Consider the following 40611-nt stretch of genomic DNA (forward strand, 5'->3'; position numbering starts at 1 on the left):
AGGAATGGCTGGTCGACCAGGGCAAAAAGGTCGTGGTGGTCTGCGAGGGCCGCGACGCGGCCGGAAAGGGCGGCACCATCTCGCGCATCACCGCGCGGCTCAATCCCCGCGTCTGCCGCGTGGCCGCCCTGGCCAAGCCGACGGACCGGGAGCAGTCGCAGTGGTATTTCCAGCGGTACGTCGCGCACCTGCCTTCGGCCGGTGAGATCGTCCTCTTCGACCGGAGCTGGTACAACCGCGCGGGCGTCGACCGGGTAATGGGGTTCTGCACGGAGGAGGAGTACCGGGAGTTCCTCCGGACCTGCCCCGAGTTCGAGCGCATGCTCCTCCGCTCCGACATCCGGCTGATCAAGTACTGGTTCTCGGTGAGCGCGAAGGAACAGGAACGGCGGTTCAAGAACCGGATCAAGGACCCTCTGAAAAGCTGGAAGTTCAGCGATATGGACCGGCAGTCCTACATGAAGTGGGACGAGTATTCACACGCCAAGGACGAGATGATGAACTATACCGACATCAAGCAGGCGCCGTGGTACGTCGTGCCGTCCGACAGCAAGCGGCGCGCGCGCCTGAACTGCATCACCCACCTGCTGAGCCTCTTTCCCTACGACCGCGATCCCACCACCGCGGAAATCGAACTGCCGGACCGCGAAACCGACTCCGGCTACGTGCGCCCCCCCATGGACGACCAGCGGTTCATCCCCGAAGTGTACTGATCCGGATCGGTCTACCGCCGGGGTTTTCGGTCCGCGGTTCCGGCGGACGGAAGGTCTGGCGTCCCTCCGTCCCCACCGCACCGCCGCAACGGTTGGTTTGCGTCGATCGACGTTTCTACCTGAATATCTCGTCCAGTATGCGTCCGTCGCGGTTCGACGCTACCGGATGATCTCGTCCAGAATGCGTCCATCGCGGTTCGACGGCAGGGTGATCCGCAGCAGGTTGCAGATCGTCGGCGTGATATCCGCCGCGTCGACGGAGTGCCGGTAGTGGCCGGGTGCGATCCACGGCCCGTGGAACATGATCGGAATGTGCGTATCGTAGTCGTGGGGCCATCCGTGGGAAGTGCCCACCGTGGCCGACCCGTACTCGCCCAGCAGCAGGTAGAAGGGCGTGGCGATAAGCATAATGTCGCCGCTGTTGACGGAATGGAAGCTGTGATAGACCGTCTTCGTGAGGTTTGATTCCGGCAACAGCCGCCGTTCGATGCGGTGGCGCGTAAAGGCCCTCATTACGGCCGGATGGGTCGCGACGGCCGCGGCCGCCGTCTCTTCCACCTCGGCCCGGCTCAGGCCGCGGCTGTCGATGGCCTCCCAGTTCAGGTACACGCCCGATTCCGCCACGTGCAGGACCCAGTCGTCGTCGCCGTGCAGCCCGTCCAGGGCCTCCTCCACCAGCGCCGTCAGCGGTTCCGGTCCGGCCCGTCCGGCCTCCAGGCCCCGGAGCGCCAACTGCTCCGGCAGTTCCATGGCGCCGTGGTCGGCCGTCAGGACCAGGAGGGTGCGGTCGCGCCCGACCCGTTCGTCGAGGAAGGCGAAGAAGTCCGCCAGTTGCCGGTCCGTGCGCAGCGTGGCGTCCATGGATTCCTGGCTGAAGGGGCCGAAATCGTGGCCGATGTAGTCATTGGCGGAGAGACAGATGACCAGGACGTCCGGGATGTCGTCCTGCCCCAGTTCTTCCTCGATGATCGCCTGCCGGGCGAATTCCAGCTGGTAGTCGGTCGACCAGGGCGTGTGCTTGAAGGCATTCCAGTACCGAGGGCCCGGAGCCTCCAGGCCGCCTTTCGTCACGTGGGGGAAGACGATCCCGCTGTCCCGGTTGTCCTCCTCGCCCTCCCGGACGTCTTTCCCCGCCCGTTCAAGGTACAGTTCCTCCGGCAGCAGGCGTTCCCATTTGCGGCCGAAGGACTGGTCCGGGATTTTCCGGTCGTTGAAGCGCTTGACCCAGTCGGGCAGATCGTCCATGAAGTAGCTGCTCGACGTGATCCGGCCCAGGGACGCTTCAAACCAGTACGGCGCGCCCATCTTCCCGGCGGAGATCATGGCGCTGTAGTCCTTGAGTGATATCGTGATGGCCTTGCCCCGGTAGCGCGTGGCCATGCGCAGTTCGTCCGCCAGGGAAGAGCCGACCAGTTCCCGCGTGGAGGCGCGTCCGGTCGCGGTGGGCCACAATCCGAGGATGTGACTTTCCGGATCCACCAGCGACGGCCGAAACACCCCCGTGGACCGGCTGTACCACGCGTTGTTGACCATCCCCGTCTTGTGGGCGTAGGTTCCGGAGGTGACCACGCTGTGGCCCGGTGAAGTGGAGGCGTGCACATGCGTGAAACGGGCGTCCTGCATCCACGCGCCGCGGTCCATGAACCGGCGGAATCCGTCCTCCACGAAGAGGTCTTCGAACCGCTGCAGGTAGTCGTGGCGGAACTGGTCCACGATGATCAATACCGCGAGCCGGGGCGGGTCGGACGGTCCTGCGGGCGTCGATGCGCCCTGAGACTGCGGGCTGACGCTTTCCTGGTGTATGGGTTGGCTGGCGGTGCCATGGGAATCGGACGGAATGAACAACAGCAGCGACAGAATCAAACCCGTCCTGATGAAACCAGCGATGGACATGACAGGTCCTTTCTTGGGTCGAATGAGTATAAATAAGTTTTTTGAATACGAGATTATACAGGAACTGCCGACTATTTTAGTAACACGGATGGCCAGGCGTCATGGCCGAATGCGGGTCCCAGTCGATTGCATGACCATGCGCCGGACGATCGGGACAGTACTTCCGCAGGCTGAGTTCAAGATAGCATTCTATTGAGAGTTGTCAACGACGGCACGGTGATATTCACACGACGTCGCGGTGACATCGAAACGATGATCTGACGGCACGGACGCGTTGATGAATTCGCAGAAACAGGGTGGGTTGTGATACGGAAAGGGGCTGTATCAACGAATGGCGGAATACATGGCCGTGACCCAGGCGTTTTGCGCGGCGGGGATCCTGGTACTCGGTATACTGACCTGGACGGGACGGATCACAAAAACCCTGCGCGAAGAGATCGATACGAAATTCAACTCCGTACGTGATGAGATGCGCGCTGATCGGGAGGTCCTTCGTGATGAGATGCGCGCTGGATTCAGCTCCACTCGCGAAGAGATGCGTGCAGACCGGGAAGTCATCTTCGGTGAGATCAAATCGCTTCGTGATGAGATGCGCGCTGGATTCAGCTCCACTCGCGAAGAGATGCGCTCGGACCGGGCAGCCATCTTCGGTGAAATCAAGTCGCTACGTGAGGAGATGCACGACATGAACGGCCGGCTGGGCCGGGTAGAAGGTCACATGGGTATCTCCGCAGCGAACAGATTACAGGAGTCGCAATGATCGAGTTAGTGGTAGTTACGTCGACCATACGGGCGATTTCTATATGGATGCTGGTCATTCTATGGTACACCGGTTGGGACCTCGAGAAAACACGGACGATGATTCGCAAGAAAAAGCCTGAGATACGTGCGTTGCTGCATATGTTGCGATCATATACTCGCGTTGGGCAATTACGGTCACGCAAACACGCGAAAGCGGGTCAACGAAAACCGGCGAATTGACCAATCTGGATCCCTGGGTCAGGCGGATTCCATTTCCCGTTGCCTGATACGGTGAAGCAGGGCAATGAGGTGATCACGAAACACGGTGCCCGCATCGGGTTCAAAGGGCAGATGGCGGCAGATCCGCGGCGCGAACACCGCGGCGTACCAGCCGAATCCTTCCTGGTTGAAATCCTGAGGCCGCGCCAGGTAGCCGACGGTCTCGTTGGCGTACCCGATGACCATGGTGTGCGGGTAAGGGGAGGCCGACTGGATCTGCTTTCCGAAGGTCAGGAACAACTCCAGCGGATGGGCGAGTAGCACGGAATCGTTGATGCGCATCCACGAAACGCGGAACTCCAGCCGCTGCGGATGGGGTCCGTCGAGCAGGTAGAGACGGTGCGCGCGCCAGTCTACTTCGAAGCGCAGTTTGCGCAGGTCTGCGGGATCCGGATCACTGCCCGAAGCCTCGAGACGATCGCGGCATTCGGCCAGTTCCGCTTCAAGCCCGGGTCGGTCCGGTACTTCCGTGGGCAGGGCGATTTCGTAGGTGTCGCCGTCCAACTTCACGTCTGCGGTCGTCTCGATATGATCCAGGGCCGGCAGGACGCGTTCGCGCAGCAGTGAACCGTTCGCCTTCATCATATCCATGCCATCGCCGAATCCCCGGCAGTTGAGGTCGCCGCAACTGCCTTGGAAGAACAGTACCCGCAGTCCATTCCGTTCTTTTTCCATCTTCCCGATCCCATCGGCCGGATAGTCGCCGCAGATTACGGTGTCGGCGCCGAGTGTAACGGGGTGGGCGCCGAAATTGATCGCGGCGGCGCGCATCCGGCCGCGGGTATCGTCGATGCGCATCAGCAGCGCTTCCGCGTCGGCTTCCCCTCCCTCGTCGACCCGGTTGACCGAAAGGTCCGGTACGGCCGTTCTCCCGAACCCTATGCGCCCGGGTTCCAGGTTGGACATCGCCTGCCCGATGGCGTCGGCGAACAACTCCGGCAACCCCGCTGTGTAATCCTCGTCCCATTTCCCCCAGGCCACGGTCTTCATGGTGGCCGGACCGGAATGGGTATGGGTGTTGGCGATGATTACGCGGGCCGGGTCGAGTCCGTACCGGTCGCGGACGAGGCGGTGGGTCTCGTCGACCAGGGAGCGGTCCGTCCACACCAGGTCGTTCGACACCAAGACATAGATCCCGTCGCCGTCCGACAGCGCAAGCGCCGTGGAGTGGAGGTCCTGGTGGACCGCCGTCGCCCGTCGCTCGATGTAGGGACCGTATCCGCAAAGCTCGACCCCTGTGGGTGGCGTGATGACGGTTCGGCCGGTGCCGAAGTGTAACTGGGGCATGGTCGTATAAGGTCAGTCTCGTACCGGAAGGCACGGGGAAGATCGTCGCGTCTGTCGTCGGATGACGTATCTCTCCGCTCGGACTGAATCAGTTCAGTCCGTGAACCGCACGGTCTCGCCCGACTTCACCGATTCGGCTTCGCCGTGACAGATTCGCAGGGCGTCGCGGGCCGCCGAAGCCGAAACCAGGGCGGGGTCCGTACCTTTCTCCAGGGTGTTGACGGCATATCCCAGCTGGGCTTCGAAGGCCTCGGGGAAATCGATTTCGGGCTCGGTTCTGCCGCCGTCGGGGGTGTAGAGCGTGACCGGCCGGTCGGAGAGCACGTTGTACCAGAGCGTGCCTTCCTCGAAATAGGCGTCGTAGCCGTGTTCGAAGGCGGCCGAGCTGATCGCCCCGCACTGGGACGAGACGGTGAAGTCCCGGTTTTCATACCCGTATTGCGTGTTCAGGTAGAGCACGTAGCCGTTCGGACTCGTCATGCCGTCGGCGTGTACGCTGTCCGGCATGCCGAAGAGATAGCGCAGGTAGTCGGTGTCGTGTATGTGCAGGTCGATGCCCGCCGCGCCGGTCCGCTCGTAGTCATCGAACCAGTTGCCTTCGCCCCAGAGGGGCTTGGAGATGACCCGCTTGAGGTGCAGTCCCAGGAGGCGCCCGTAGCGTCCGTCGTCGATGGCCTGCGCCAGGAAGGCGAATTCCGGGAAGAACTTCAGCACGTGGGCGACCATCAACGTCCTGCCAACCTCCCCGGCCTTGCGGATCATGCGGTCCGCCTCGTCCAGACCAAGGGCGATGGGTTTCTCGACGATCACGTGCTTGCCGGCGTCCAGCGCGCGCAGAACGACGTCGTGGTGCAGGGCCGTGGGCAGACACACGTCGACCAGGTCGATGTCCGGGTCGCTGAGCACCTCTTCGATATCGGTACAGGTGCGGATCCCGGTCAGGTCCTGCACGCCGCCGCCGCCACCGAAGTTGCCCTGGATGTGCCGCCAGTCGCCGCTCAGCTTACGCTCGTCCCGGGTGCAGATGGCCCCCACTTCCGCATTGGCCAGGTTCCTGACGGCCATGAAATGGGTCGTTCCCATGAACCCGATGCCCAGGATGCCGATTCGTATCAAGTCATTCCTCCTTCATTAGGTGCCGCGGCACAGGTCTCCTCCGCGGATTCATCGTCCGCCGTCAACGCCTCGTCCCGCTGCCGGCGGCTCAATCCCCGGCAGACGGCGTGAACAACTGCTGTCCGTATTTCCGGTAACCGCCGATGAGGGCCTGGCCCTCCGGCGAGGTCACGTAATCGATGAGCGCGCGTGCGTGCCCGTACTTCACGTGCGGCCAGCGCGTCGGGTTGACCGCGATGATGCTGTAGGGATTGTGCAGCGGGGGATCGTATTCCACCAGGACCCGCAGGTTCACCGTTGCCCTTAAGGCAAGGTAGGTGCCCCGGTCGATCAGCACGTACCCCCGTTTCTCATCCGCCATGCGCAGAGTGGCCGCCATGCCCTGGCCCACTTCGACGTACCACGCCCCGCCGGGATCGATCCCGGCGATGGCCCAGATCGCCTGCTCCTTCTGGTGGGTTCCGGAAAGATCTCCTCGTGAGAAAAACAACGCTTTCTTGCGTGCGATCGTGGCGAAGGCGTCGGCGACTCTGTCCGTTCCGCCGATCCCGGCCTGGTCGGCGGACGGTCCGACGACGACGAAATCGTTGTACATGACGCCCCGGCGATCCACCCCGAATCCGGCGGCCACGAAATCTTCTTCCAGTTCCGGTGCATGAACGAGGACCGCGTCCACGTCGCCGTTTTCAGCCAGCTTCAGGGCCTTGCCCGTACCCACGGCGATGACGTCCACCCGGATCCCGCCATTCTGTTTCTGTTCAAAGGGCGGCAGGAGGATATCCAGCAGTCCCGAGTCGTACGTGCTGGTGGTCGTCGCGAGCTTAAGCCGGGGCTGGCCTTCCGCGCCGGCCGTGCTGGCCGTTAAAACCAGGACGAGCAGCGGTAGTAGAATGTGGCGGAGACGCATGCCGTGGACCGATCCCGGATCAGGCCGTCAATTCAACCGGAGCATGAACATGACGCGAAGGCGTGTTCGCCACGCGTTGTTGGTCGCGGGGGAGACGAGTGTTTCGGGGGAATCGTACTTGCGGGTGTACAGGTGGATATCGACCGTCAGCTTCTCGATCAGATGATGGCCGAAAATGAGGCCGGCGCCTTTCGTATTGGTCTGGGTGTAGTCGATGTTACTGAAGGATGCAAGCGTGGCGTCTTGCTGCATGAGGAAAGCCTGGAACCCGGCCCGGGTATCGCCGACCTTTCCTGTACTGCCGTACATCAGCGAACCTGTGATACCGTGCCGCATGTCGTCGGCGCCCATATTGAAGACGTAGTCTGCGTTGAGCGCCAGCGGTCGCCCGTTCACGGTCTGGGTGTACTGGCCGCTGAAGTTGATCATTCTGAATTCGGACAGGTATCCGGTTCGGTCCGCGTTGGCCCGGTTGGAATTCGCCGCAACGATCAGCGCGGGGGACCTCAGGTTCTGCGCGGCGAAGAGGGAATCCGCGCCCGCCACCGTATAGTAGGCCACAGCGAGAGTCTGGGACTTGCCGGACTGGGTAAAACGGACCAGGGCCTGCCCCCCCAGGAAATAGGTCCGGTCAAGGTCCTTTACCGGCGAGGCCAGTTGGTTGATCATGAACTGGCCCAGGTTCAGGCCGAAGGTGGCGGAGCCGTCATCGTTTTTCGCGGTGATCTGCTGAGCCAGTCCCTCCGGAGAGAGATCGCTGTCCAGCACCACCTGGGTCGGACGGAAGAAGGGCAGGGGGAACTTGCCCGCGGTCAGGGTGAGCGAGGGATTGGGCCTGATGCGCGCGTACATCCAGGAAATATGGGGGTTCTCGCGTACAAACAGGTCACCGTAACTCATCCAGTCAGCAACGACGATGGCTTTGGGATTGCCCGTCATGACCTTGCCGGTCACGTCGATTTGGTCCGATACACGTAACGTAGCGTTCAGGAAGGCTCCGTACATGAAGCGGTTCACCGCCCGGCTGCCATCCTGATAGTCGCCCTGGAGCCTGGTCCTGATCATGCCGTTCCAGGAGAATCGGTCGTCCTCCTGGGCTACGGCGGGAGCGACGTTCGCAAGCACGGCGAGGGTACAGGCGCACATCAGGATGTGTCTGATCCGCATGGGCTCCTTTCCTCCCGGTGTACTGGTCCCATCCGGCTTCCTGGAGTCCGGGACCGATTCGCCTGAGTGTACTGATAACCTATGTTGATCCTTGAACAAAGCATTTTAGGGAACGGCGCATACCGTGTCAAGGGATATGATGCAGAACGGTTGGCCGCTTTCATATCGCATGTACCGTGGCTTCGCGCTGCTTCAGGCCGGATTGGCCGGTCCGGACGTATGGTACGTTTGCGAGTCCGGGGCAATATGTTAGAAGAAAGTCGCCGGTCCGGATGTATTCATAAATAGTACAGGCTGATCTGCCTATGCCGCGTCTCCGGCCGCGGCAACATTAAGGGTTGTTCCGATCACGCGGCAGGCATATATTCGACATCGAAACATGCCGCCCGCAGCGTACGGCGGGGTGTATTCGAGCCCGGCGGCCGATCTTCACAGCCGCTTTCATCTCTTTCAGGGAGACGATTCATGTTGAACGGTATCAACGAAACGGCCAGGACCGGCGTATCCCGCCGCCGGTTTCTCACGGGCGCACTGGCGACCGGCGCCGCGCTGACGCTGGCCGATCGCCTCGCCCTGGCCCAGACCATGGCATCAGGCGGCCTTACCGCCAAGGACATACACGGGATCGGCGTCGAACCGGGTCTCGTCCGCATGGCGCTGAATGAAAACCCCATCGGACCGTCCCCGCGGGCCTTGCAGGCCATCGCCGAGAACATGTTCAAGATCAACCGGTATTCCTTCGGCGGCGGCGACATCTTCGGCGCGCTGGCCGAATTCGACGGCATCGAACTGCCGCCTCCTCGCGAACTGCCGCCCGGCATGCGTGGCATGGGCGGGGGAGGAGGATTCCGCTTCAGGAGGCAAACACCCTTCTTCATCACGGCGGGATCCGGCGCGCTGCTTACCCAGATCGCGCTGGCCTACCTGAGCAAGGGCGGTACCGAGGTGATCGAGGCGGACATGGGGTACGGCGACGTTTCGCGTGACGCCGAGGACTACCAGGAAGCGGGCCTCGACGTAAACATCATCCGCACGCCCGTGAAGGACCACAAGCACGACCTGGACGCCATGCTCGCGGCGATCACGCCGAAGACCTCCGTGGTGGTCATCACCAATCCGAACAATCCGACCGGTACGCTGCTGTCTTTCGAAGAGACGGAGAAATTCGTTGCCGCCGTGCCCTCGAATGTACTCGTGGTCATCGACGAGGCTTACATTCATTTCGTCAAGGATCCCCAATACAGGACCGCGGCGTCCCTCGCTACGAAGCATGACAACGTGATTGTCACCCGGACCTTCTCCAAGGTCTTCGGCATGCCGGGCATGCGGCTCGGATACGGAATCTGCAGCCAGGCCATCCAGGAGAAACTCCGGTTCTACAGCACGGGCCGCGCCAACGCCCTGGCCTACGCCGCGGGCGAGGCGTCGCTGAAGGACAGGAACCACTACAACCGTTCCCGGGCCGTGGTTCAGCACTTCCGGGACCGGCTGGAAGACGAGTTTACGAAGATGGGACTGGAATACATCCCGTCCGAAAGCAATTTCATGATGGTCGACCTGGGCAAGCCATCGATGAACATCATGCGGGAGATGTTCCGCAAGGGCGTCATGGTTACGAACCGGCGCAGGCAGCAGATGCCCACGTGGATCCGCGTATCCTCCGGCGACGAGCGGGAGACGGAAGTCTTCCTCAACGTGCTGAAAGAAGCGCTGGGCAAGACCAGCTAGCAGCACGGGGCCGCCAATGTCGCTCATCCGCCTGCCCCTGTTCGTTACCTGGGGCCTGGTCGTCCTGTGGTTCCTGCTGGACGTCACGAACCTCGTGGCGGGCGGACCCTTCAGTATCAACTGGACCATTCCGGCCGCCGCCGCCTGGCTCTCGGTCATCTGTCTCCGCGCGGGCAGGGGTTACGGCGGATTTCTTTCCGCGGCACTGATCTATACGGCGGGCGTCCGCCTGCTGGTCATACTGCTGGCGATACTGGGCAAGACGGCCGGGCTCGAAGGCGAGTATTTCACCTGGGGACGCAGCGCGCTGTTCGGCCTGGTCATTCCCCACGTCGTCCTGTGGCCGGTCGTCACCTTCATTGCGGGCACGCTGATCTGGCCGGTTCTGGCCCTGGCCATGCGCCGGAGACAGGTCTCGTACCGGGGCGCTGCCATGGGCGTTGTGGTTATTCTTCTTATCGTCTTCATCGGCCTGCCATACCTCATATCGACCCTGTACACCGGCGGCGTGGGGCCTCGTCGCAAGGCGCAGAACACGCCTGCGGACTATGGGCTGGCCTACGAAGACTTGACGCTGACCACGACCGACGGTGTGAAGCTGGCCGCCTGGTACATCCCGAACGACACCGGCCGGGGCACGGTCATCTACTGCCATGGCCACACCAATCACCGGGGCCAGATGCTCGACCAGGCCGCCTTTCTTCACGAAAACGGGTTCAGCGGGCTCCTGATCGACTTCCGCCGCCACGGGGACAGTGACGGCGATTTGACCACATTCGGTTATTATGAATGGCGCGACGTGCAGGCGGCCCTGAGGTACGCGGTCGACGAGCGGGGCGAAGAGGGACCGGTCATCCTGTGGGGCATTTCCATGGGCGCGGCCACCGCGCTGCTCACGGCGGCGGAAGAGTCCGAGATCGACGCCGTCATCGCCGAGAGCAGCTTCTACGCGGCCTCCGAAACGCTGCGCGGCGACCTGAGCCGGATGTTCGGCCTGCCCACGGTACCCTTCGGGTTTCTGACGGGTACCATCACGGAACTCCGCGTGGGCATCAAGATTGATTCTCTGGACCTCGGCCGGGCAGTATCCGGCCTGGGGGACACGGCCGTGCTCCTCGTGGGCGGCACGGCGGACCGTCGTATGCCGCTGTCGAACAACGAGCGGCTGTACGATCAGGTCCCCGGCGCGAAGAAGGAGAACTACGTCGTTGAGGGAGGCACCCACGGCGACATTTGGGAAATGGCGCGGGACGAATACGGGGACAGGGTCCTGGCATTCCTGAAGAGGTCGGGGTTTCCCGATCACCCGGAGCCGTCCGCCGGAGATGGGGATTCCGAAGAGATCACCAGATAGAGAAAAGGGGAACAGGCGTGAAAGATCCCGTGTTTCGACCCCTGTCGACCTACCAGGAATACCCGCCCGATGAGATGGAGCGGCGGGCGGAAGCATTCTACCGGGCGCTTAGCCGGCGGCGCACGGTCCGTGATTTCTCCGACCGGCCCGTGCCGAAGTCGATCGTCGATAACTGCCTGCTGGCGGCCGGAACGGCGCCCAGCGGCGCGAACATGCAGCCGTGGCATTTCGCCGCGGTGTCCGATCCGGAGATCAAAGCGAAAATCCGCGTCGCCGCCGAGCGGGAGGAGCGACAGTTCTACCGCGAGAAAGCGCCGCAGGAATGGCTCGACGCCCTGGCTCCGCTGGGAACCGACGAACACAAGCTTTTCCTTGAAACAGCCCCGTGGCTGATCGCGATCTTCGTCCAGCGCCACGGCGTGCTGCCCGACGGCCGGAGCGTCAAGCACTATTACGCCCTGGAATCGGTGGGTATCGCCACGGGGATGCTGATCGCGGCGGTGCATCAGGCCGGCCTGGCGTCGCTCACCCACACGCCGAGTCCCATGAATTTCCTGAACCGCCTGCTCGGCAGGCCGGCCAATGAGCGTCCCTTTCTGCTCCTGGTCGTCGGCTACCCGGCGGATGACGCGGAAGTGCCGGTAATCACGAAGAAGCCGCTCGAGGACATTGCCTCGTTTGTTTGAGGCGGACGCGGCGAGGACGAAGGATAGAGGAGGTCGCATGCGCGGGTCGATCGTGCCGGTGGTAACACCTTTCAAGAACGGGTCGCTGGACCTGGCCGGCCTGGCCGGTCTGGTCGAATGGCAGATCCGGAGCGGGTCCCATGGCGTATCGGTGCAGGGGACGACGGGCGAACCGGGCTCGCTGTCCCTCGAGGAGCGCAAGGAAGTGATCCGCGCCGCGGCCGCTGCGGTGGACGGAAGGGTGCCCTTCGTACCGGGCAGCGCGTCCACCAACCACGAGGAGTCCATCGAACTCTCCCGCTTCGCCCAGTCCATGGGCGCCGACGCCCTGCTCTTCATCGCGCCGTACTACAGCCGGCCCGGCCAGGAAGGCATTTACCGTCATTTCGACGCATTGGCCAAATCCGTCGACTTGCCGGTTATCCTGTACAACATCCCCGGGCGCACAGCCGTCAACATCGAAATCGATACCGTGGCGCGGCTGAAGGAGGCCAACGACAATCTCATCGGCGTCAAGGAGTCGAACAAGGATTTCGAGCATATCAACCGGCTCCTGCACCGTATGGGCAGGGACTTCCTCGTATACTCCGGGATCGAACTGCTTTGCTATCCGATTCTCGCCATCGGCGGGGCGGGATTCGTGAGTGCCACGGGGAATCTGATGCCGGCGGAAGTGGCACGGCTGTACGACCTGGTACAGGAAGGGAGATGGCTGGACGCGCGCGAACTCCACTACCACATGATGACGCTCAACGACGCCGTGTTCATGGAGATCAACCCCGTGCCGGTCAAGACGGCCCTGGGCATGATGGGAAAAATCAGCCCGGAGGTCAGGCTGCCCCTGGCCCCGTTATCGGAAGGGAACCACGAAAAGCTGCGCGGGATCCTGGAGGACTACGGGCTTATCAGCTAGCCGGCCGTGGCCGTGTACCGGCCATCGGATCGCCGGAACATGCTTTCGCCGGGTCGTGCGTTGGTTCGGACCGACCCCTTGCTCACGAAGTTCACTTGCCGGGACGATCATGCCGGTTACGCCCTACCGTCTGCACTACAACGAGAACCCGCTCGGTCCCTCTCCGTTGGTGATGGACCGGATCAGGTCCCACCTGGCCGGACTCAGTCTGTATCCGCCCAGGGACGATGAAGTGCTGAGAACCCGCCTCGCGGAGTTCTACGGCAGAGGCGTGACGCCTGCGCACCTGTTCTCGACTTACAGTGGCTCCGAAGCCCTGGATCTCATCGCGCGGGTATACCTGGAACCGGGCGACGAGGTCATCGTTTGCGGTCCGACATTCCACGTTTACGCCCGGACGGCCGCGTGGCAGGGCGCGAAGGTCGTCGACGCGCCGCTCGACAACGAGGATTTCAGTGTCCGGATCGACGCGGTCATGCAGGCGGTGACGGACCGGACGCGCCTGGTATACCTGGGCAATCCCAACAATCCGACGGGTTCCATCGTTACGCGGGACGACATGGAACGGCTTCACCGGAGTCTGCCGCGCGACGTCACCGTCGTATCCGACGAGGTATACCACCACTTCGCGACCCATACGGATTATCCGGATACGCCCGCAGATGCCGTAGCCGGGCGCAACGTGATCGTACTGCACTCTTTTTCGAAGGTCTACGGACTGGCGGGTCTTCGCGTCGGTGTGGCCATATCCCGTCCCGATATCATCGAACGCCTGGCGAGGCTTCGCAGGACGTTTCACCTGGGTTCGCTCGAGATGGAGGCGGCTGTCGCGGCCATCGGGGACCAGGACCACGTGGCACGGTCCGTGGCGCTGGCGGAGCGCGGCAAGAAGTGGCTTTACGCCGCCTTCGATCGATTGAAACTCACCTACTGGCCGAGTGAAGGCAACTTCATTCTGTTCCGCACGCCGGTCCCGGCCGATGACCTTGCGGCGCGCATGGCCGACCGGGGTATTCTCGTGGGTTCGGGCAGCCGTTTCGGCCTGACGCACAGCATCCGGGTCAGCGTCGGGCTCCCGGAGGCAAACCAGGCCTTCGTATCGGCGCTGGAGGGAATTCTGATCGACACAGGCAGGCCGTGAAGACCGACGGACGCTGACTTTCGACCGGCAACTGGTGCAGACTTTCGGTCGACGACCGGTGCAGACCTTCGACCGGCAACTGGTGCAGACTTTTGGTCGACGACCGCCGACGTCAGATATCTTAGATATCACTGAGCAGTAAACTGAGTTACAGTACGAAGGGAAACGCATGTCACAGGCTGCATTGCTGGAACGGGCCGAACGGGTCCTGGTCGGCGGATCAAACGGGGAATTCCGCCTCCCGCCGGAAGCCAACCTGGTAGTTTCCCACGGCGAGGGCGTGACGATTCACGACACCGCGGGAAGAGCGTACATCGACTTTCTCCTGGGCTCCGGTCCGATGATCCTGGGCCACGGCCATCCCGATGTGGTGGAGGCGGTGACCCGCCAGGTCTCGCGGGGAACGACGTTCATGGCCCTCAACGAGCCGGCTATCGAGCTGGCCGAAAGGGTAGTCGAGGCCGCCCCCTGCGGAGAGAAGATCCGCCTGGTGGTCACCGGTTCCGAATCGATCCAGTTCGCCCTGCGGGCCGCCCGGTCGTTCACGGGGAAGGACCGCTACCTCCGTTTCGAAGGGGGCTGGCACGGGGTGAGCGATTCTGCGTTGCATGGAGCCCGGACGCTGCATCCCGGCGCCTATCCCGCCACGGCGCCGGACGGCGGCGGCATTCCGAGGAGTTGGTCGGCCGACGTGCTGGCCACGCCCTTCAACGACGTGGACCAGGCCGTGGAGGTGGTGGAAAAACACAAGGGCGAGCTCGCCGCGATACTCATCGAGCCCCTGCAACGGTGCATCCTCCCCCGGCCGGGGTTCTTCGACGCGATGCGCGAACTGGCCACGCGCCACGGCATCGTCCTCATCTTCGACGAGATCGTCACGGGGTTCCGCATGGCCTGGGGCGGCGCCCAGGAACGCTACGGCGTGACGCCGGACCTGGCGGTCTACGGAAAGACCATCAGCGGCGGCTATCCCATGGCCGCCATCTGCGGACGCGCCGACGTGATGGACGTCATGGACGGCTGGCGACCGGCGGACGATCCGAGGCGGATCATCGTATCCGGCACCTTCAACGGCTATCCCGTCGGCGCCGTCGCCGGCCTGGCCACCCTTGACGTGCTGGAACGGCCGGGGATATACGAACGGCTCTTCGCCATGGGCGGTCGCATAACCCGGGAGATCACGGCCATGGGCGACCGCCATTCGATCCCCCTGCTCGTCGGCGGCGAAGGCCCCGTGCTCCAGGTGCTGTTCACGGACGAGCGGGAGATCATCGACTACGGGTCCATGTTCCGCGCCGACAAGCAGAAGGCCTTCGTCTTCGGCGTCGAGATGATCAAGCGCGGCCTCTTCGTGAGTCCCTATGAGAAGATCTACCTGTCCCTCGCGCACACGGACGCCCACATCGACCGGCTTCTGCAGTCGGCCGAAGAGGTGCTGCGGGACGTAATCGCGAAAATGGATTGAACGGGCGCAGTCGCGGCCGGCCGATACGTGGAACGGCAGCGCGGACAATAACAACTACCGATGGAACCGCCGCGCTCGTCGTGCGTGACGGGCACCGCGGGCCCTGGTGGACCGCAGAAATCACTGAAGGAGCAAACCCATGAAAAACGTCCTCCTCCTGGGCGCCTCCGGCAACATCGCGCCGTTTATCATCCCCGGCCTCGAGCAACACTACAACCTGCGCCTGGCCGATATCCGTCCCCATCCACACGGCAAACCCACCATGCACGTGGACATGGGCGACTACGGGCAGGTGCTGGAAGCCGCCCGCGGCATGGACGCGATCATGAACTGGACCGTGGTCCGGCAGGACCCCGTGGCGAGTTTCGCCGTGTCCGTCCGGGGCGCCTGGCACGTGATGAAGGCGGCGGCGGAACTTGGCATTTCGAAAATCCTGCACACGGGCCCGGAGATCATCATCCCCGGCTACTTCCACGACCACGACATCGGCGATGTTCCCCAGGCGCCGGGCACGGCCTACTATATGCTGACCAAGCACCTGGCCATGGAGATCTGCAGGATCTACGCCCGCAAGTACCGGATACACACCGTATGCTATCAGTTCAACGGACTGGGGCCCATGCCCGAAGAGCAGGTGAGGAATACCGACCATCCGCCCTTCACCATCGTCTACGACGACCTGGTAGAGGCCTGCCGGCTGGCCCTGGAAATCGACGAAGTACCGGACTATTTCCAGGCCTTCAACATGGGCAGCTACCTGCAGCAGGGCAAATACACCATCGACAAGGCCCGGCGCATCCTCGGCTACGAACCCCGGACCAACCCCCAGCGGTTCTTCAAACGGCCGGTGACGGCGGGATGAGGCAGCCGGTCTCTCCGACGGCGTATATGCAAACGGCGTATATGCAAACGGCGTATATGCAAACGGCGTATATACAAAGTAGATACGAACGGATCCACTTGCATGCATGAAGATCACGCGGTTCGAGATCCCCATGATGTCCGTGCATAAAATTCGAAAAATCAACAAGTTATGCGTTTTTCTTCTGTTGTGTGGAACCGTGCCCGTCGCCTGTGCCGCGGAACCGGACCCCTCGGCTTCGCCGGCCGCCCAGGCCGCCAGGCCGATCCGCCCGGTCGTACCGGACACGTCCTGGACACCGCCGCGTCCCCGCTCCGTCCACGAGCGGCAGGACGAGCGGAACCGCATGGTCGAGGAGATCCTGCACAAGTCTCCCATGGTCACGGACGGGGCCGTGCTCCGGGCCATGTTGGACGCGCCCCGCCACGTGTTCGTCCACGAACAGACGCGGCGCATCGCCTACGAGGATACGCCCCTGTCCATCGGGCTCGGGCAGACCATCTCCCAGCCTTACATCGTGGCGTACATGACCGAGTTGCTCGAAATCGATCCGACGTCGAAGGTACTGGAGATCGGCACCGGATCGGGTTACCAGGCCGCGGTGCTTGCCCACCTTACGCCCCACGTGTACACCATGGAGATCATCGAACCCCTGCTGGATCGAGCCCGCGGCCTGCTCGCCGAGGAGGGCTATGACGCGATTCAGACGCGTCACGGCGACGGCTACTATGGCTGGCCGGAGGCGGGCCCCTTCGACGCCATCATCGTCACCTGCGCGGCCGGCCATCTTCCGCCACTCCTGTGGTCCCAGCTCAAGCCCGGCGGCCGTATCGTCATTCCCATCGGCGAGATGACGGGCGTGCAGCGGCTCGTCGTAGTACGCAAGACGGCGGGCGGAAAACGAACCTCCCGCACCGTCATGTCCGTGCGCTTCGTGCCCATGACCGGCCAGGCTGAACAGTGACACCGCGAACCGAAAACCCGAATACGCCTGAGGGTTTGTCGACAAATTACCTCGTTCAGGCTGCCGGCCTCGTGTCCTGCGGCGTCATCGCTTTCGAAATCGGGCTCATACGCGTGCTGCAGTACGCGAGCTGGTACCATTTCGCCTTCCTCGTCATCACCATCGCCCTGCTCGGCTTCGGCATGAGCGGCACCATCCTGTCGCTGTGGCGCGGCTACCTCCTCCGGCACAGGCAAACAGTCCTTCCGGTCCTGGCTCTGCTTACGGCAGTCTCCATTCCTCTCATGCTTCAGGCCGCGCAGCTTCTGCCCGTGACCGGCCGTTTCCTGCCCGGCCTGGTCGTCGGGCAACTGGCCTGGTGGGTGGGGTACTGGGCCCTGCTGACCGTTCCCTTCGCCCTGGGTGCCACGGTCATAGGACTGGCCCTGATGTCCGCCGGGAAACGGCTGACCGCGGTCTACGCGTCGAACCTCATCGGCAGCGCCACCGGCGCGGTCGGAGTGACCATCGTCATGTACTTCGTGGAACCCGCCTGGCTGGGTTGCGTGACCGGGGCCGTAGTTCTGGCCGCGGCATGGCGCATCGACCGGCGGGCCTTGAGCGCCGGACTGGTTTGCGCGGGTGTGCTTGCCGGTGCACTGCTGGTGCTGCTCGATCCGCCTTCCATCCGCGTAGACGACGACAAATACCTCGCCTACGTGGACCGGGTCGAGGCGGGCGGCCAGGCCGACCAGCTGGCCCGTGCCTTCGGTCCGTCGGGGGTCGTGGAGGTATTCGGCAGCGATACCTTTCACGACATGGCCTTCATGACCGACGATCGCGTGCCGCCGTCCATGGCGTCCATCGTCGTGGACGGCCACCAGGCAGGGTCCCTGTTGAGGATCGACGACGCGGACCAGGCTGAAGCCCTGGACGGCACGCTCATGGCCCTCCCCTACGGCCTGGTTCCATCCAGCCCCAGGGTTCTGCTGCTGGACGAGGTCGGCGGCGGCAACATATGGCTGGCCCGACGGAAGGGCGCGTCCTCGGTGGACATCGCGCAGTCGAACCGGGTCCTGCTGGACCTCCTGGCCGGACCATTGGAGGATGAAGGCGGCGTGGTATTCGGTCTGCCGGGCGTTGCGCTCCATCTGGTGGAATCGCGGGCGTTCCTCGAAGGAACGGCGGAAACCTTCGATCTCATTCAACTGGCGGGCATGGAATCCTGGTCGGCGGCCGCGGGAGGCCTGGAAGGACTTAACCAGGATCATCTCATGACGGTGGAGGGCGTGGCGGCCGCCCTGCGGCGTCTGTCACCGGATGGCATCCTCCACGTATCCCGCGGCATACAACTGCCGCCCCGGGACAACGCGAAGATCGCGGCGACGATCATTGCCGCCCTCGAACAGTCGGGGATCGCCCGGTCTTTCTGGTCCGCCCGGCCAGCCCGACCGGGCCCGCACATCGCCATGGTCCGGGATTTCCTCGGCGTCTGCACCATGGTCAGGTCCAGGCCCTGGCGGGAAGCGGAGATCCGTCGGCTGCGGGACCTGATCGCGGAGAGGAATCTGACCCCGGTGTACTTCGAGGGGATAACGGACGGCGAACTGAACCGGCCCGACGAACTGCCCGGTCCACCGGGCGAAGAAGGCGACTACCTGTACCATGCGATGCTTTCCCTGTTGTCCGGGGACGCGGACGAAACCGCGGGTTTTTTTAACGAGTGGCCCTTCGACGTCCGGCCGGCCACCGACGACCGCCCCTTTTTCGGCAACTTCGGCAAGCTGGCCGCCCTGCCCGAATTCAGGCGGGTATACGGGGCTGGCTGGCTGCTGCGGTCGGAACTGGCCTTTCTCTTCGTCCTGGCCGCGGCGGCCGTCGTGTCGTTCACGGGTCTGGTGCTGATCCTCCTGCCCTTCGGTTTTCGCTCCGATATTCGTCGGGCGTCCGGCCGGTTGACCGCCGCGGTATACTTTCTGGCCGTCGGACTGGCCTACCTGGTGTTGGAAATCGCTTTTCTGTCCGGATTCCAGCGTCTCCTGGGCGATCCCGTGATCGGCGGAGCGGCCACCGTGGGGGGCTTTCTTCTCTGCTCGGGCCTGGGCAGCCTGGCGGCGAACCGCATTGCCGTGCTGCCCGGGGTTTCGCTGGCCAGGCTGGCTCTCGTGCCGGCGGTAATGGCTATACCGGTGTTCACCGGCCTGATCCTTCTCACCCTGTACGGGGGCGCCTGGCCCCTGGCGCTCCGCCTCGCCGCGGCACTCTTCCTCATTGCGCCCCTGGCCTTCGCCATGGGCCTGCCTTTTCCCCTCGGACTGCAAAGGTTCGGAAAGCGGTCCGCCGCCCTGGTCCCCTGGGCCTGGTGCGTCAACGGGTGCGCCTCCGTCCTGGCCTCGCCGCTGGCGATGATTATCGCCATGCAGTGGGGTTTTACGCTGACGGCCGCGGCCGCGGCGGCCTGCTACGTCGTCGCGGGGTGTGCCGCGGCAAGAGGGGCTTCGCCCCCTCCTCCAGCACAGCGGTCCGGATCCCGCTAAATCGGGCCGACGACGCGCTCAGCGCACGCGGCCGATCACGGCGGTCTGGTCGTCGAACTGTTCCGCGCCCAGAGAGAAGTCGCGTACGGAGGCGAGGATCCGGTCCAGGATGTCCTCGCTGGGCCTGTTGCGGTTTCGCGACAGGACCTGCCGGAGGCGCGCTTCCCCGAAATCTTCATCCTTCGTGTTGAGCGCATCCGTAATGCCGTCGGTATAGACCGCGAAAAGATCCCCCGGATCGACGCGGATGGAGGACTCTTCGAATTCCACTTCCGGAAACAGCCCGATCGGACAACCGCCGTTTTCGAGCAGCGTGATATCATCGCGGCCTTCGCGAAGGAGCAGGGGCGGGTTGTGCCCGGCGCAGCAGTAATTCAGCCGGGATGTTTCTGCGTGGAAAGTGCAGATGAAAAGCGTGGCGAAACGCTCCGGCGCCGTGCTGTGGCACAGATAGACGTTGAGGCGGGACATCAGCCTGGACAGCCGTTCCGGGCTTCCCTCCAGCGCCGGGTCCAGCGCCTGGGATCGCAGGGACGCCTGCAGTCCGGCCATCATGAGCGCCGCCGAAATGCCCTTGCCCGAGATGTCGCCGACTACGATGTCCAGCGTTCGATTCCGGTGTTCGATGAAGTCATAGTAGTCGCCGCTGACCGTGCGGGCGGGTATCCAGGCGCCGGCCAGTTCGAGGGGGCCCCGCTGCGGCGGTACGTTGGGTATGAAACGGGCCTGCACCTCCCGGGCCATGGACAGTTCCGTTTCGATACGCTCTTTTTCTCTTTCCTCATTCATCAGCATCTCGATGCTCTGCGCCATGGTGTTGAAGGAGCGGCTGAGTTCGCCGAGTTGATCCCGCGTTTTTTCTTCCACGCGAAAGTCCATCCTGCCGGAGCGAATGGCTTCCGTTCCCTCGTACAGCCCGCGCACCGCCGTGGTGATCCGTCGCGAAACGAGCAGCCCGATCATGAAGGATACCAGTTCGAAGCAGACAAATACCGCGCATAAGATGATGACTATGTAAAACAGTTCGGGCAGACCGGTCAGCAGCATGTCTGCACTGGCGGTGGCTTCGAATAGATGTATCGGGTCCAGATTCAGGCCCAGGATCATCAGGTTGTTTATGCCATGCTGCCAGGATCTGGCGGGGAAGACAAAGAACCAGGGTACCTGAAGCGTACCCAGTCCAAGCGGCAACTGGCGCCATTCTTCGGTCGAGGGAGGAGGCTCCACGGAGGAGAACTCCTCTAGATTTCCAGGTCCGGACTGAAACGAGACCTGCGCGCCTAAGTCTTCCCATATCTTCGTCCGGTAGTCTTCCCCCAGAGGCATGGAAGCGAGGACGTAGAGACTTCGGTCACGGAATCCGATCACGCCGCCGGCGCGAAAGGACAGCGGGGAACGGCCGTCAGGCAGGCCGGTCGGCAGGCTGTCATAGACCATGTCGGCGAAATGGTCCTCCCGGAGCAACCAGTCCGGGTGTGGCTCCAGCGAATTGTAAGGCGGAGTTGCATGCACAGGACGGCCATCCTCGAATACGCTGATCGACAGGCCGGAAAGGTCCGGATTGTTCCGTACGATCTCGTCCACGATCCCGGCCAATGGCTGTCTGTCGTCCGAAGCCGTTCTCAGCAGGGCCAATTGTATCTCGAGCGGGAGGTGATCAAGCCGATCGGTCGTCTCTTCGATATGGCGGGCGACCAGGTTGGTACCCAGGGTTCCGATCCAGAGCCATCCGATGAGCAGGCTGACCAGAGAAGCGATGCAAAGGGGAGCGAGGCCGACGAAAATGAACGACACGAGCAGGCGGTTCCGGACTTTCCAAAGCAGACGGTTCCGAAGCCAGGAGAACGTCTTCCAGGTGTAGTAGATGGCGCTGACGGCCAGGAGGGTGATCGCCAGTACGAACACGACGAACCAGGTGAACAGAAAGGACGCCGCCGCCATGATCAGTCCCGCATAGGCGCAACGCTTCATCCACGTATCGGGGGCCAGCCGCTTCAACGTCCGGCGGAGGATATGCCCGAATCGTGCGTTTTGTAGTATTTCGCCCTTCATGAGCAGGTACTCCCGGGGAGATGGCCGGCGGCCGTCTCCCCTCGGTTCTGTAAAGCGACGCCGTAGCCTTCATGGCGAACTCGACGGCAATGCGTCAATGCCGGTCGACCCTGGGCTCGATGGGCAGTTCGCGGAACTCCCGGATCAGGGCGGCCAGTTCTTCTGCCGCCGCCCGGTAGAGCTTTTCACCCTTCTCCACCGTGGCCACGGTAGCGTCGCCGATGACGCCGGACTCGGTGATCCGGGACCACTGGTCCATCATGCGGAGGGGAGAGGCCCCCTTGCCACGGATCCAGCCGCGCCAGTAGTACTTCGACACGGGGATCTTCACCTCGCGCACCGCCTTGTCCATCTGGATGGCGTCGTCGTTGAGGTAGCGGTAGACCGAGGTCTCGATCTCGTCCGCGTGGGACTGCAGTTCGGAGTCGCCGATCTCCCACAACGTGGACTGGGCCATGCTCCACCAGTTGAGCGTCCCGCAGTGGGCGTCCGTTTCGATGACCGTCCGCCGCGACGCCGTTTCGAGGATGGTGGCGTTGGAGCCGTGGCCGTTGACGATGAGGATCTTCCGGAATCCGTGGTGGGCCACGCTCCGGGTGATGTCCACGACGAAATCCTGCAGGTGGTCGTCCCGCACCGTGATCGTCCCGGGGAAGTCCATGTGGTGGTCTTCGAAGCCGTAGGGCAGGGCCGGCAGGATCAGCACCTCGTCCGGAATGAGCTTCGCGGCGCCTTCGCACACGCTGCTCACCAGGAAGGTGTCCACGTCCATGGGCATGTGGTAGCCGTGGTCTTCCGTGGAACCGACGGGCAGGATGACGGCGGGCTGTTCCTTGACTTTTTCTTTCAGCTCGACCCAGGTGTAGTGATCGTAGCGGTAGGGGAGGGGCGGGCCTTTCATAGCTGCTCCTTCAGTAGTGCGCTTTCCGTAAGTCTGGAACGTTGTTCGGGACTCGGCCAGGACCGTCCGTGTCACGCGCTCATACGCGGTATGACTTCGTTCACGAAGAGGTCCATGCTGTGGAGCCAGGAATCTTTGTCGTCCCAGTCGTACCCCATGAGGATCAGCGTGCCGAAATCGCCGGTCTCCTCACGCATCAGGTCCAGCCGGCGGACCACCTCGTCCACGTCTCCGTGGATGATCTGTTCCGTCATCAGGTAGTCCAGGTCGCATTCCGAATCGGGCATGTCCGGGTCCCGCTTGAGCATCTTCCGGCCCAGGCCCTGGTCGAAGAGGCCGCCGAGGTATTCGAAGCCCTTTCCCAGGGAGTTGGTGCGCACTTTCGCTGCCGCTTCTTCCTTGCTGTCGGCGAGGAAGATGCTGCGGCAGACGCGCCAGTCGTTGCGGTCGGGCGTCCGTCCGGCGCCCAGGGCCGCCTGCTCATACACCCGCCAGTTGTCGGCCACCACGTTGCTCGTGGATATGTTGGCGCTGATCGGATACCAGCCCTTCTCGCCGGCGGTCTTCATGGTGGAGGAGTTCATGCTCATCCCCGGTGCGCAGATGGGCGGGTGGGGCCGCTGCAGCGGCTTGTGGATGTAGCCGATCAGCGTGTCGTGGTCCACGTTTTCTTCCAGGTCGATCTCCCAGAAGCGGCCCTTCAGGTGATAGGGCGGGTCCTGGCTCCAGATCTGCAGGATCATCTCGGCCGATTCGACGGCCATGGCGCTGTTGAGCTTCGGATCGATCTTGTAGAGTTCGAGGTCGGACGTCACGCTGCCCGGACCGAAGCACAGGTTGAGACGCCCGTGGGAGAGCTGGTCCATGAAGGCCAGCCGGCTGGCCACGTGGGCCGGATGGTGATAGGGCAGGCAGGTGGGCGCCGTGCCGAGCCGGATGGTGTGGGTCATGGCCAGGGCCTTGCCGATGAAGGCCTCGGGCAGGACGATGTTCTCGTACTTCATGGTGTGGTGTTCGCCGATCCAGAACTCGGTGAAACCCAGTTCCTCGCAGCGCACGATCAGCTCCAGGTCCTCGTCGTGACACTGCGCCGCCGGTTTGACCGGGTCGTGGAAGGGCATGATGAACATCCCGTATTTCATGTTTTTCTCCAGTGTAGTGTTGGTGGCGCCTCGTTCCCGCCTTTTGCGGGGAAGCCAGCCGTGTTTTCGGCGCCAGCTTTCTGTTCATTCACGCGAAAACCGCCCGCCGTAGTCAGGCGTAGCCCAGCGACCGGTTGAACCTCGGCATGACTTCGTTCGCGAAGAGCTCGAGGCAGTTGATCCAGGCCGCCCTGTCGTCCCAGTCGTGGGCGGTCATGATGAAGGTGCCGAATTCGCCCGTCTCCTCCATCATGCGGTGCAGCTGCCGCACGCACTCGTCGGGGTCGCCGGCGATGACCTGCTCGTCCATCATGTAGTCCAGCGTGCACTCCGAGTCGGGCATGTCCGGGTCCCGCTTCCACAGCCCCCGTCCCGGTCCCAGGTCGGTGAGCTGCATGATGTAGTCCAGGCACTTGCCCAGGGAGTTGTTCCGGGCATGTTCGCGGGCTTCCTTCGTCGTCTCCGCCACGAAGATGTTGCGGGAGATCTTCCACTTGCGCCTGTCCGGTTCCTGGTCCGCTGACCGGGCGCCGTCGGCGTAGGTCTCCCAGTGGTTCGCCAGGACGTTGGCCGCGACCATGTGGTGGCTGAAGGGAGAATAGCCCTTCTGTCCCGCGATGCGGGTCCCGGCCGAATCCCGCATGATCACCGGGACAGACAGAGGAGGATGGGGCTTCTGCAGGGGCTTCAGGTAAACCCCCATGCCCAGGTCTTCGCGGACTTCCCGGCCCACGTGCATCTGCCAGAAACGTCCGTTGATGTCGTAGGGTGGATCGGTCGTCCACAGGGTCATGATCATCTGGATCGCCTCGCCCACCATGGCGCCGGAGTCCTCGGGGCGGATCCCGTACATCTCCATGTCGGTCGGGATGGCGCCGGGACCGAAACAGATGTTCAACCGGCCGTGGGAGAGGTGATCCAGGAAGGCCAGGCGGCCGGCCACGTGGGCGGGATGGTGGTAGGGCAGGCACACGGGCGCGGCGCCGAGCCGCATGCGGCTGGTGAGTCCCAGGGCCTTGCCGATGAAGATCTCGGGCATGACGATGTTCTCGTAGCTCGACGAGTGGTGCTCACCGATCCAGAACTCGCTGAACCCGAGCTCCTCCGATCGCACCAGCAGTTCCATGTCTTCGTCGTAGCACTGCCCCGGAGGCTTGGTCGGATCATGCACCGGCATGAGGAACATGCCATAGTCGATCATGCTGTTCTCCCTTTTCTCATTGAATTCCGGTCCGGCCCGACTTCGCCTTGATGCCGGGGTTACAGCAGTCCCTGACGGTCACAACAACTCCTGCGGTCACAACAGCCCTTTGCGGCGCTTGTTTTCGATCGTTTGCTCTATGAATTCGGGTCCGCACAGGGCGTCGAATCCGCTGCCGGGAAACCGCGCCGCCCATGCATAGACGGTCCTGATCCGCGCTTCGTCATCGCCGAAGGTGGAGGGTACGGTCCGTACCGCGTCCAGCCCTTCGATGACGGCGTCCGCGATCCGGTTGTAGAGCCGATCCTTCCAGCGGTTCGGCGGCCCGCCTGGACCGCCTGGACCGCCTGGACCGTCCGCCTTCCTCGCTTCCTGGTACCAGGCCATGGCGTTGAACTGGACCTTCTTCGTCCTGGGATAGAAAGAACACATGAGATTCCAGTCGTCGCCTTCCCGTTCCTGGTCTCCGGACGCCCGGAAATCCGACCGCAGGAGGACGGTGGGTATGTCGAGCATCTTGGCCGTCATGAACTCCACCACCGTGCCCGAGTCCAGGTCGGTCCCGTCGAAGTTGAACAGACCCAGGTCGCAGGCCATGACCTGCATGAGGTCCTGGTTCCGTATGTCGACCATCCGGCCCGTGGCCTGTTCGAGGTCCTGGGGCACGACGCAGGCGTAACGTCCCCCGGACCGCCGGTCGACGGCGTCGGCGAGGATGGCGTTGCCGGCCAGATGCTTATGGTCGAACAGATCGCCGGCGAAGTACACGGTGAAAGTGGTCATGGTCAGGCGCGGTCCGCTTACCTTCCGGTATGGCGTTTTCCGATTTCGGCCGCCTCCCGGGACGCGTTGGCGACCATCACGCCCTCGTCGATCATGTCGGTCACGTTGTCAGGCGTCACCCCGTTCAGGAAGGCGACGCCGTTGGCCTTGGAGGCCTTCAGCACGGCGGCCCGCGCGGCGATCATCTCGGGCGGATAGGGTGGATCGTGGCCGTCCGGGTATCCGAAGGACATCCCCATGTCGCCCGGCCCCCATTCGGCGAAGGCGATGCCGGGCACGCGCAGGCTTTCTTCCACATTGGCCAGGGCACGCTGGTTTTCGATCTTGAGGCCGAGCATCAACTCCCCATGCGGGTTCAGAGGCCAGACGTCGGCCTTCTGCACGTAGTCCTGGACGGCGAGTCCCCACGCGCCGGCCGCGAAGCCCTGGCCCCCCGACCCGCGCTGCCCCACTTCGAGTCCGGCTCCCACGCTCTGGGTCTGGAAGGGATACCGGGCGGCTTCCACGAAGGCTCGCACCGCGCCCGGCGTCTCCGCGTGGCAAAGCAGCATCCCGTGCACGCCCAGGGTCAGGAGTTGCTTGACCATCCAGGCGTTCGCCCGCATGACCGCCTCGCTGGTGCCGTTCGTGGGCAGCGTGACGATGATGCAGGGCGTCAGGTGTCCGCCGGACGTGGGCCCCGCATCCACCAGGCCGGTCATGAAAGCCTTGAGACTCGGCAGGTCGAAGAGGCCGTGCTCCATCTCGACGACCAGGTAGTCCTCCCATCGCCCGGAGGCTTCGACGCCCTTTTCGTAACTCAGTTCGCCGGCGCCGCCGTAGTAAATGGGCTGGCCCCGCTTGAGCAGTTCCACGGCACGGTTTACGCTGGGCATTTCGTGGTCCTTTCAGCTTGTCGTCTGTGCGTCAATCCCGATGACCAGCCGCGCTCCTTGCTTCAGCGATCGATGCGCTTCAAGACTGTTCGAAGGGTAGACGATCCAGCAGGCCCGTATCTTCCGCCAGCCCCTTGAGGTTCTCCGCCGCCATGCGCGTGAGCGGCACGCCCTCGCGCCGGGAAACGGCTTCGCTGTCGTGCTCCATCTCGCCGGGGACGTAGGTACGGTCCGCCCCCGCCGCCTTCGGCGCTTCCCGCATCCGACGGACGAGTTCGTCCACCCGGTCGTAGAAGGCATCCACGGGCATCATGGCGCCGGCGTCCACGGCGATGAAATTGTGGCCCTCGTCGCAGGTCGCGTCCGTCACCTTCCCCCAGGACACGATATCCGTGGTGACCCCCGCGCCGGCCAGGACCCCGGCCAGGGACTCCACGAAAAGCGCGAGACCGTATCCCTTGTGGCCGCTGAAGGGCGTCAGGGCCCCGGTGAAGGTGAAGACGCCGGGATCGGTCGTGGGAAGCCCTTCCGCATCGGTGAGCCATCCCTCCGGCAGCGGTTCGCCGCGGGCCTGGTACGAGGCCACCTTGCCCCCCGCCACGGTGCTCATGGCGATGTCCAGTACGATCGGCGGCTGAGACCGGGCCGGGACGGCGTAGGAGAAGGGATTGTTGCCGATCGCCGCGCCACGCCCGCCCGGGATGTTCATGACCACGTCGGTGTTGCTCATGGCGATCCCGATCATGTTCCGTTCAAGGGCCATGAGCGTATAGGCCGACGCCGCGCCGAAGTGATTGCTCCGCCGGACGGTGGTCATGCCGATCCCGCACGCCGCGGCCTTGTCGATGGCCACCGACATGCCGTAGTGCGAAGCCACCATGCCCACGGTCCGGCGGGCGTCGATCCGCGCCCACGCGAGACCCTGGTCCGTGATCTCGGGCGACGCGCCAACGTCGATGCCGCCGTCACGCATCATCCAGACGTAGCGCCGGAGGGAAACCGTGCCGTGGGTGTAGATCCCCCGCATGTCGGTGCGGATCAGCACGTCGGCGGTCAATCGGGCGTCGGCCTCCGACAATCCCGCTTCGACCATCGCCGCCGTGCAGAAATCCGCCAGGGGTTCGGCCGGTGTTCGCAGGACGTAGAGCTTTTCCTGCGTGGATGCCTGGTTGGCGTCGGTGCTCAGTGCCGGTGCCTTTCTAGCCGCCGCGGATTCCGGCGGCGACCCGTTCGAAACCACTGATCAGGTAGCTGTAGTCGCAGTCGACCTGTATCCAGTCGACACCCCGGTCGCTCCAGCGCCGGCCGAAGGCGTATTGCGATCCCATGCCCATGCCGATAGAGAGGCCCGCCTCGTGCCCCACGTCTATGATGCGCTCCATGGCAGTCACGACCTCGTCGTCCTCGAGTCGGCCCAGGGTGCTGATCGAGCCGCTCAGGTCCACGGGGCCGATGACCAGACTGTCCAGGCCGGGTATGGCCGCGATTTCCTCCAGTTCCCGGTAGGCCTCGGCATGTTCGATCTGAACCGAGACGAAGAGGTCCCGGTTCATGTCGTCCACGTAGGCGTCGATGTCCGAGAAGGCCCGACCGTAATTGGAGGGTCGGTGGGGTCCGAATCCCCGGTCTCCCGCGGGCGGGTAACGACAGGCGTCGACCACGTGCCGCACCTCGGCGGCGGAGCGGACCTGCGGGACGACGATGCCGGGAGCGCCGGCGTCGAGGATGGGTTTGACGTGCCCGATGGTACTTGAAGGCACCCGGACCAGCGCGGCGGTGCGCCCCGCCCGCGCAGCCATCAGGTGCCGCGTGACCGACTCCAGGTTCATCGCCGTGTGCTCGGTGTCGATCCAGATGAAATCAGCCGAATCGCACAGCGCCTCGGTTACGGCCGGATCGGTGAAGGTCACGGCCGGGCCGAGACAGAGCTCGCCGCCGGCAAGCCGTTCTCTGAACGCTCTGATTTCCCTGGAAAACAAGTCGTACTCCCTGGGCGGGCCTGGACGGCCTGGACGGTCTAGACGGCGCCTTCCCGCCACGGTCCCCAGATGGCGTAGGTCAGTCCGGGCCGCTGCATGTTGACAAAGAGGGTCTCGCCGTCCGGGCTGAAGGTCGCGCCGGCGAATTCACCCCGGTAGGCGATGCCGGCGACGTCCCGGGCCACGTCGAATACGCGCCCGTCCTTCGTCAGGCCCCGGATGTGCTGTATGCCGTCCCGGTTGTCTTCGCAGATGATAAGTCCGCCGCGGGGACTCACGCAGACGTTGTCGGGCGCGGCCATGAGCGAAGCGTCGGGCGACTCGAACAGGAGGGTCAGCACACCTTCGTCCGGACTCTCGGGGCGGTATTCCCAGACCTGTCCCAGGCGCTCGTCGCCCCCGGTAGTCGCCGTGAAGAAGATGCGGCCGTTGCCGTACCAGCATCCCTCCAGACGGTCGAAGGAGGCGCCGCCCTTGTCCGCCCCTTCCTTGTAGACCAGGTTCCGGTCCAGACCGGCCCCCGCGGGATCGGGGTCTTCGATCTCCACCCAGGACACGGGCAGGGAAGCGCCCATGGTCTGCCCTTTGCGCGTGTCGTACCCGGTCCTGTCCTTGACGGCGAGCATGCGCAGGCGTCCGCCCCGGGCAAGCTCCCCGGGATAATCGGGAATGTACTGGTAGAAACCACTCGGATTCTGGTCTTCGGTTTCGTACACGTAGCCGGTGGCGGGATCGACGGCTATGGCCTCGTGGACGAAGCGTCCCATCTGGGTCAGGGGTTCGGCCGGCACGCTCTCCTCGGCATCGGCCGGCACTTCGAAGCAGTACCCGTGCTCCCTGTCGTATCCGCCCAGGTACTGGAGCCAGCGCGAACTGAAGAACCGGTCCGTCCCCATCGTCGTCTCTTCGCATGTGATCCAGGTGCCCCAGGGCGTGGGGCCGCCGGCGCAGTTGTGGAGCGTCCCGCCCACGCTGACGAAATCGCGGACCAGTTCGCGGGTCCCGGGATCGACGACGAGCGTGGTGACGCCGCCGGGCGCCGTGGGATCGTAAGCCGCGGCCCGGTCGCCGATGGCCTCGACCGGTTTGCCCGTGTTGATTTCGTGGTTGCGCAGGAGCCGGATCATCCCGTCCGCGTCAAAGGCGGCCATGCCGTCGTGGGCGGGCGGCGTGGGATGGCCGTCCGACATGAGGCCGCCCTTCTTGCCGAAGACGGTATAGGAGAATCTCGGCGGCAGCTCGAGCAGGGTTTCCCCCGTGTTTTGTGATGGCACGGGCGACAGGGGTCCGTATCCCCCTTCCCCGCGGGGCGCAACAAGGTGGGCGAACCCGTCGGCCATGGCCCGTGCCCGGCGGGCGATCAAACCCTGCAGCGCCGAGGCGCCGACGGTCAAAGCTCCAACGGATACGGCGGTATTGCGAATGAAGGAACGGCGGGTCAGTCGGGACACGTGCGCAGAACTCCTTTATCATTACCCCGCAACCAGCGGCGAAGCGAAAGATGTGTCGAGCCACTATGGGAATCGATAGGCAATGTAGTCAAGACGGCCCACAAAATCAAGGTGCGTTGCGGGGTATTTCGCATCAAATTTCATCCCAGTTTTATGCATACCAGTCCGGCGACGATCATCAACACCGCGCACACTTTCATCGGGGTGACCCGCTCTTTCAGAAAGACGAATCCCAGCACGGCGCCGAGGACCACGGCGAACTCCCGCAGCGCGACGATGTAGCCCACCTGCCCCATGGTCATGGCAAACAGGATCATCAGGTAAGCCGCGGTGGATCCGACGCCGATCAGGGCCGCGGCACGCCAGGTCTCCGCCAGTTTCCGCCAGAGACGTCCGCGGTCGCGGGCGGCGACCATCGGCGTGACCAGCGCACCGCTCAGCATGAACATGGCGAAGATATAGACGACGGGATGGACGATACTCACGCCCACTTTGTCCACGAGGGAGTAGCTCACGATCGTGGCGCCCACCCCCAGCGCCGAGACGAAGCCGTGCCTTGCGTCCCGCGCGTACATGAGGACAGGTACGCCCAGGGACAGTATGCCGATGCAGATCAGGGCTATGCCGGACACGCCGAAGGGCGTCAGCGATTCACCGAGCAGAAGCCATCCCAGGAAACCCGTGAGACCTATCCCGGAGCCGCGGGCGATGGGGTATACCAGGGAGATCTCGCCGTGTTGGTAGGCCCTGGCCAGCAGCAGGAAGTAAAAGGCATGAATGATTCCCGTAGCCACTATAAACAACCAGCCGTCCGCCATCATCGACAGGAATCCCGCCGTGCCCTGCGAAACGACCACGCCCGCCACGAAAGGAAGAAGCACGAGGCCGCTGACCCACAGGGACCACCAGAACACGGTGAGGTCCCCGGCGTTTCGGCGGGCTACGAAGTTCCAGGTGGCATGCAGTACGGCGGAGAGCAGGACGAAGACGAAGAGTTCAGTGGACATGGATGGATTCCTATATGGATGGAAACCGCCGGGGTGTCAAAGGTATAATGTGTTTGACGCGCGTGAAAGGTCAGGTAACATTCAGAGGATTCCCGTTTCTGCCATCCAGTGGCCCGGGTCGATTCTCCGCTAATAGATTCCTGCGGCCCGGCTTGGAAGAAAGCACCAGAAAGTCGACCCAATGATCATCCACTACATGCTGTCCGCGATCCGGCAAATCGCGAAGAGCAGAGGCGTGTTCGCCGTGAACGTCTTCGGATTCACCCTGAACTTCATCGTGGTGATCTTCGGGCTGAATTATGTCCTTTTCGAATCGTCCTTCGACGACTTTCACGAGAAGGGTGACCGGATTTACCGCGCACTGGTGACCAAACCCGATTTTGACTACACGTTTGCCACGACCTCCAGTCTGCTTGCCCCGACGCTCGCGGAGGCCTATCCGGAAGTAGAATCGGCCGTTCGCATCTACTATAGCCCTTCCATGCCACTGAGTACGTCTCCCGATGAACAAGCTGACTCCGGTGCATTCAAAGTCGCCTACGCTGAACCTGACATGTTCGGCGTGTTCTCTTTCGGGCCCGTTACGCCGGCGACGTTGGCAGAATTCGGCCGGCCGAACACCGCGATCATCAACCGTACCATGGCCGTGAGATTCTTTGGTGATGAGAATCCATTGGGAGGACTGTTGCATTATAGTGACCGGAGGTCGGGATCGGGTTCCGTGGAAGTAGTCGGCGTCATGGATGACGTGCCCCGTAACTCACATCTGCAGCCGGACGCCTTCTTTTCCTTCGCTACGTTACCCGACAATCTGGTCGGCCGGGGCTCCGATCTCGGCTGGATGATGAAACAGTTCCTGACCTACGTACTGCTGATCGACGGCAGGGAAGATACCCTGCGCGGTTTCCTCGCTAAGTTGGAAGCATTCCCTTCCGACTACGTCCCTGGGGATCATTCCGATATATACACCCTCGAACCCATGTCCGAGATCTACTTTTCGCCGCACGCTTTCGGGGGGCAGGTCAAGGGGGATGTCAACTACGTATATTTCGCCTTGGTGTATCTGGTGCTGATATCGTTCATGACGGTGGCGAACTATGTGAACATCAACATCGCCCACCTGGTTCGGCGGTTGAAGGAAATGGGCCTGCGGAAGTCCTTCGGGGCGGGCAAGTCGGCGGTGGTCTGTCAGTTCGTCGTGGAGACCCTGATGAACTGCCTTGTCGCCGTGGCCACCTCGATCGTATGCGTACTGATTTTGCGGGCGAGTGGGATCCCCCTCCTCGAGCATCTTTCGCGCTCCGAGGTCAGCGTGGAGTACATCGGGTTCCTGGGGCTCGCCCTCCTGGTAATTGGACTCGTTTCGGGTATCTGCCCGTCCTTCGTGTTCTACCGGATCAGCCCGGTCGACATGATGGCGAACCGGGTGTCCGGATCCTGGACCGCCAACTCGCTGAGGAAGGGGTTGCTTTTCTTCCAGCTCGCCATATCCGTTGCCTTGCTGTTACTGACCGGCCTTGTCTACAACCAGGTGGCCTACCTGACCGCTAAGTCGCTGGGGTATGAGAAAGAGAACAAGGTCGTGATTCCGGCACCCGTGTCCTCCGGCTGGCACCAGCGGCTTGCCGAGGGTTTCGAAAGAAGTCCCCACGTGGTCAGTGCCGGCTCCTCCAGAGGTCACCCGGGATTCTTCCCCCTGTTGCGGGTCCCTTTAGAAAACAGGGGATCCGAAACCCAGTTGGAGATCGGGGTGCTTGTCATAGGTCGCAACCTCCTGGAGACACTCAAAGTCCCAATGCTTCACGGTAGATACTTGGAAGACGACGAGTTGCCTAATACAGTCCTGTTGAACGAAACTGCCTTCAACTTGGTCGGACTGGACGAGGACGACTTGGGCACCGTGCAGGACATCGTGGGAAGGGTGCGCGTCGTGGGCGTTGTAGCCGATTTCCACATCTGGTCGGCCCATCATGCGATCGAACCCCTTATGTTGAGTTATCCGCGTATGGATTCGAGCCTGACTCACCTTATCGTGGATATCGAGCCGACGCAACAGGAGGCCGCTCTGGACGATCTTTCGGACACTTTCAGGCAACTGCTGCCCGATATCAGGTTCGAATACTTCTTCCTGGATTCCAGGCTCGAAGAACTCTACAGCAGCGACCGGCAGATCCTGGACACGCTCCTTCTGCTGGCCCTGGTCGCCTTCGCCCTGGCCGTTGCCGGTATCTACAACTATGGGGTGTTTTTTACACTCAACCGGATTCGGGAAGTCGCCATTCGCAAGATCCACGGCGCCTCCGCCGGGGACATCGTCCGGATGAACGTCACGGCCATCTCACGGTCCGTCGTCCTGTCCCTGGTCATCGCGCTTCCCGTGGTCTACTATGTGTACAATCTCTGGATCGTCCAATACGCGTACCGGGCGGATGTGTCCCCGTTATTGGTTGCCCTGCCCGTGCTGGCCATATACGTTCTGACCTGTGCCATGGTAGCCCGCGAGACGCTGAAAACCGCCGGCATGAAGCCGGCCGAAGTGATCCAGAACACGCAGCAGTGAGCCGTGTCCTTCGCGGCCACGGAAAGGAACCTCCGATGCCCCTGAAATTCGCGTACCTGGGCCTGTGGCACAGCCACACGGTGATGCATATCCGCGACGCCGCGAGCCGCCCGGACGAGTTCCAGCTCGTGGGTGCCTATGAACCGGACCCCGCGATCCGGGAGACGAAGCTGGGAGACTGGGCGGACGATCTCCCGGACATCCCCGTCTTCGAATCGGTGGAACAGGCGCTGGACAGCGAAGTGGAGGCGATCATCTGCGAGGGCCGCGTATCGGAAAACCTCGATTACGCCGAGCGGGCGCTCGAGGCGGACAAGCACGTGCTGCTCGAGAAACCGGCGGGCGTCGACATGGCTCTGCTCGAACGGCTGCACGACACGGCGCGGCGCAAGGACCTGCATCTCCAGATGGCGTACATGTGGCGGTACAACCCCGCTATCGCGGAAATGATCCGGCTGAACCGTGCCGGCGCTTTTGGCGAACCCTTTTACTACCGCGGCCATATCCCGAAGCCCATGGCTTACCACGCCCGGCTGGTGGAGGAACTCGACTGGTACAAGGGCTCCCTCTATTTCGAGATGGCCGGCCACCTGGTGGACATCATGGTGACGCTCATGGGGGTGCCCGGGCAGGTGAACGCCACGCACGCCAGGCATCACGGCGAGCGGAAGCACGTGGACAACGCGGTGGTCGCACACCAGTTCGACAACGGCGGCCTGGGGACGATCGACACCGCGTCGATGCACGTGGAAAGCGGGCTGACCCGGCGCATAGAGCTTTACGGCACGGGAGGAACGGCCATCCACACGCCAACGGGTTCGAACAACCTGACGCTGTCCCTCGAGCGGCCCTTCGAGCAGTACGACGCGGGCTGGCAGGATATCACCGTACCCACGCCGCCGGGACCGCCTTCGTTGCTGACCGAGCTCGCGGCCTGCATATCCGGCGCGAAGGAGCCGGACTATACCCTGGACCACGATATGGCGGTGCATCGAGCCCTCTTCGCAGGGTGCGGCATCACCGATGGTTCGGCGATGACGGACGCGCCCCATTCGGCAAAAAGCGGTTGACAGCATCCGCTCGATCCGTATATTAAAACTAAAGACGACGCGGGGTGGAGCAGTCTGGTAGCTCGTTGGGCTCATAACCCAAAGGTCGGAGGTTCAAATCCTCCCCCCGCTACTACGATGGATCAGGGGCGGTTTTCGAACCGTCCCTGTTTTTTTGTTTGTGCCCTTCCACCGTCCGGATCCTCCGGATTCCACCGTCCGGATCCTCCGACGGACCGCTTGTCTCGAACTTGTCTTGAAATATCAGCAAAGGAACGCCCATGCCTGAAATGACCGGTTACCGGTACATCGCGGAGATGCTGCACGGATATGGGATCAGGGCCGTGTTTCACGTGCCCTACATCCTCGACGGCGCCCTGGTGGAAATGGAAAAACTGGGCATCCGACGGATCCGGTGCCATTCGGAAAAGGCCGCGGCCTACATGGCGGACGGATACGCGCGGGTTGCCCGCGGTCCGGGCATTGCCATGGCGCAGTCCGTGGGCGCCGCCAATCTCGCCGCTGGACTCCAGGATGCCTGGCTGGCGGGTTCGCCGGTCATCGCCCTCACGGGCCGCTGGATGCCCCATTACCTCTACCAGCAGGCCTACCAGGAGGTCGATCATCGTTCCCTTTACGATCCGGTTACCAAGTTCAACGCCTACGTCGACGGCGTGGAGCAGCTGCCTTTCCTGCTGCGGCAGGCCTTCCGCGAAGCCACCACGGGCGCGCCCCGCCCGGTCCACCTGGATGTCCTGGGCCTTTCCGGCGATATCGCGGCGGGGTCTAAACTCGATGTCGATGTGACCGTCGAATCTTCATTCCGTCAATACCCGCCTTTTCGTCCCGAACCAGAGGCGGGCCGCGTAGCGGAAGCGGCCAGACGCATAGCGCGGGCCGAACGGCCGGTGCTGGTCGCCGGAGGCGGGGTCACCGCTTCGGGCGCGCAGGCCGAAGTCGTCCGCCTGGCGGAGAAGCTGTCGGTTCCCGTGGCGACCTCGCTCAATGCCAAGGGAACGATCCCCGAACGACATCCCCTTTCGGCCGGCGTAGCGGGCACCTATTCCCGCAAGTGCGCCAACGAGGTGGTCGCCGAGGCGGATCTCGTGGTCTTCGTGGGAAGCCACACGGGCGGGCAGGTCACCCACTTCTGGCAGATTCCCCGGCCGGGGACGCCGGTCATTCAGATTGACATGGATCCTTCCCAGATCGGCCGCAACTATCCCGCCGAAGTCGCCATCCAGGGTGACGCGAAAGTGACGCTGGAGCGTCTGTTCGAAGCCGTGAATCCCGTGCCGGAAAGACCGGCCTGGATAGGGCGGGTACGGGAACTCGCCGGGAACTGGCGGGCCGAATTCGACGGACTGCTCCGGTCCGGCGCCGTGCCGATCCGGCCCGAACGGCTGTGCCGGGAGATTACCGACTTCCTTCCATCGGACGCCATCGTCGTATCGGATACGGGCCACGCCGGTATCTGGACGGGCACCATGATCGAGATCACGCATCCCGGGCAGACCTACCTGCGCTGCGCCGGGTCCCTGGGCTGGGCCTTCCCCGCGGCCATGGGCGCCAGGTGCGCGGCGCCGGAACGGCCCGTCATCTGTTTCACGGGCGACGGTGGATTCTGGTACCACCTGGGCGAACTGGAGACGGCCGTGCGTTTCGGCATCCATACCGTCACGGTGATCAACAACAACCGCTCCTTCAACCAGTGCCGGGACGCATTCGAAGGGGCGAGCGGCGGTCGCGACCAGGGATCGGACGATCTGTGGGTCTTCGAGGACGTCAACTTTGCCGAGGTGGCAAAATCCATGGGGGGCAAGGGGATACGCGTGGAAGATCCGGCGCGGATCCGGTCAGCGCTTGAAGAAGCGGTAGCGGCGGACGGCCCCGTCGTAGTCGACGTGGCCACCGATATCGACGCCATGGCGCCGACCGCGTATTTACCCGAATGAGACAGACGGATCGGGAAGGCTGTCGGTCGGAAGTGGATGCGCGACCGTCGTTTAGAAGCGGATGTGCGCGCCCTCGCTTAGAAGCGGGCGCTCTCGCTGTCGGGCAGTATGCCGCCTTCGTCCCTCGGCAGCACGGAGAGGGGCAGTGCGATGGAGGAACCCGCGTCGACGGGGAGGGTGATCCCCGTGATCCATTGGGACTCGTCGCCGGCCAGGAACATGGCCGCGTGGGCCACGTCCCAGGCCGTCCCCTCGGTGCCCAGCGGCGTGGATCGCCGGCGGAGTTCCCGATGATCGTCCGAGAGTCCAGCAGTGAAGGATGCGTGCAGGTGTCCCGGGGCGATGCAATTCACGCGGATTCCGTCCCTGCCGTGCTGTACCGCCATATTGATGGTCAGGGCAATGACCCCGCCCTTGGAAGTTTCGTAGGCGATGTTGTACGACCACCCGCTGCGGAAACCGTCGATGGACGCCACGTTGATGATGGATCCGCCCCCGGACTCCATCATCGCCGGTATGGCAAACCGGCTCGCGAGCATCATGGCCTTGACATTTACCGCCATGATCTCGTCCCAGTGTTCCTCCCGCACGTCCACCACCGTGCCGGGATAGCTGAGCCCCACGTTGTTGAAGAGGACGTGTAGCCCGCCGTAGCGGTTGACAGCGGTTTCGGTCATGGTCCGGCAGTCGTCCGACCGGGTCACGTCGCCGGTGAAGACCGAGGCCGTGCCTCCTTCCTCTTCGATGACGGCCAGAGTCTTTCCGGCGTTCTCCTCGCTACGGTCCGCCAGCAGCACCTGCGCGCCCTCGCGGGCGAACTGCACGGCGGTCGCCTGTCCTGTGCCCGCCACCTCGCCCTGGGTTCCCGCGCCCGTCACGATGGCCACTTTACCGTCCAGGCGGGGTTTCCGCGTCGTCATTTGCATTCCTTATTGATCAGAAGATCTCGTCATTGCCGGGAGGACCAGATATATTGTGCGGCTGGTCAGAAGATCTCGGCGCCGCCGGCCACCACCAGGTCCACGGCCGTGAGGTAGTCCGATTCAGGGGAGGCGAGGAAGGCGACTGTCTGGGCCACGTCGTCGCCCCGGGCCACCCGGCCCAACGGCGAGATTTCGGCCTTTTCCTGGATAAACTCCCGATGGGCGTCGCTGTCCTTCCACGATCTGCCCAGGACGGCGCCGTCCGACACGGCCTCGGCGATGAATCCCAAGCGTTCCGTATCGACCGCGGTGGGGGACACGGAATTGACGTTGATCCCGTGGGGACCGAGTTCCTGTGCCAGGGCCTGGGTAAACCGGATGATGGCGGCCTTGGACGCGCAGTAGGCCGAGAACCTCTTCCGCCCGATCTTGCCCGACGTGGAGGCTATGTTGATGATCTTGCCGCCCCCACCCCGTTCGATCATGTGGCGCGCCACGGACCGGCACATGAGGAAGACACCTTTGGCGTTGACGTTCATCTCCTTGTCCCAGGCTTCTTCTTCCATGTCGACCACGAGGACACGGTCCTTGCCCGGCAGGGAGCCGGCGCCGTTGACCAGGATATCGATGCGGCCGAACTGGTCGATACTTCGTCGCACGAGGATTTCCACCTGCTCCGACTTCGAGACGTCGGCCAGGATGGCCTCCGCGTTGCGCCCAGCCGCCTCAATCTCACTGACCACCGAGGGCAGGCCATCCCATTCCGATGAGTCGCCAGGATAGGGATTGGCGACCCGGTCGCTGACGATGACGTCCGCGCCTTCCTTCGCGAGTCGCGCGGCAACGGCCCTGCCGATGCCACGTTCTCCGCCCGCGCCGGTTACCAGGGCCGTTTTGCCATGGAGGTTGTACATCACTCGCCCTCTCTCCGCGGCCGCACCACGGTTTCGCCGTCGTCCTCCACGAGGGGGTGGTGGTAGATGTAGGGCGGCTCCAGCACGGCGCGTTGGGCCTCGGTCAGTTCGGAGGTCCATTCGGGAAGGCTGGTTTCGTAGATCCCCCCGGCATAGTGCAGATACTTGGGCGTATATCGGTAAAGGGCCGTCCGGCGGTCTTTATCGCCGTGCCAGGGCAGTGTGCCGTGGGCGGTGGCCTCGTTGAAGATGACCAGGTCGCCCGCTTTCTGGACGATGTGATGAACCAGGTCCTGGTTGGACTCCCAGGTAAGGATGTTCTCCGGACAGGCAAAGTTGGCCTTGTGGCTGCCCGGGATGACGCAAAGTCCGCCCGCGCCGGGATCCACGTCATGCAGGGTGTACTGGCAGACGATCAGCCCGGACCGCATCCGGCCGTTGTGATAGTGGTAGTACCGCGAGCCGTTGAAGGTCATGTTGCCCGATCCGTGGAGTTTCAGTCCTTCGCAGCCCTCTTCCGCGACCAGCACGTCCACGCCGTGGTCGAATTTCCATCCACGGCCGAACATGGTGTTGAGGTAGGGTATGATCTTCGGATGGGCCAGGAGGTCCCGGAAGGGCTGGCACCACGGCTGCGGCCAGGTAAGCATGCCCTCGTAGTGCCGGAAGGGGGCGTACTTGCCTTCAAAGGGCCGGCCGGTCCAGTCGCCGCTGAGCTCGTTAGGCCCGTCGTAGGATCCGAGCCGGTCCGGATTGGCGTCGAGTGCCTCGTTCATCGCACGCACTTCTTCTTCGGTCAAAAAGCCTCGGACGTGCAGAAAACCCTGCAGGTCGTACAGGTACTGTTCTTCTTCGCTCATGTTCGCAAAGGCCGGTTGTTCGGCCATGGTGGGAACTCTCCTGAGGCAGTGTGATCTGATCCGGATTAAAGGCGTCTACGCACCAGAAGATAGCCCGGCGGATGGCGTGCGCAACGATAAAAACAACGGTCCGAAACCCCTCGCCCGGTTCCACAAAATGCCTTGACATGGGAGTGCGTCCCCGTTAACGTCTCGGAGTCCGTTCCCCTGTTCGGACATCGGTCTCAAGCTGACCATTATCTTCAAAACAACACCTTACACCCGGGACGCCGTGTCCGAAGAACCCGAAATCCCCGAGCAGATCGAAGCGCAGCATCTCGACCGTCCGACCGTTCCCGAACTGGACGAGGTCCTCGGCGTTCCCTTCAAGGTACTCGACGACGGTTTCGTCCGCGTCGTGGACTACATGGGCAGCGATCATTCCATCGTGCAGGCCGCCCGCGTATCCTACGGCGCCGGAACCCGGCAGGTCCACCAGGACCGGGGGCTGATCCGCTATCTCATGCGGCATCAGCACACCACCCCCTTCGAGATGTGCGACATCAAGTTCCATCTCCGGGTGCCCATGGACTGCTGGCGGCAGTGGATCCGGCACCGAACGGCCTCCGTCAACGAGTACAGCACCCGCTATTCGCTGGCGATCGATGCGACGCAGACCACGCCGCCCGATGCGTGGCGGTTCCAGGCGCAGGGCAACCGCCAGGGCAGCAGTGGTTTCGTCGACGCGGAACAGGGGGCGTTTTTCACGAAAAAGGAACAGGAACTCCAGGAGGCCGCCCGGGCCCGCTACGAAGAACGCATCGAAGCGGGCATCGCCCGGGAACAGGCGCGCAAGGATCTTCCCCTTTCCACGTACACGGAAGCCTATTGGAAGGTGAACCTCCTGAACCTCCTGCGTTTTCTTCTGCTGCGCATGGACGAGCACGCCCAGTGGGAGATCAGGCAGTACGCCCATCTGATCGGACACCGCATCGTGTCCGCCTGGTGCCCCATGGCGTGGCAGGCCTTTCTCGACTACAGCGTGAACGCCATGCAGCTGACCCACCTGGACTGGGAAATCATCCGGGCGATTCAGGCCGGAGACGACGCGAAAGTGCGGGATCTGCTGGTGAATTACCGGTTCGTTTCAAAGTCCGGGAAGCTGCGCCGCAGCCGGGAGCGGGATGAGCTCGAAGCCAAGCTGCGGAAGCTGAACATTGCCATACCGTGGCCGTCTGGTGACCGATG

The 40611-nt window shown here is 63.3% G+C and carries 33 protein-coding genes and 1 tRNA gene; 16 read left to right on the forward strand and 18 right to left on the reverse strand.

The annotated features are described in order from the left end of the window. The coding region (gene ppk2 / locus OXG98_16325; protein MCY3773573.1) for a polyphosphate kinase 2 at window positions 1-713 on the forward strand (713 nt) is incomplete at its 5' end. 159 nt (window positions 714-872) lie between these two features. Here the strand turns inward: ppk2 and OXG98_16330 are convergent. Continuing rightward, window positions 873-2606: an alkaline phosphatase family protein gene (locus OXG98_16330; protein ID MCY3773574.1), complete on the reverse strand. Its 1734-nt coding sequence runs from the start codon at window positions 2604-2606 to the stop codon at window positions 873-875. Window positions 2607-2937: 331 nt separating this feature from the next. On the opposite strand from OXG98_16330, the gene OXG98_16335 reads away from it, so the two are divergent. Continuing rightward, on the forward strand, window positions 2938-3366 hold the full coding sequence (locus OXG98_16335; GenBank protein ID MCY3773575.1) for a hypothetical protein: 429 nt from the start codon (window positions 2938-2940) through the stop codon (window positions 3364-3366). Window positions 3367-3605: 239 nt separating this feature from the next. Here the strand turns inward: OXG98_16335 and OXG98_16340 are convergent, their stop codons facing one another. The 4 genes from OXG98_16340 to OXG98_16355 form a co-directional block, all read right to left on the reverse strand. Then, complete coding sequence (locus tag OXG98_16340; GenBank protein ID MCY3773576.1) at window positions 3606-4913, reverse strand: neutral/alkaline non-lysosomal ceramidase N-terminal domain-containing protein; 1308 nt, start codon at window positions 4911-4913, stop codon at window positions 3606-3608. 93 nt (window positions 4914-5006) lie between these two features. Next, window positions 5007-6029: a Gfo/Idh/MocA family oxidoreductase gene (locus tag OXG98_16345; GenBank protein MCY3773577.1), complete on the reverse strand. Its 1023-nt coding sequence runs from the start codon at window positions 6027-6029 to the stop codon at window positions 5007-5009. An 88-nt stretch (window positions 6030-6117) separates the two neighbouring features. Next, window positions 6118-6936, reverse strand: coding sequence for a substrate-binding domain-containing protein (locus tag OXG98_16350; GenBank protein ID MCY3773578.1), 819 nt, complete (start codon window positions 6934-6936; stop codon window positions 6118-6120). A 27-nt stretch (window positions 6937-6963) separates the two neighbouring features. Next, window positions 6964-8103 carry a putative porin gene (locus tag OXG98_16355; GenBank protein ID MCY3773579.1) on the reverse strand — a complete coding sequence of 380 codons (1140 nt, stop codon included), beginning with the start codon at window positions 8101-8103 and terminating at the stop codon, window positions 6964-6966. A 465-nt stretch (window positions 8104-8568) separates the two neighbouring features. Here OXG98_16355 and OXG98_16360 point away from each other — a divergent pair, with 465 nt between their 5' ends. The 9 genes from OXG98_16360 to OXG98_16400 all read left to right on the forward strand — a co-directional run bounded on the left by OXG98_16360 (window position 8569) and on the right by OXG98_16400 (window position 19732). Further along, a complete protein-coding gene (locus OXG98_16360; GenBank protein ID MCY3773580.1) occupies window positions 8569-9831 on the forward strand; it encodes a histidinol-phosphate transaminase in 1263 nt (420 codons plus the stop codon). A gap of 16 nt (window positions 9832-9847) precedes the next feature. Continuing rightward, entirely contained in the window at window positions 9848-11185 is a 1338-nt protein-coding gene (locus OXG98_16365) for an alpha/beta hydrolase (protein ID MCY3773581.1), read from the forward strand. Window positions 11186-11202: 17 nt separating this feature from the next. Next, complete coding sequence (locus tag OXG98_16370; protein ID MCY3773582.1) at window positions 11203-11871, forward strand: nitroreductase family protein; 669 nt, start codon at window positions 11203-11205, stop codon at window positions 11869-11871. 37 nt (window positions 11872-11908) lie between these two features. Next, window positions 11909-12784 (forward strand): 4-hydroxy-tetrahydrodipicolinate synthase, encoded by an 876-nt coding sequence (gene dapA / locus OXG98_16375; protein ID MCY3773583.1) that lies wholly within the window; start codon window positions 11909-11911, stop codon window positions 12782-12784. A gap of 109 nt (window positions 12785-12893) precedes the next feature. Further along, the gene (locus OXG98_16380) at window positions 12894-13925 is read left to right on the forward strand and encodes a histidinol-phosphate transaminase (GenBank protein ID MCY3773584.1); all 1032 of its coding nucleotides are present in this window, start codon (window positions 12894-12896) and stop codon (window positions 13923-13925) included. A gap of 169 nt (window positions 13926-14094) precedes the next feature. Continuing rightward, a complete protein-coding gene (locus tag OXG98_16385; protein ID MCY3773585.1) occupies window positions 14095-15390 on the forward strand; it encodes an aspartate aminotransferase family protein in 1296 nt (431 codons plus the stop codon). Window positions 15391-15529: 139 nt separating this feature from the next. Next, window positions 15530-16252, forward strand: coding sequence for an NAD(P)-dependent oxidoreductase (locus OXG98_16390; GenBank protein ID MCY3773586.1), 723 nt, complete (start codon window positions 15530-15532; stop codon window positions 16250-16252). 106 nt (window positions 16253-16358) lie between these two features. After that, a complete protein-coding gene (locus tag OXG98_16395; protein MCY3773587.1) occupies window positions 16359-17216 on the forward strand; it encodes a protein-L-isoaspartate(D-aspartate) O-methyltransferase in 858 nt (285 codons plus the stop codon). A 71-nt stretch (window positions 17217-17287) separates the two neighbouring features. Beyond that, window positions 17288-19732 (forward strand): hypothetical protein, encoded by a 2445-nt coding sequence (locus OXG98_16400; protein MCY3773588.1) that lies wholly within the window; start codon window positions 17288-17290, stop codon window positions 19730-19732. Window positions 19733-19750: 18 nt separating this feature from the next. On the opposite strand, the gene OXG98_16405 is transcribed toward OXG98_16400, so the two are convergent. From OXG98_16405 to OXG98_16450, 10 genes are all read right to left on the reverse strand, one after another. Continuing rightward, the gene (locus OXG98_16405; protein ID MCY3773589.1) at window positions 19751-21784 is read right to left on the reverse strand and encodes a SpoIIE family protein phosphatase; all 2034 of its coding nucleotides are present in this window, start codon (window positions 21782-21784) and stop codon (window positions 19751-19753) included. Between the two features lie 94 nt (window positions 21785-21878). Beyond that, entirely contained in the window at window positions 21879-22685 is an 807-nt protein-coding gene (locus tag OXG98_16410; protein MCY3773590.1) for a creatininase family protein, read from the reverse strand. A 71-nt stretch (window positions 22686-22756) separates the two neighbouring features. Further along, window positions 22757-23827: an LLM class flavin-dependent oxidoreductase gene (locus OXG98_16415; protein MCY3773591.1), complete on the reverse strand. Its 1071-nt coding sequence runs from the start codon at window positions 23825-23827 to the stop codon at window positions 22757-22759. A 112-nt stretch (window positions 23828-23939) separates the two neighbouring features. Further along, the gene (locus OXG98_16420) at window positions 23940-25028 is read right to left on the reverse strand and encodes an LLM class flavin-dependent oxidoreductase (GenBank protein ID MCY3773592.1); all 1089 of its coding nucleotides are present in this window, start codon (window positions 25026-25028) and stop codon (window positions 23940-23942) included. A 96-nt stretch (window positions 25029-25124) separates the two neighbouring features. Further along, window positions 25125-25811 carry a nucleoside 2-deoxyribosyltransferase gene (locus OXG98_16425; protein ID MCY3773593.1) on the reverse strand — a complete coding sequence of 229 codons (687 nt, stop codon included), beginning with the start codon at window positions 25809-25811 and terminating at the stop codon, window positions 25125-25127. 17 nt (window positions 25812-25828) lie between these two features. Further along, window positions 25829-26686 (reverse strand): aldolase/citrate lyase family protein, encoded by an 858-nt coding sequence (locus tag OXG98_16430; protein ID MCY3773594.1) that lies wholly within the window; start codon window positions 26684-26686, stop codon window positions 25829-25831. A gap of 79 nt (window positions 26687-26765) precedes the next feature. Further along, the gene (locus OXG98_16435; GenBank protein ID MCY3773595.1) at window positions 26766-27926 is read right to left on the reverse strand and encodes an Ldh family oxidoreductase; all 1161 of its coding nucleotides are present in this window, start codon (window positions 27924-27926) and stop codon (window positions 26766-26768) included. Next, window positions 27886-28665, reverse strand: a complete 780-nt coding sequence (locus OXG98_16440) for an aldolase/citrate lyase family protein (protein ID MCY3773596.1) — start codon at window positions 28663-28665, stop codon at window positions 27886-27888. The genes OXG98_16435 and OXG98_16440 overlap by 41 nt, the downstream gene beginning before the upstream one ends. A gap of 38 nt (window positions 28666-28703) precedes the next feature. Continuing rightward, window positions 28704-30116: a DUF839 domain-containing protein gene (locus tag OXG98_16445; protein MCY3773597.1), complete on the reverse strand. Its 1413-nt coding sequence runs from the start codon at window positions 30114-30116 to the stop codon at window positions 28704-28706. Between the two features lie 140 nt (window positions 30117-30256). Beyond that, window positions 30257-31123, reverse strand: coding sequence for a DMT family transporter (locus OXG98_16450; GenBank protein MCY3773598.1), 867 nt, complete (start codon window positions 31121-31123; stop codon window positions 30257-30259). 181 nt (window positions 31124-31304) lie between these two features. On the opposite strand from OXG98_16450, the gene OXG98_16455 reads away from it, so the two are divergent. The 4 genes from OXG98_16455 (at window position 31305) to OXG98_16470 (ending at window position 36687) form a co-directional block, all read left to right on the forward strand. After that, window positions 31305-33683 carry an ABC transporter permease gene (locus tag OXG98_16455; GenBank protein ID MCY3773599.1) on the forward strand — a complete coding sequence of 793 codons (2379 nt, stop codon included), beginning with the start codon at window positions 31305-31307 and terminating at the stop codon, window positions 33681-33683. Between the two features lie 35 nt (window positions 33684-33718). Then, complete coding sequence (locus OXG98_16460) at window positions 33719-34753, forward strand: Gfo/Idh/MocA family oxidoreductase (protein ID MCY3773600.1); 1035 nt, start codon at window positions 33719-33721, stop codon at window positions 34751-34753. Window positions 34754-34791: 38 nt separating this feature from the next. After that, a tRNA-Met gene (locus OXG98_16465) sits at window positions 34792-34865 on the forward strand. Window positions 34866-35013: 148 nt separating this feature from the next. Further along, window positions 35014-36687 carry a thiamine pyrophosphate-binding protein gene (locus OXG98_16470; protein MCY3773601.1) on the forward strand — a complete coding sequence of 558 codons (1674 nt, stop codon included), beginning with the start codon at window positions 35014-35016 and terminating at the stop codon, window positions 36685-36687. 77 nt (window positions 36688-36764) lie between these two features. Here OXG98_16470 and OXG98_16475 read toward each other — a convergent pair whose 3' ends face one another. The 3 genes from OXG98_16475 to OXG98_16485 all read right to left on the reverse strand — a co-directional run bounded on the left by OXG98_16475 (window position 36765) and on the right by OXG98_16485 (window position 39411). Then, the gene (locus tag OXG98_16475; GenBank protein MCY3773602.1) at window positions 36765-37607 is read right to left on the reverse strand and encodes a glucose 1-dehydrogenase; all 843 of its coding nucleotides are present in this window, start codon (window positions 37605-37607) and stop codon (window positions 36765-36767) included. Between the two features lie 65 nt (window positions 37608-37672). Beyond that, the gene (locus OXG98_16480) at window positions 37673-38524 is read right to left on the reverse strand and encodes an SDR family oxidoreductase (protein MCY3773603.1); all 852 of its coding nucleotides are present in this window, start codon (window positions 38522-38524) and stop codon (window positions 37673-37675) included. Next, window positions 38524-39411, reverse strand: a complete 888-nt coding sequence (locus tag OXG98_16485; protein ID MCY3773604.1) for a phytanoyl-CoA dioxygenase family protein — start codon at window positions 39409-39411, stop codon at window positions 38524-38526. The genes OXG98_16480 and OXG98_16485 overlap by 1 nt, the downstream gene beginning before the upstream one ends. A gap of 262 nt (window positions 39412-39673) precedes the next feature. On the opposite strand from OXG98_16485, the gene thyX reads away from it, so the two are divergent. After that, on the forward strand, window positions 39674-40611 hold a 938-nt coding region (gene thyX / locus OXG98_16490), incomplete at its 3' end, for an FAD-dependent thymidylate synthase (GenBank protein MCY3773605.1).

This window comes from Gemmatimonadota bacterium, from assembly GCA_026706345.1.
GTDB lineage: Bacteria > JAAXHH01 > JAAXHH01 > JAAXHH01 > JAAXHH01 > JAAXHH01.

Bases quoted from the DNA above. Each gene is read 5' to 3' on its own strand.
- OXG98_16380 (MCY3773584.1), top strand. From the start codon at position 12,894: ATGCCGGTTACGCCCTACCGTCTGCACTACAACGAGAACCCGCTCGGT.
- OXG98_16330 (MCY3773574.1), bottom strand. From the start codon at position 2,606: ATGTCCATCGCTGGTTTCATCAGGACGGGTTTGATTCTGTCGCTGCTG.
- OXG98_16385 (MCY3773585.1), top strand. From the start codon at position 14,095: ATGTCACAGGCTGCATTGCTGGAACGGGCCGAACGGGTCCTGGTCGGC.
- OXG98_16415 (MCY3773591.1), bottom strand. From the start codon at position 23,827: ATGAAATACGGGATGTTCATCATGCCCTTCCACGACCCGGTCAAACCG.
- OXG98_16335 (MCY3773575.1), top strand. From the start codon at position 2,938: ATGGCGGAATACATGGCCGTGACCCAGGCGTTTTGCGCGGCGGGGATC.
- OXG98_16455 (MCY3773599.1), top strand. From the start codon at position 31,305: ATGATCATCCACTACATGCTGTCCGCGATCCGGCAAATCGCGAAGAGC.
- OXG98_16355 (MCY3773579.1), bottom strand. From the start codon at position 8,103: ATGCGGATCAGACACATCCTGATGTGCGCCTGTACCCTCGCCGTGCTT.
- OXG98_16430 (MCY3773594.1), bottom strand. From the start codon at position 26,686: ATGCCCAGCGTAAACCGTGCCGTGGAACTGCTCAAGCGGGGCCAGCCC.
- OXG98_16340 (MCY3773576.1), bottom strand. From the start codon at position 4,913: ATGCCCCAGTTACACTTCGGCACCGGCCGAACCGTCATCACGCCACCC.
- OXG98_16390 (MCY3773586.1), top strand. From the start codon at position 15,530: ATGAAAAACGTCCTCCTCCTGGGCGCCTCCGGCAACATCGCGCCGTTT.
- OXG98_16475 (MCY3773602.1), bottom strand. From the start codon at position 37,607: ATGACGACGCGGAAACCCCGCCTGGACGGTAAAGTGGCCATCGTGACG.
- OXG98_16395 (MCY3773587.1), top strand. From the start codon at position 16,359: ATGAAGATCACGCGGTTCGAGATCCCCATGATGTCCGTGCATAAAATT.
- OXG98_16360 (MCY3773580.1), top strand. From the start codon at position 8,569: ATGTTGAACGGTATCAACGAAACGGCCAGGACCGGCGTATCCCGCCGC.
- OXG98_16425 (MCY3773593.1), bottom strand. From the start codon at position 25,811: ATGACCACTTTCACCGTGTACTTCGCCGGCGATCTGTTCGACCATAAG.
- OXG98_16410 (MCY3773590.1), bottom strand. From the start codon at position 22,685: ATGAAAGGCCCGCCCCTCCCCTACCGCTACGATCACTACACCTGGGTC.
- OXG98_16480 (MCY3773603.1), bottom strand. From the start codon at position 38,524: ATGTACAACCTCCATGGCAAAACGGCCCTGGTAACCGGCGCGGGCGGA.
- OXG98_16350 (MCY3773578.1), bottom strand. From the start codon at position 6,936: ATGCGTCTCCGCCACATTCTACTACCGCTGCTCGTCCTGGTTTTAACG.
- OXG98_16470 (MCY3773601.1), top strand. From the start codon at position 35,014: ATGCCTGAAATGACCGGTTACCGGTACATCGCGGAGATGCTGCACGGA.
- OXG98_16460 (MCY3773600.1), top strand. From the start codon at position 33,719: ATGCCCCTGAAATTCGCGTACCTGGGCCTGTGGCACAGCCACACGGTG.
- OXG98_16485 (MCY3773604.1), bottom strand. From the start codon at position 39,411: ATGGCCGAACAACCGGCCTTTGCGAACATGAGCGAAGAAGAACAGTAC.
- dapA (MCY3773583.1), top strand. From the start codon at position 11,909: ATGCGCGGGTCGATCGTGCCGGTGGTAACACCTTTCAAGAACGGGTCG.
- OXG98_16365 (MCY3773581.1), top strand. From the start codon at position 9,848: ATGTCGCTCATCCGCCTGCCCCTGTTCGTTACCTGGGGCCTGGTCGTC.
- OXG98_16405 (MCY3773589.1), bottom strand. From the start codon at position 21,784: ATGAAGGGCGAAATACTACAAAACGCACGATTCGGGCATATCCTCCGC.
- OXG98_16450 (MCY3773598.1), bottom strand. From the start codon at position 31,123: ATGTCCACTGAACTCTTCGTCTTCGTCCTGCTCTCCGCCGTACTGCAT.
- OXG98_16420 (MCY3773592.1), bottom strand. From the start codon at position 25,028: ATGATCGACTATGGCATGTTCCTCATGCCGGTGCATGATCCGACCAAG.